This window comes from Salarchaeum japonicum (assembly GCF_049705945.1).
In the GTDB taxonomy this organism is placed as follows: domain Archaea; phylum Halobacteriota; class Halobacteria; order Halobacteriales; family Halobacteriaceae; genus Salarchaeum; species Salarchaeum japonicum_A.
In genome coordinates this window covers 323764-379459 of sequence record NZ_JBNAMV010000004.1, presented here as the reverse complement: position 1 = coordinate 379459, position 55696 = coordinate 323764, and the positions used below count along the sequence as shown (strand labels likewise).

Here is a 55696-nt window from a genome sequence, read left to right as displayed (position 1 = left end):
CGGACTCGGGACCCGACGCCCCTACAGTGACTGCATCAGTAACGAACCACCGCCCTTACTTAAACATCACGAACCGCCGTCATCCGGCGAACGTCACGCTGTCACGTACTTCTCGTTGACTTCCCAGCCGCCGTCGCCGTCCCGAACCATGTACTCGCCGTAGAACGGCACGCGCTCGTCCACCGTCCGCTCGAACACCTCCCGAATCTCGGGCTTCGTCATTTCTCCCATCGACTTCAGGTCGTCGTTGCGGTTCAGACAACCCTTGAGGTAGCCCTCGTGCGTGACGCGCACGCGGTGGCAGTTCGCGCAGAAGTTCGCGTTCCCGACCGGGTCGACGATTTCCACCATTCCGTCGTTCACCCAGTAGCGCTTCCGGTCGTGCATCTCGCGGTGTTCGACCTCGTCCGCCTGGTCTTCGAGCCAGTCGTGGACGCGGTCGATATCCACCGCCCACTCGGGCTTCCCGACGAGTTCCGGCATGAACTCGATGAGCTGGAGCTGGAGTCCGGAGTTCTCCGCGACGTGCTCGACCATCCCCGGGACGTAGCCCGCCGTCTTCTCGAAGACGACCATGTTGAGCTTCACGGGGTCCAGCCCGGCATCGAGCGCGGCGTCGACGCCCTCCAGCACGCGGTCGTACGCGCCGGACTGCGTGACGTGCTTGAACTGCTCTCTGTCGAGTGCGTCCTGACTAACGTTCACGCGTTCCAGTCCGGCGTCCACGAGGTCCTCGGCGCGCCCGGGGAGGAACGTGCCGTTCGTCGTCATCGACACCTCCATCGAGTCCGGGGTTCGCCGAATGATGTCTTCGAGGTCGTCCCGAAGCATCGGCTCGCCGCCCGTGAACTTCACCGAATCGACGTCGTATTCTTCTACTACTTCGAGGAAGCGCACGACGTCGTCCGCGCTCATCTCGTGGTCGCGCGCGTCCATCGGTCCCCGCGTGTCCCCCAGCCCCTCGTTGTGGCAGTAGACGCAGTCGAAGTTGCAGCGGTCCGTCAGGGAAACGCGAACCCCCGTGACCTCCCGCCCGAACGAGTCCTCTCGCATACCTCTATGTGGCGGCCGGACGTGTATAAAATCGTGGGTAGAAGCGCGTTTACGTAACTAGAATCGGTTACACCCGCCGGTACGCAATCCTTATCCACGCCACACCACCTATTCCGCGCCATGACTCCCGAGGACGTACGCGACATCCTCCGCACCGTCGAGGACCCCGACCTCGGCGCCGACATCGTCTCGCTCAACCTCGTCAACGACATCCGCGTCGAGGGCGACACCGCCAGCGTCTCTCTCGCGCTCGGCGCGCCCTACGCCCCCACCGAAACCGCCATCGCGAACCGCGTCCGCGAGGCGCTCCGCGACGAAGCCCTCACTCCCGACATCTCCGCGCACACCGAGACCGACAGCTCCGTCCTCCCCGGCGTCAAGAACGTCATCGCCATCGCCTCCGGGAAAGGCGGCGTCGGCAAGAGCACCGTCTCCGTCAACGTCGCCGCCGGCCTCGCCGACCGCGGCGCCCGTGTCGGCCTGTTCGACGCCGACATCTACGGCCCGAACGTCCCCCGCATGGTCGACGCCGACGACCACCCGAAAGCCACTCAGGACGACACCATCGTCCCTCCCGAGAAGTACGGGATGAAACTCATGAGCATGGCGTTCATGGTCGGCGACGACGACCCCGTCATCTGGCGCGGCCCGATGGTCCACAAGGTCATCACCCAGCTCGTCGAGGACGTCGAATGGGGCAACCTCGACTACCTCGTCGTCGACCTCCCACCGGGCACCGGCGACACCCAACTCACGATGCTTCAAACCGTCCCCCTCACCGGCGCAGTCGTCGTCACCACCCCCCAGAACGTCGCCATCGACGACGCCCGCAAAGGCCTCCGCATGTTCGGCAAACACGACACGCCCGTCCTCGGCATCGCCGAAAACATGAGCACGTTCACGTGCCCCGACTGCGGCAACCAACACGACATCTTCGGCAGCGGCGGCGGTGAAACCTTCGCCGACGAGAACGACCTCCCCTTCCTCGGCTCCCTGCCGCTCGACCCCCGCGTCCGCGAAGGCGGCGACGGCGGCCAACCAATCGTCCTCGACCATGACAGCGAAACCGGTGACGCCTTCCGGGACCTCGCCGGCAACGTCGCCAACATGACCGGCATCCTCAATCGCCGCAGCCTCCAGTAACCACCCATGCCAACCGACGACGAGAAACGCGAGGTTCTTCGAGACGTCGCCGCCGACCTCCGCGACCAGAACGACGAAGGCGAGAAAATAGCCGCCCTTCTCCAGCGAGTCAGCGACCTCTACGACGAAGACGAGGACACCAGCCCACAAGAGATCTACCTCAACATGCGGAACATCCTTCAAGTGAGCGAACAGGGCGGCCTCGACCGCTAACGCCGCCACCACAGCACGCTACCAATCAGCACCAATCCGAGACCGCCTGCCACAATCCACTGCACGCCCGCCGGCACACTCCCGGACTCCGCCCCACTCGAATACGAGTACCCTCCATTTGGACCATCGAGACTGAACGGCTCGTACGTCTCCCGCGCGTACTCCGTCTCCGACGCGGCGGACCCACTGAACTCCACCTGCGCCAACGCGCCCTCCGTCTCGTTCGGCTTCCCCATGAACAACCGGATTTCTCCCCGGACATCAGACCCCACAGGCTCCAACAACTCCAACTTCACCGTCTCCGAAGTCCCCGGCAACGGGTTTGCCATACTGGACGTTGCGGATGTCTCTTGTGTGTGCGCAACGACGTGTGACACATATACATTTTCACTCGGGTTCTTGACAGTCACGTAGACGACTGTAGATTCGTTGCCGCGTGCAGTACCAGTATCGATAGTAATATTCGTTATTTTGGGAGTTGGCACACCGCCTGAGGATAATGTCGAATATTCTCCGCTGAAGTCGAACTGAGCGCTTCCACCGGCTGTTAAGAGGTGTACCGAGTGATTGTTCTGTTCCACATGGATTCCATCGGTTATGTTGTACTCCCGATAGTGAGTTGCTCCTGGCTGGAGTGAAAGTGAGTCACGACTGTACTCCCAGCCATCGACATCGAATGAGTATGTGGTGTTTAGTGTTCTTTCGGTAGGGTTTTCCACAGTCAATTGGAGGATTTTGGTTTTCTCGTCGAACGATACCGTGTACTCGGCGCCCGTGATCGAGTCGAATGTTTCTGTATTGGTCTGTATGGGGACCTGCGGTCCCTGAAACCCCATAGTCAGAATCGTCGCGGCGAGAACTACGAAAATATATTTTTTATTCATATCAATATAGGATTTTGTACTTAGAGTTAGTATTTTACTCTGCTGGTTCGTATCCAGCTACCGTTTTTGTTGTCGTATTTACCACGGTCTCGGGAGTGAACGTGCGAGACTCTTCGTTCACATACGGAATCATGAGTACTTGCCGAACTGTGAGCTTGGTCTTGCTGACTATCGACTCACTGGATGGTTCGTCGACCCACTCGGTCTGCGTACCGGTCTGTTTCCGCATCGTCCATTCGATAATCGGATTCGAGGCGCTGATTCGTCGCGTCGGATCGGTGGCGAACGACGCAGCGTCGAGCACGTTGCTCGTCGTCCCTGCGGTGACCCACTCGTACGTCGCGGCGCTGGTCTGGACTTGGCGAGTCGCCGTGTAGGTCGTCACTCGATCAACGTAGGTGCGTTCGTATCCGTAACGATACTCCGTGCCGTACCGAGCGTTCTGAACTTTCACGCGTGAGGTCTGTCCGGTGAATTCGTGGTCCCAGCTCCGTTTCGATAGGCCCCAGTACGTCTCGGTCTCCGTGGTCCAGTACGTGTACGAGAAGGTGGTCTGATACGGCTCCTGTACGGTCTTCCAGCGCGTCTCCGTGACGGTCGCCCAGTAGCACCCGAAGAAGTCGTTACACCGCCGGACCTGCTCCGTAACCTCGTACGGAACACGCCCTGACCGATATCGAGTCACGGTCTTCGTCCCGGTTCGCTCAACGCGACGATCGTACCGATACTGTCGATACGTCTTGTAATCCGCGTCGTCGATGAGCACCTGACGGGCATCTCCCGTGAACCATCCGTTCCCGGAACGTGAGTCACGCCACTCGTACTCCGTCACCGTTCGCTCCTCGCGAGTCGTCGACGACGAACTTTCCTTCCACCCCTCGTTCACCGAGAGAAACGCCTCAAGATACCCGCGCTGACTGAACGTCTTGTACCGCGTCTCGTACTGCGCAGGCTCGACCAGACGCCGCTCCTCCACAGTGTGCGATGTTCCGACCTGCTTTGACCCCCTGGTGGAGTACCCAGACCCAAGCAGCTCGTTCCTCTTTTGCTCGCTTTGCACTACCTGTGTCGTATACGTGGGATGTTCGACCAAGTACTCCGCGTCAATGACCGTCTCGTTTACGACTTCGGGCTGTCCATGTTCGACTATCGAAATACTCGGCAAGGGCTTCCGTACTACGTTCCAACCCCCACCGTTTTTGTTAAATAATTCTATCCAGAGGGTTTCCCCCTCAAATATTTCAACCGGGACTGAAATCGTGCCGTTAAACTGAACGCCTGTTCCTCTCCGTGGCCCACCGTAGACTAGACCATAGTTCTTCTGCCAAGAGATAACCTTCCCAGTATCCGGAACACGAATTCCTATTTCAAGATTCAGCTCGTACGTGTTCTTCGGTAGCATCGCGGCTATCGAAGAAACTCGGAACCGGACAGACTCGTTCAGGCGATACGGACCACTAGAAACTTCGGTAATCTCCTCAACTTCTGGAACGTATCCATCTAGAAAGTTGTATGTCTGGGTAGACTTCCCCCGGTTACCGTCTCGAACAACTAATGTAGATTGTTTAAGCGCTTCAGCTTTCGCTATTTCTGGCGAAAATTCCTCTACCGACACACTGCCTGTCCACTCGAATTCAAGCGGAGTATCGTCTGGGTCGAATGTTCTGCTAGCGTTGATAACTATTCCTCGCTGGTCAACGTTTCCGTTAACGCCCGCACTGTCGATTGTATACCTGATTACGGGATTACTGGGATACGCTTGGAACGACCGTTCGCTTTGCTCGGGAACAAGTTGCCCATTCCAACTGACGATGTGGGTTACCCGGCCGGTTTTCGGAGTCTCGGCTGCCCAGTAAGTGTGGACAGTGAGAATATCTGTCTGTCGGTTATAGGTTCGGATTTTCTCGTGGATATCTGTTGGTAGCTCTATGACACCTGTGATAGTTGGTTCGCCTATGAGCTTCACGTCGCTGGGTGTTGCGCCGTTGAGTGCGATTCTGGTGATGTGGTGGGCGGTGTAGTTCTCGGGTGGGAGGCGGTGGTCGTAGGCGGTTCTGTTGTGTTCGCGTTCGGTGAATTCGGCGGAGATGATTTCGGGTGGGCGGGGGGCGGAGATTGTTTTGGTTTTGCTGGTGGTTTGGTTTCGGGTGTCGGTGGCGGTGATTGTGATGGTGTGGTTGCCGGGTTTGAGCGTGGGTTGGCGGTAGGTGGTGCGGAGGGTGGTGTGGGTGTGTTTGATGTGGTCGAGGTCGGTGCGGGCGCGGTGGTGGATCTGGGTGCCGTCGATGCTGATGGTGAGGGTGTCGAGGTTGTCGAGTGCGTCGGTGGCGCTCGCGTCGATGGTGATTCCCGGGCCGGTCTGAATGTCATTAATCGTGATTGTGGGCGCGGGGTCGGCGATGACGGTGGTGGTGTTGTCCGGGAAGCGAACGGGTGTGTCGTCGCTGGTGGCAGTGATGTCGTGAATGCCGGGGTGAAGTGTGAGCGTCGCAGTTCGGCCGAGGTGGCGTCGACCGCCGTCGACGTGTATCGCTGTCGTCGCGTCGTCGCTGGCGTCGAGGACGCGATAGGTGCCGCGTAGTGGTTCGGTGCCGGTGAGGACTCGTGGGCCGTCGAGGACCAGGTCCGTGTCGGGTGATTGGTGCGTGGGTGCTGGGGTGGGATTCGTGGACGGGTCCGTGCTTCCGTTCGTCGCGGCGCCGTCGGTGATGACGCTCGTGCGTGTTCGCGCGGTCGCGTGTCGGTCGTCGGTGTCGGTGGCGCGAACGCGGACCGTGTGGTCGCCGGGCTGGTCGAAATAGTGGGTGAGCGTGTCGGTGCGCCGTCTCTCGTCAAGCGTGGTCGTTTGGACGCGGATGCCGTCGACGTACCAGACCAGTGTCGTGAGCGGGGCGATACCGGGCGCGGCAGCGGCGCGGTAGGTCGCGGCGTGGTCGGTTCGTGCGGCGTCCGGGCCGTCGAGCGTGACCGTCGGTGGGTCACCGGGTTCGACGGTGACGTAGAGAGTGTCGGTGGCGCTCGCGCCGTCGTCGTCGGTGACGCGGACGGTGACGGCGTAAGTGCCGGTCGCTCGCGGCGTGAACGAGGTGCGCGGACAGGTCGGGCAGTCTGGCGTGCGCGTCGTGCCGTTCGGGCGGCGTATCGTCCACTCGGTGGCGATGGGCTCGCCGTCGGGGTCGTGGGAGCCGGTGGCGTCGAGGTAGACCGGGGCGCCGCGCGTGGCGGTCTGGTCCAGGCCGGCTTCCGCGAGCGGGCGCTCGTTCCCGTCGGCGGCGACGACCGCCGGAAGAATGGCGATGAGGAGGACGACCACGATATATTTCCGCATTTCTAAACAATTATATTTACGATACTGTATTTGAACGTTCGCGTTCTCTGTCGTCGGACTACTATCACGATACTCCGGCGCTGTCGGCGCGGAGAGCGCTCGCCGCGCAGTTTTTCACGAACTTTCCCTGCCAATGGATAGCAAACGATTTAGTGAGTCGCGCCAAATTTTGCGACAAGGCCCAGACTGCAGGGGGCCAGAGATCTACTATGACTAACGACGAACTCATCTGGCGAATCGCGGGCGGTTCCGGTGACGGAATCGACTCGACGAGCCAGAACTTCGCGAAGGCGCTGATGCGCTCGGGCCTCAACGTCTTCACGCACCGGCACTATCCGTCGCGCATCCGTGGTGGCCACACCTACGTCGAGATTCGCGCGGCGGAAGAGAACGTCCGCTCCCGAGGGGACGGTTACAACTTCCTCCTCTCGCTCGGCGACTCCTTCGCCCGGAACCCGAAGGAGGGCGCGTACTACGGCGAGGAGGAGATCAAGCCCCTCTCCGAGAACCTGGACGAACTCCGCGAGGGCGGCGTTATCGTCTACGACTCCGGTCTCCTCGACACCGACGACATCGAGGACTTCGACAAGCGCGTCGAGGAGAACAACTGGCACGTCTACGATTTGGACCTCCGCGCGCTCGCGAAGGAACACGGCCGCGAGATCATGCGGAACACCGCGGGTGTCGGCGCGACCGCCGCGATTATCGGGTTCGAACTCGACTACATCGAGGAACTGATGGCGGACGCGATGGGCGGTGACATCCTCGACGCGAACATCGAGGTCCTCCGTGACGCCTACGAAACCGTGCAGGAAGAGTACGACGTGGACGCCCACGACGTGTCCGTGCCCCAGGGAGAACACGAGGAAGAGCAGGTGCTCGTCTCCGGAAGCCACGGTATCGCGTACGGCGCCCTCGACGAGGGCTGCCGGTTCATCTCCGGCTATCCGATGACGCCGTGGACGGACGTGTTCACCATCCTCACCCAGCTCATGCCCGACGTGGGCGGTATCAGCGAGCAGGTGGAGGACGAAATCGCGGCGGCGGCGCTCGCCGTGGGCGCGTCGCACGCGGGCGTGAAGGCGATGTCCGGTTCGTCCGGCGGCGGGTTCGCGCTCATGTCCGAGCCGCTCGGATTGGCCGAGATGACGGAGACACCGCTCGTGCTCGTCGAGTCGATGCGCGCCGGCCCCAGCACGGGAATGCCGACGAAGCCCGAGCAGGCCGACCTCGAGCACGTCCTCTACACGAGCCAGGGCGACAGCCACCGCGTGGTGTTCGCGCCCTCCGACCCGATCGAGTGCTACGAGCAGACCCGGAAGGCGTTCCAGGTCGCGTGGGAGTACCAGATTCCGGTGATGGTCATCTACGACCAGAAGCTCTCCGGCGAGTACCGGAACATCCCCGCCTCGTTCTTCGACCAGGACCCGAACCCCAGCCTCGGGTCGACGCTCACCGAGGACGAGATCGCGGAGGCCGCGCACGACGAGTTCGGGAAGTTCGAGCGGTTCCGCCACGACCCCGAGAACGGCGTGAGCCCGCGGTCGGTTCCCGGCCAGAAGGGCGGGCACTTCCTCGCGACGGGGAACGAGCACACGCCCGAGGGCCACATCAGCGAGGACCCCGACAATCGCGTGAACCAGATGAACCGCCGGCTCCGCAAGATGCGGTCGATTCGCGCGGACCTCGACGAAGACGAGCGTCAGGACGTGTACGGCGACGAGTCCGCCGACTTCGGTCTCGTCTCCTGGGGCAGTCAGACCGGGACGGTCGAGGAGGCCGTCGACCGCCTGAACGAGAACGGGTACTCGGTGAAAGCGCTCTCCATCTCGGAGATGGCGCCGTTCCCCGAGCGGAAGGTCCGTGACTTCCTCGACAGCGTCGACGAGGCGCTCGTCGTCGAGATGAGCACGACCGCGCAGTTCCTCGGTCACATCCAGAAGGAAACCGGCGGGTACGGCGAGATGCTCTCCAGTTTCCTCAAGTACAACGGGAACCCGTTCGAACCCGGCGAAATCGTGGAGGCCGCCGAGATCGAGATCGACGACCGGCTCGACGAACCATCCAGTCAGACGCGGCTCGAACCCGCGGCAGGTGACTAACAATGAGTGCATTCAGCGCAATCGGTAACGACCGCGAGGTCGACCAGAACGAATTCACGCCCGGTATCGAACCGCAGCCGACCTGGTGTCCGGGCTGTGGGGACTTCGGCGTCCTCAAAGCCCTGAAGGGTGCGATGGCGGAACTCGGGAAGGACCCCGAGGAAGTCCTGCTCTGCACCGGCATCGGTTGTTCGGGCAAACTGAACAGTTACTTCGACAGCTACGGCTTCCACACGATTCACGGTCGGTCGCTCCCGGTCGCGCGTGCGGCGAAGCTCGCGAACTCCGACCTCGAAGTCGTCGCCGCCGGTGGCGACGGTGACGGGTACGGTATCGGCGGGAACCACTTCATGCACACCGCCCGGGAGAACCACGACATGACCTACATCGTGTTCAACAACGAGGTCTTCGGGCTGACGAAGGGTCAGACGTCCCCGACGTCCCCGCAGGGTCACAAGTCGAAGACCCAGCCCGAGGGGAACGCGAAGGCCCCCATCCGCCCGCTCTCGCTCGGTCTCACGTCGGGCGCGTCCTACGTGGCGCGCACCGCCGCCGTGAACCCGAACCAGGCGAAGGAAATCCTCGTCGAGGCGATGCAGCACGACGGCTTCAGTCACGTCGACTTCCTCACGCAGTGCCCGACGTGGAACAAGGACGCGAAACAGTACGTCCCCTACGTGGACATCCAGGACTCGGACGACTACGACTTCGACGTGTCCGACCGTCGGGAGGCTCAGGAGATGATGCACGAGACCGAGGACGCCCTCTACGAGGGCACCGTGCTCACGGGCCGCTACTACGTGGAGGAGGGCCGTCGGTCCTACCAGCAGGAGAAGCGCCACCGCGGCTCGATGCCGGAGCAGCCGCTCGCGGAGCGGTACTTCGACGACGACGCCGAGTGGGAGCGGTCGTTCGACTACATCGACCGCCACAAGTAGCGTTTACTCCTTCGGAAGATATTTTTTCACGGACGCCAAAGAGATGGGCGTGAGTAGTGAATCGACCGAGGACCGCATCCTGTCGGCGCTCGAAGCGGACGCGCAAGCCTCGTACGCCGATATCGCCGAGGACGCCGGTGTCTCGAAGCCGACAGTCCGGAAGTACATCAACAAACTCGAAGACGAGGGCGTCATCGTCGGGTACTCGGCCGACGTTGACCCGAAGAAGCTCTCGGGACAGAGCATCGCGATGGTCGGTATCGACGTCGCGAGCGAACAGTACGTCGAGGCGACGCGCGCGCTGAAAGAACTGGAGAGCGTGCACGCGCTCTACACGTCGAGTGGCGACCACATGCTGATGGCGGAAGTCCGTGCCGCGGACGGCGACGAACTCGGCGCGGTCATCTCCGAGGAAATTCTGGAGATAGACGGCGTCACCGCCGCCCACCCTTCGTTCCTGCAGGAGCGCCTCAAATAGCGGTCTGCGTCAGGAGTTCGTCGAGGCGGGAGACGGCTTCTTCGAGGTCGCTCGTACTCGTCGCGTAGGACGCCCTGAGCGTGTCGTCCGCGCCGTCGCCGAAGTCGGGGCCGGGCGTCATCGCGACGCCGGCTTCTTCGAGGAACACGTCCGCGACTTCGAACGCGTCACCGGGCAGATGGCTCACGTCCAGTAGGAGGTAGTACGCGCCGCCGGGCGTGTACCCCATCGACAGCCCGAGGTCGTCCGCCGCGTCGACGAGGAAGTCGCGGCGCTCCCGGTAGGTGTCTCGGATGTCGTCGAGCCAGCCGTCGCCCATGCGGAGCGCGGCTTCCGCGCCGTCCTGCACGTGGTTCGGCGCACAGATGACGATGTTCTGCGCGAGCCGATTCAGGGTCTCCACGAGGTCCGGCGGCGCGACCATCCAGCCGAGCCGCCAGCCCGTCATCCCGTAGCGCTTCGACACGCCGTCGAGCACGATGGCGTCCTCGGTGTATTCGAGGACGGAGTGCTCGTCCTCGTCGTAGGTGAGGCCATGATAGACCTCGTCGGAGACGAGGCGCGTGTCGGTTCGGCGCGCGCGCTCCGCGATGGCCTCCAAACTCTCCCCGCTCATCACGGCACCCGTGGGATTGCTCGGGGAGTTCACGAGCGCCGCCGCGGTGTCGCGCGTGATGGCGGACCGGAACGCGTCCACGTCCGGAGCGAACCCCGCGTCGGGGTCGAGCGGGACCGTCGAAATCTGTCCGCCGGCCTGCCGGACGAAGTTCGGGTAGCACGCGTAGTACGGGTCGGTGAGCACGACCTCCTCACCGGGGTCCACGACGGTGAGCATGGAGAGGAGGAGCGCCGGCGACGACCCGGGCGTGACGATGATTCGGTCCGCGGGCACGTCGACGCCGTACCGGCGGTCGTAGTAGTCGCTGATGGCGTCCCGCAGGCTCTGCTTTCCGCGGCTCGACGTGTACTCCGTCGGGCCGTCCCGGAGCGCCGCTGCCGCTGCCTCGATTGCCGCCGCAGGGGGTTCGAAGTCGGGTTCGCCCACTTCCATGTGGACGACACCCTCCATTTCGCTGGCACGTTCGAGGACTGACATCGCTGTGAACGGTGTCGTGCGAGTCGCACGCTCCGAGGGCATACTCTCCCGAAAGTCCCTGTGGTACATAAGCGTGCTTCCTGTCGCTAGCACTTGCCACGGACGCCGGGAGCGTTTAGGCGTCCGCGTCCGCACTCGAGGTATGGCGACATACGAGCGCGAGGTGCACGTCGACGCGCCGCTCGACGACGTCTGGGCGTTTCACTCCCGCGTCGCGGGTCTCGAAGAACTGACGCCTCCGTGGGCCGGCCTCCGAATCGAGTCGGTCGTCGGCCCCGACGGCGCGCCCGACCCCGACGTGCTCTCCGTCGACTCTCGCATCGACATGTCCGTCGGCCCGCCGTTCCTCCCGGGGCCCCGGCAGTCCTGGACGTCCGTCATCACCGAGCGCGAGGAGCGCGACGGGTTCGCGTACTTCGTCGACGAGATGGACGGCGGTCCCTTCGCGTCCTGGCGGCACACCCACCTGTTCTACGCCGAGTCTGAGTCGCGAACGCTCATTCGGGACCGCGTCGCGTACGAACTCCCGTTCGGCGCGCCCGCCGCGCTCGGCCGACCCGGCCTCGACATGATGTTCCGCGCACGGCATCGACGAACCCGCGAGCACTTCTCCGGCCTGTAGGTTTATGCAGCCCGCGACCCGATTTTAATCTATGACTGATGTGATTGTCGTCGGCGGTGGCGCGGCAGGGCTGAGCGCGGGACTGTTCACCGCGAAGAACGACCTCGACACGACGGTGTTCGACACGGACGGGACGTGGCTCCACAAGGCCCACCTGTTCAACTACCTCGGCATCCGCTCTATCGACGGAAGCGTCTTCCACGAGCGCGCACGCAAGCACGCGAGCGACGACCACGGCGCGGAACTCCACGACGACGAGGAGGTCGAGTCCGTCACGAAGAAAGACGACGGCCGCTTCCACGTCGTCACCGGTGAGGACGAGTACGAGTCCGACTACCTCGTGCTCGCCACGGGCGCGAACCGCGACCTCGCGGAGGAACTCGGCGCGGACTTTGAGGACGACGTGGTGGACGTGGGCGTCGACATGGAGACGAGCGTCGAGAACGCGTACGCGACCGGCGCGATGGTGCGCGACCAGGAGTGGCAGGCAGTCATCTCCGCGGGCGACGGCGCGGCCGCCGCGCTCGACATCCTCTCGAAGGAGGAGGGCGAGCACTTCCACGACTTCGACGTGCCCGACGACGTCTAAGACGCACGTTTCAGCGTTCGACCGCTGTCGCTAAACGCAATTCACTTCTTCGGCGCGTCTCGTTATCGGGTAGTGGCGTTCTTCGACAGACTGGCGGCGCGCACGAACCCGCTGGCGGCGCTCGCCGTCGCGGTGGTCGCCGTCTCGACGAGCGCGATTCTCGTGGAGGCGTCGAGCGCGCCGAGCCTCGTGAAAGCGTTCTACCGCGTGCTTTTCACGACCGCGTGCATCCTCCCGTTCGCGCGCGGGAACGGCGACACCGTGCGGTCGCTCGGCCGGCGGGACGCGGTGATTGCGGTCGTCTCCGGGGTGGCGCTCGCGCTGCACTTCGCGGCGTGGTTCGAGAGCCTGAACTGGACGAGTGTCGCCGCGTCCGTCACGCTCGTGCAGACGCAGCCGCTGTTCGTCGCGCTCGGCGCGGCCGTCCTGCTCGGCGAGCGCCTCACCTGCCGGATGCTCGCCGGCATCCTCGTCGCCGTCGCGGGCGCGGCCGTGATGGCGCTCGGCGAACCCGTCCTCGGCGGCGCGAGCGTCCTCGGGGCCTTCCTCGGGTCCGGCGCGCTCTACGGAGATCTGCTCGCCGTCGCGGGCGCGCTCGCGGCGTCCGTCTACGTGCTCGCCGGCCGGTCGCTCCGCCAGCGCATCCCGCTCGTCCCGTACACGCTCGTCGTCTACGCCGTCTGCACGCTCACGCTCCTCGCGTTCGTGCTCGCCGCCGGCCACTCGCTGTTCGCGTATCCGACCGGCGAGTGGGTGCTGTTCGCGGCGATGGCGCTCGGGCCCGGACTGTTCGGGCACACGGTCGTGAACTGGGCGCTCGAACACGTCGAATCGAGCGTCGTCTCCGTCAGCCTCCTCGGCGAACCGGTCGGCAGCACGCTGCTGGCGCTCCTCGTCTTCACCGAAGTCCCGGGCGTCGCCACGCTCGTCGGCGGCGCGGTGGTGCTCGCGGGCATCACCGCGACCGCGCGAGCGCGACAGCGCGACTAGCCCGTTCGCGAGGACTTCTCTCTCGAAACCAACCCAACCAATTACCGAAACTTCCCGAGAACACACGAGAACCTAGTTTCGTACAGTTCAACGTTGCGTGTGTTTACAGCGATAACGGTCTGTCGGTGGTTTAATGGGCGAGCGCGCCGACCATCCGCGTATGGACGTAGACGACATCGAAACGGTCGCAGTCATCGGTTCCGGGAACATGGGCCACGGCATCACGGAAGTCGTGGCGATGGCCGGCTACGAGGTCACGATGCGGGACATCGAGGCCGACATCGTGCAGGACGGCTACGAGTCCATCGAGTGGAGTCTCGACAAGCTCGACGAGAACGACCGCCTCGACGAGTCTCCCGAGACGATTCTCGACCGCATCAGCACCGAGGTCGACCTCGAAACCGCGGTCGCGGGCGCGGACATCGTCATCGAGGCCGTGCCCGAGCAGATGGAACTCAAGAAGGACGTGTTCGGCGACCTCGACGACTACGCCGAGGACGGCGCGATTCTCGCGTCCAACACGTCCAGCCTCTCCATCACCGAAATCGCGTCCGCGACTGACCGCCCCGAGGACGTGGTCGGCATGCACTTCTTTAACCCGCCCGTGAAGATGGACCTCGTCGAGGTCATCTACGGCGCGGAGACCGACGACGACATCGCACAGGCGACCTACGACTTCGTCGAAGACGTCGACAAAACGCCGATTTTCGTGCGGAAGGACGTGAACGGCTTCGTCGTGAACAGCGTTCTCGGGCCGTTCGGCGAGGAGGCCGCGTGGATGGCGTCCGAAGATCTGGCGAGCATCGAGGAGATCGACGCCGCGATGGTCTATCTGCGGGGCTACCCGATGGGGCCGTTCGAACTCGGCGACCTCACCGGCATCGACGTGGGCTACCACGTGCGCAAGGAGGCCGGCAAGGAGATTCCGCCCCTCATGGAATCCAAGGTCGAGGCCGAGGAACTCGGCCGGAAGACCGGCGCGGGCTACTACCGTTACGACGACGGCGAGGGCGTCTCCTACGAGCAGGGCCAGGGCGAGGACGTCGACACGCTCCGCATCGAGGCGCGGATGGTGAACGAGGCGGCGAAGCTCATCGGGAACGACGTGGCGACCCCCGACGCCATCGACACCGGGATGAAACTCGGCGCGGGCTTCCCCGAGGGCATCTGCGTGCGCGGCGACAAACTCGGCCTCGACACCGTGCTCGCGAAGCTCGAAGAGCTCCACGAGGAGTACGGCGCGGACCGCTACGAGCCCGCGGACTACCTCATCGAACTCGTGGAGGACGGGAAGATTGGGAAGGACGCCGGTGAGGGATTCTACGAGTACAACACGGGCAGCGGCCCCGGCGACTACAACACCATCAACTGGGAGCTCACGGACGACGGCCTGCTCGAGGTCGAACTCGACCGCCCCGAGCGGATGAACGCGCTCAGCAACGATCTGATGGACGCCGTCGTCGACCTCCTCGAATCCATCGACACCGACGAGGTTCGCGCGGTGTCCTTCGAGGGCGCAGGCGACCGCGCGTTCAGCGCCGGCGCAGACGTTACCGGATTCGCGGACATCGAGCCCGCGAAGCGCGCGGAACCCACGGAAGTCTTTCAGGTCGTGGACGAGTTCCCGCGGCCGACCATCGCGAAGATCGACGGCTACTGTCTCGGCGGCGGGTTCGAACTCGCGCTCGCCTGCGACCTCCGCGTCGCAACCGAGGACTCGACGTTCGGCTTCCCCGAAATCAACCTCGGTCTGCTCCCGGGCGGCGGCGGCACGCAGCGCGCGCTCCGCATGATCGGCGAGGCGCGCGCGAAGGAACTCGTGTTCCGCGGCGAACACATCTCCGGCGAGCGTGCTGAGAACTGGGGGCTCATCAATCGCGCCGTCCCCGCCGACGAGTACGACGACACGTGCGCGGACTTCCTCGACGACCTCGTCTCCGGGCCGCCGCTCGCGCTCCAGCACGCAAAGCGCGTGATGAACGAGGGAGCGGACGAGGACCTCGACGCCGGTCTCCAGATGGAGAGTCAGGCGTTCGCGCTCCTCCTCACCACGCAGGACGCCCGCGAGGGAACGGCGGCGTTCCAGGAGGACCGCGAACCCGAGTTCACGGGCGAATGAAGACCGCGTCCGGCCTCGGGTTCGAGGAGTTCGTCGGCGACCACGGCTACCTCTCGTGGCTGGGCGTCGAGTTCGACGAGGTCGCGGAGGGTCGCGTCGTCATGCGCGTCCCCTACGACGAGAAACTGATGAACCCCGCGACGGAGGACTCGGGCGGGTCGGTGCACGGCGGTATCGCCGCGACGCTCGTGGACACGGCGAGCGCGTTCGCGCTCCGCACCACCTTCGACGACCCGAGCGACACGTCGCTCAGCACCACCGACCTCGACGTGAAGTACCTCCGGCCCGCCACCAGCGACCTCGTCGCCGAAGCGGAGGTCGTGCGCGCCGGCGGCTCGATGGGCGTCACCGATGTCACGGTCAGAAGCGAGTACGAGGGCGAGATGGTGGACGTGGCGGTCGGCGCGACCTCCTACCGGCTCTTCCGGTAGGGCGTCTGACGGCCGTGTGACGGTGGGTTTTTGCCCGTACTCGCCCTCCGTACACGTGTCTCGTGCGGGCGTCGGCTTCCGATTCGGGGAGTCTCACGCTGCCCGCACGGGACGCGGGACGGGCGTGCTCCATGGGTATGGGGTGAGCGCGCCCGCGACCCGCGACGCGCCAGCCTAGAACTCGTAGTCGTCTTCGTCACCGCCGAGCGACCGCTCGCTCGTCTCCAGCATCTCCTCGCTGAACATCTCCTCTTCCTCGCGATTCGACTCTATCTCGGGCTTGTACACTTGGAGTCCGTGTGCGAGAATTTCCTCTGCGGCTTCCTGCCGGCTCACGAACTCGCCCTCGTCAACGAGCCGATCGAGTTCGACCTCGACGTTGTCCGGAATGTCGACTTCGACGCGTGGCATACACGCGACTTCCACCTCCACCACTAAAGGCGGTGGGGTCGCGCGGTGCCTACTCCTCTCGGGGGAGCGCGTCGAACAGTTCGGGGTTCGTGCCGAAGTGGAGGACGTTCGTCACGACCGAGTTCCGGATGTTCGAGATGACCGCGCCGTGGTCCTTGTAGAAGTTGTGAATCCACTGGGATTCGGCCTGCCGGGACGGGAACATCATCACGGACTTCCACTGGTACTCGCCGTCGGAGAGGAAGTAGAAGAGCGTGTTCTCGTGGTCGCGGATGTACTCCATGGCGTCCCGCCAGCCCTCCGCGAAGTGCTCGGGGTTGAACTTGAACTCCATGAGCGCGAAGATGAAGTACGCCTCGTTCGGGATGATGGCCTCCCGGAACACGCCCGCGTCACGCATCTTCCGAATGGATTCCGAGACCGTGACGTGCGAAACGTCGATGTCGTACTCTTGGTCGAGGATGTCGGTGAGGTCGCGCGAACTCACCTGCGGGTTCTTCGCGAGTTCCTTCAGGATGACTACGTCGCGTTCCTTGAACTCCCAGTCCGGCTCTCGTTCCATGCTCATAGGAACGCGCGCAGTTCCGCCGTATATGCCTTCGGTCTGTCCTCCATCACCCAGTGGTACGCGTCGTCGAGCGTCACGACCTCACCGTCGCCGGAGACGTCGTCGGCGAGCCGTTCGGCGTACGACACCGGTTGGAGAATGTCGTCGCCGCCCCACAGACAGAGCGTGTCCGCGGTGATGTCGGCGTACTCCAGCTCGGTGGTGTGGTTCGTGTTCGTCGCGACCGCACAGCGTGCGAGCGACCGCCGGCCGTCCTCGGTCAGCCACGGCGCTTTCATGCCCTCGATGAACTCGGCGTGCTCGTCCTCGTCGCCGTTGACGCCGCCCGCGAACGCGAAGTCCAGTTTCTCCGTCAGTTCGTCGAACGGCAGGTCCGTCGTTCCTGGAAGGCCGAGGTCGTTGATGAACTCGACCGGCCACGAGTCGTAACACACGCCGTTCGACACGACGAGGTTCGACACCGCGTCGGGATTGTGCGCGGCGTACCGGGTGGCGACGCCGCTGCCGACGTCGTGGCTCACGAGCGAGAACGGCCGAGCCACGTCGAGTTCGTCGACGAGTCCCTCGACGACCTGTTCCTGCGCGCGAATCGAGCGGTCGAAGCCGTCGCGTTTGTCGCTCGACCCGTAGCCCGCGAGGTCGGGGACGATCACTCGATACTCGTCCGTGAACTCGGGCGCGACCTCCCGCCAGAGGAACCCCCAGGTCGGGATGCCGTGCACGAACACCAGCGGCTCGCCGTCCGACGGTCCGTCCTCGTAGTACGCGACCTCGACACCGTGGCCGTCCACGTCGACCGTGACGGTGTCCTGTCGCGCGCGATACTCCTCGTGGTTCATCAGAGTATCTGGTCGGCGATGATGTTCTTCTGGATCTCCGAGGTACCCTCGTAGATCTTCGTGATGCGGGCGTCACGGTAGTAGCGCTCGACGGGGTGGTCGGTGACGAACCCGGCGCCGCCGTGCACCTGAATCGCGTCGTCCGCCACGTCGACCGCGTTCTCGGACGCGGTGAGTTTCGCCATTGACGCGAACCGGGTCGCGAGCTGGTCGTCGCCCTCGTCGACCGCCGCCGCGGCGCGGTAGGTGAGCGAGCGCGCGGCCTCCGTGTTCGCCGCCATCTCGGCGATCATGTGGCTGACGGCCTGGTAGTCCTTGATGAGCTGTCCGCCCTGTTCGCGCTCGTTCGCGTACGACTTCGCCTCGTCGATGGCGGCCTGCGCGACGCCGACGGCCTGGGACGCGACGCTCGTCCGGCCGGACGCGAAGAAGTCCATCAGCTGGTAGAATCCCTTGTTCAGTTCGCCGATGACGTTCTCCTCGGGCACGCGCACGTCGTTCAACTGGACCTCGGCGAGGTCGCTCGCGCGAATCCCGAGCTTGTTGTCGATCTTCGTCGTCTCGAAGCCGTCGGTGTCAGTGGGAACGAGGAACGCCGTAATTCCCTTGCGCTGCGGCTTGACTTCGGTGTCGGTCTTCGTCATCACGACGGCGACGTCCGCGACCGTGCCGTTCGTGATCCACATCTTGTTCCCGTTGATGACGTACTCGTCGCCGTCCTTCTCCGCGACCGTCTCGATGCCGGCGACGTTCGACCCGTGCGCGGGTTCGCTGATGCAGGAACAGCACGCCGATTCGCCGTTCGCGATTTTCGGCAGCCAATCCTCCTTCATCCACTCGTCGCCGTACTTCCGGATCATGTTCGACCCGAACCCGCGAGAGCCGATGGCGCTCCCGATACCGGGGTCGGCTCGCCACAGCTCTTCCGTGACGATGATGCTGGAGAGCGTGTCCATCCCCGCGCCACCGTACTCCACCGGGATGCCGGGCGCGACGAAGTCGAACTCCGCCGCCTTCTCGATGAGGTCGATGGGATACGACTTGTTCTCGTCGTGTTCGCGCGCCACGGGTTCGATTTCGTTCTCACCGAACTCGCGAACGGCCTCCCGAATCGCCCGATGCTCGTCTGAGAGCTGGAAACTCATATCCGATAATTAGACTCTACCGTTTAATAAGTTTGCAAAAAAGCTACCTTCGTTAACCAACCGACCGCTTCGCCGCGGTCGCCCCGAGTCGTTCTCGCAGTTCACGGAGTTCGCCGCTCGGGTGTTCGGGCAACTCGTAGAGTCGACCTACTCCTCGTCCGCGAGTTCGTACTTCTGGACTTTTCCGGTGGTCGTGCGCGGGAGTTCCTGCACGAACTCGACTTCGCGCGGATGTTTGTAGGGAGCGAGGTTGTCGAGGCAGAACTGCTTCAGTTCCTCCTCGGTCACGTCCGCGTCCGGCGTCCGCACGATGAACGCCTTGACGGTTTCACCGCGGCGCTCGTCCGGGATGCCGACGACGGCCGCGTCGGCCACGTCCTCGTGTTCGAAGAGGAGTTCTTCGACTTCGCGCGGATAGACGTTGTAGCCGCCCGTGACGATCATGTGCTTCTTCCGGTCGACCACGTAGAAGAACCCGTCCTCGTCGTGGTAGCCGATGTCGCCGGTGTGGAACCAGCGCTTTCCGTCCGCTTCCGTGAACGCCTCCGCGTTCGCGTCGGGGCGCTCGTAGTATCCCTTCATCACGTTCGGCCCGGAGATGACGAGTTCGCCCGTAATCTCGTGGAGCGCCGCGTTGTCCTCGTCGACGGGGCCTTCCTCGACGGGGTCGACCGTGGCGAAATCGTCGTCGACGATGCGGGCGTCGACGCCGGGGAGGGGTTTGCCGATGCTGCCGGGGCGGCGGTCGTCGGGGTGGTTCGCGTGCGTGACGGGACTCGTCTCCGTGAGCCCGTAGCCCTCGCAGAGCGGCACGTCGTACAGGCTGTCCCAGGTCTCGAGCACTTCCATCGGGAGGCCGCTCCCGCCGGAGTTCGCGAACCGGAGGCTGCCGAAGTCAAATTCGGCCGCGTCGGGCTGATTGATGAGGTCGTTGTACATCGCGGGGACGGCGTGGAGGAGCGTGATGTCCTCGTCCTCGATGAGGTCGACGGCCGTCTCCGCCTCCCACTCGGCCATGGGGTAGTAGGCGCCGCCGTTGAACAGCGTCGCGTTCATCGTCACCGTCATCCCGTAGATGTGGAAGAGCGGGAGGACGCCGAGGTGGCGGTCGTCGGCGCGGATGCCGTCCGGAATCGGAGCGTCGGCGGCGTCCGCGTCCCAGTAGAGGTTCTCGTGCGTCAGCAGCACGCCCTTCGGCGTGCCGGTCGTTCCGGACGTGTACGGCTGGCAAGCCACGTCGTCGTCGTCGCGTTCAACGGGACCGAACGTGTCGTCCGCGAAGAACTCCTCGAACTCGGTCGACGTCTCGGTCTCCGCGCCGACGGTGACGACGAACTCCACGTCCGTGTCCTCGCGCACGTCCTCGACGTACTCGACGAGGCTCGGAAGGGTGACGACGGCGGTCGCGCCGGAGTCGCCGAGGAGGTGTTCGAGTTCCCGGGAGCGGTACTGCGGGTTCATCGGCACGACGATGCCGCCGGCGCGCATGATGCCGTGGAAGGCGGTGACGAACTGCGGGAGGTTCGGGAGGTAGATGGCGACGCGGTCGTCGGGCTGGACGCCTTCCTGTTCGAGGGCGGCGGCGAACTGGCCGGTTCGCTCCCAGAACTCCTCGTAGGTCTGTTCGCGCCCCTCGTAGTGGATGGCGACGTTCTCCGGGTGGTCGTCTACTGCGCTCTGGACGTTCTCGACGAGATTCATGGTCGATGCGACGGCCGTGCCCGCCTTAGGTATTGTGAACGTTGTTCATCGAGCGTGCAGTTTACGTTAGTTTCGTTCACGACGACGCGACATCGAGCGAACAGTTAACACACATCAGTCGAAACGCCGGGTATGGAGAACCCCGGCGACGACCGACAGCAGGCAGTGTATGGACAGGGAATGCTGATGGGCGAAACGCCCGACATCCCGCCGAAATTCGCGGAACTCGAACGCGCGGCGCTCGACGCGATGAGCGACGAGGCGTACGCGTACGTGAAGGGCGGCGCGGGCAGCGAGGACACGGTTTCGGAGAACCGGCGGGCGTTCCGCGACCACCGCATCGTCCCCCGAATGCTCCGCGACGTGTCCGAGCGCGACCTCTCAGTCAACGTGCTCGGGCAGACGCTCCCCGCGCCCGTCGTGCTCGCGCCCATCGGCGTGCAGTCCATCATCCACGAGCGCGGCGAACTCGCCACCGCCGACGCCGCCGCCGACACCGACGTGCCGATGTGCCTCAGCTCCGCGTCCTCCGAGACACTCGAAGACGTCTCCGACGAACTGGGAGGCACCCGGAAGTGGTTCCAGCTCTACTGGTCGAGCGACCGCGACATCGCCGCGAGCTTCGTCGAGCGCGCCGAGGACGCGGGGTACGAGGCGCTCGTGGTGACGCTCGACACGCCGATGATGGGGTGGCGCGAACGCGACGTCTCCCAGGGCTACCTCCCGTTCCTCGACGGTGAGGGCGTCGCGAACTACACGAGCGACCCGGCGTTCCGCGACCTGCTCTCACAGCCGCCCGAGGAGAACATGGACGCCGCGCTCAGCGAGTTCCTCGCCGTCTTCGGGGACGCGACGCTCACCTGGGACGACCTCGACTGGCTCACCGACCAGACCGACCTCCCAATCGTCCTCAAGGGCATCCTCCACCCCGCGGACGCCCGGCGCGCGGTCGAGAAGGGCGCGGAGGGCGTCGTCGTGTCGAACCACGGCGGCCGACAGGTGGACAACGCCATCGCCGCGCTCGACGCCCTCCCCGGCGTCGCTGACGCCGTCGGCGACGACGTCGACGTTCTGTTCGACTCCGGCATCCGCCGGGGCGCGGACGCAATCGTCGCGCTCGCGCTCGGCGCTGACGCGGTCCTGCTCGGACGGCCCTACGCGTACGGGCTCGCCCTCGACGGCGCGGACGGCGTCAGCGAGGTGCTGGAGAACTTCCTCGCCGACCTCGACCTCACGCTCGCGCTCACCGGAAACACCAGTCCCGCCGACCTCGACCGTTCTATCTTCGCGGATTCATAGGTTCGCGGGCGCGAGCGCCTCAACCGTTCGCATCGCGAGGTCCGCGCTCGCGTTCGACGGCGTCACCACCAGCGGTTCGTCCACCACCGGGAGCGCCGCGAGGTCGCGCAGTCGCTCCCGCGCCGCCTCGGGCGTCCCGGCGACGCCGAGCGCGTCCACCATCTCGTCGCTCACCCGGTCACGGGCCGCGCCGCGGTCGCCCTTTCGCCACGTCGCCGCCACGGCTTCAGCCTCTTCGGGGAACGACTGGGCGACCGCGTTCTTGTAGCCGTCCGCGCTCCCGACGTAGTACGCGAGGTGGCCGCGGAGCGCGTCGTACGCCCGTTCTCTGTCTGTACTCGCTGCCGCGGGCACGTACGGCACAACGCCGATGTCGTCGGGGTCGCGGCCCGCCTCCCGCGCCGTCCGCGCGATCAGCTCGAACGCGGGTCCGAGGCGGTCGAACGGAACGTTGTGCGGCAGCCAGCCGTCCGCCACCCGGCCCGTCGCGCGCCGAGTCGCCGGGCCAAGCGCCGCCGCGTACACCGGCACGTCCGCGTCCAGCCCCGGGAAGTCTCGCACCGAGAACATGTCGCCGTCGTACGATACTCTAGTACCCGTTCCGAGGAACCGCCGCGCGAGTTCGACAGTCTCGTGTAGTCGCCGCGGCGGGTTCTCGAACGCCGCCCCGTGTAGGTCCTCGACGGCCTTCTCCGTGCTCGTGCCGATTCCCAGCGTCACCCGGCCGTCCGTGGTCTCGCTGATGCTCGCCGCCGCGCCCGCGAGCGCCGCCGGACTCCGCGAGTACGCGTTCACGATGCTCGTCCCCACGTCGATATCGGTGCGCTCGGCGATGCGCGCGAGCGTGACGAACGCGTCCGTCCCCCAGAGTTCGCCCGTCCACACGCCCCGGTAGCCCAGTTCCTCGGCGCGCTCCGCGAACCCGACCGGGTCGTCGCCCGCGAGTTGGACGCTCGCCCTCACCGAACCGCCTCCTCGATGTCGCTCGCGGGCATCGGCGACGTCCAATCCTCCAACACCCACGACTCCCGGAGGGTGCGGTCGGCGTCCAGAAGGAACGCGCTGCGCTTCGGAACCCGCACGCCCGCCATGTGGTCGCGGCGCGCGAGCACGCCGAACTCCTCCGCGAACCGCCCCTCCACGTCCGCGTAGATGCGGAACGGACTGTCGAGGCTGCGGAGGAAGGCGTTCTGGGCGTTCGGGCCGTCCCGGCCGATGCCGACGACGGGCACGTCGAAGTCGTCCCAGCCGCGGCGGTCGTACTGCCGCCACCAGTTCTCCGCGATGGCGCTGAACGCGAACCCGTAGAACACGAACAGCACGCCGCCCTCGCTCACCTCCTCGATGGACGTCGGCGTGAACACTTCGCCGTCGCAGAGCAAGCCCTCGCAGTTCCGCGGTCGGTCGCCGGGTTCGAGCGTCATTGCCGCTGGTCGTCGATGTCGTGGGGGTTCAGGCCCTCGTCCTCGACCGCGGGCGCGCCGAACGCGAACACGACGCCCGTTTCGTCGCCGACGTTCCGATGACCGTGGCCGACCATCGGCCCCGCCGCCCACCACGTCCCGGGTTCGGCCTCCACGACCTCCGTCTCACCGGACCGCCCGAGTTTGAGGCTGAACGTTCCCTCCGCGACGTAGAACAGTTCCTCCTGCTCGCCGTGGGCGTGATAGCCGATTTCCTCGCCGGGGTCGATGCGCCACACCTTCGCCCGCATCTCCTCCAATCCGAGCGCGTCGTCGATGGGCAGAATCTCGTGGTCGGGCGTCGTGTCGTCGCTCTCGGAGAGGTCGATTCGCTCGACTTGATCCTCGTGAACGTACGCGTACTCCATGCGAAGTGCTACCGCGAAACGCCGGATAAATCTATGGCCGGCCTACGGCCGGTCCTTCGAGAGGACGTTGATGCAGGAGACGCTTCCGGTGGCGTCCCGGCCGATGCCGATGTTGTGCTGGAGGCCGTACTCGGGGTCGTTCCCGACCTGCACCGCGCCCGCCTCGCCGCGGAGTTGCTCGTAGATTTCGTTCACCTGCGCGACGCCGGTCGCGCCGATGGGGTGGCCCTTCGCCAGCAGTCCGCCCGATGGATTCACGGGCTTCTCGCCGTCCAGGTGGGGTTTTCCGGCGTCGACGAACGCGCCGCCCTCGCCCTTCTCGCAGAACCCGAGGTCCTCGTACGTCACGAGTTCGGTGATGGTGAAACAGTCGTGGACCTCGGCCACGTCGATGTCGTCAGCCGTGATGTCGGCCTCGTCGTACGCCTGCTCGGCGGCCTGCCGGGTCGCGGGGAACCCGGCGAGCGACTCGTCCTTTCCGCGCTCGAAGGTGTCGGTCGCGAGGCCGCTACCGGCGACCCAGACCGGGTCGTCCGTGTACTCGTCGACCACGTCCTCGCTCACGATGACGGTCGCGGCGGCACCGTCCGTAACGGGACAGCAGTCGTAGAGATTGAGGGGATAGGTGACCTGTGGGCTGTTCACTACGTCGTCGACGCTGCACGTGAACCGGTAGTGCGCGTGCGGGTACTTCGAGCCGTTCTCGTGGTTCTTCACCGAGACTTCCGCGACCTGTTCGCGCGTCGTGCCGTACTCCTCCATGTGGCGGGTGGCGCGCAGGCCGAAGAACGCGGGCATCGTGACGCCGCGGCCGCGCCACACCTGCTCGAGGGACGCGCCCTCGATGAGGCCGCCCGCGGAGTCCCGCATCTTCTCCGCGCCGAGCACGAGCGCCACGTCAGCCGACCCGGCGCGCACCGCCTCGACCGCCGACCGGAACGCCGTGCTCCCGGTCGCGCACGCGTTCTCGACGCGCGTCACCGGCATCTCGAACAAACCCGTCGGATGGCTGAGCCCCAGTCCGGAGGACGCGTTCTCCGCGATGTCGAGCGTCCCGAACCACGCCGCGTCGATATCTGAACTCTCGATGCCCTTGTCCACGTCGTCAAGCGCGTTCAGGTACGCCTGCTCGGCCATGTCGTCGAACGACTGCTCGAACAGTTCCCCGAAGTCTATCATTCCCGCGCCGACGACCGCCACGTCCCTCATAGGCGGTCACCCCGCGGGCGCTTGAACTTGAAGGAGTGGATCGGGAGTCCGTCGACGTCGAAGACGCGGCGGAAGTCCGCCTCGGCCTCCATCCCGATTTCGATGTGCTCGGGGTCGGTCTCCGTGAACAGGCCGTAGACGCGGGCGGGGTTGCCACCGGAGACCTGCGGGACGTCCATGATGGCGAGCGGGAGCGGCGTCTCGAACTCGTCCGGCAGCCGCTGCTGGACGACGTAGGACTGGACGGTGCCGCGTTCTTCGAGGCGGGTGTCCGTCCACTCACCGACGTTCCCGCAGCGCTTGCAGACCTCGCGGGATTCCGGGAAGCTCACCCAGCCGCAGGCGTCGCACTCGCTGGCAGCGAGGCGTTCGTTCGCGGCGCGGTCGCGGGTGAACGGCGGTTCGTACATCAGGCCACACCCCCGCGGAAGCCGCGGTGTTTGCCGTACGGGACGTACTCCTTGCTCTCGATGTAGTCGTCGGTCGTCATCTCGGGTACTGAGTCGGTCGTGCGGTCGATGCGGAGGGCGTCACAGCCGCCGGGACCGTAGCCCGCGAGGAGGACGCTGTCTCCCGTCTCCGCGGCGTCGAGGCTCGCGGCGAGGTCGAGGAGGACGCCGCCCGCGCCCGCGAACCCGACCGCGTCGAACGTCGAATCGACCTCGCTATCGTGGTCGAGCGCGCCCGCGGCTTTCGCCCCCCAGCGGCCGTCCGGCGCGGGGAACGCCGCGCGGTCGAACTCGCCGTCGAGGTCGCTCGCGGCGCTCGTGACGGCGTCGAGGTAGTGCTCGCGGTTGAACCGCCCGTCGCCCGTCTCGGGCGTCTCACCGGACGGCGTGAACCGCCCGACGAACCCCGTCGTCGCGACCGACGCGTCCGCGAGTTCCGCGACGCCGTCGCCGTCGCCGAGGACGAGCGCGCCCGCGCCGGCCCCAGCGGTGCGCTCGGCGCTCGTCCCCGCGTCCGCAGTGAGCACGTCGCTCGCCACCACGAGCGCGGTATCGGCGCGTCCGGCGTCGATAGCGTCCCGCGCGGCGAGCACGGCGTTCGTCGCCGCCCGCGCGCTCCCCTGGAAGTCGCCGACTCGGACGTCCTCGCTCGCTCCGACCGCGAACGCGACGTGCGGCGCGACGCCGCGCTCGTCGAAGTTATCGCTCGTCGTCGCCGCGTACACCGCGTCCGGCGATTCGACGCCGGCGTGCGCGAGCGCGGTCTTCGCCGCCTGCACGCCCAGCGTCGTCACGGTCTCGTCGTGCGCCGGAACGGCGGTCTCCCCGCCGCCCGCCTGCTCGCCGTACTGTTCCGCGATCGTCGACCGCTCGATTCGGTAGAGCGGCACGTAGGAGCCGTACCCCCGTATCGCAACCATATCTAACGATACCCAGAGATTCGCGCACAATAAATACCGATGTTCAAGAGAAACGGTTTTTCGTTTTCTACTGTACTACTCTCGGGACTGTAGTGGGGGCTACCAGTTGTGGAGCGCGTCGGCGAACACCTCGCGCACGTCTTCCTGGGTGACGGGCCGCGGGTTCGTGCGGAGCAGCCGCTTCTGGGTGTCAACGGTCTGTTTCGCGAGCCAGTCCAGGTCGTCCTCGGTGACGCCCGCGAGTTCGTGGAGGCCGCTCGGCAGGACGCTCAAGTCCTTCTGGAGCTGAATGTACTGCTGCTTGAGCGCGTCCGCGGCCGCCCTGTCGGTCATCCCGCCGGTGTCCACGCCGAACAGTTCCGCCACGTCCGCGAACCGACTGGGGTCGCTCGCGGCGTTGTAGTCGATGGTGCTCGCGGGCGTCAGCACCGCGATGGTCTCGCCGTGGTTCGTGTGATAGCGGTTCCCGACCGGATACGCCATCGCGTGACAGAGCGTCGCGCCCGCGGTGAGCCCCGCGATAGCGCCGAACAGTGCGCCCTGAAGCATGTTCTCCCTGGCTTCGAGGTCGTCGCCGTTGTGGACGGCGCGCCGCACGTTCCCGGACAGGAGGCGAATCGCCTGCTCCGAGAACATCTCCGTGAACGGCGACCGGCCGGCGTAGACGGGCCGGTCGGCGGCGTCCTCCGGACGCAGCAGGGAGTCGTAGTCGTGCGTGGTGTAGCCCTCGATGGCGTGCCCGAGCGCGTCCATCGCCGTCTTCGCGGTCTCCTCCGGCGGGAGCGTCGTCGTGAACGTCGGGTCGAGCACGGCGGCGTCGGCGCGCACGTGGTTGCTCGAAATCCCCTCCTTGATGTTCTTCTCCTCCACGGCGAAGATGGCGACCGGCGATATCTCGGAACCCGTCCCGGCGGTCGTCGGCATCAACACGAGCGGCGGCCCGGACTCGGTGAGGCGTTCGCCCTCGCCGGTGGGTTCCGCGATGTAGTCCACGACCTCGCCGCCGTTCGCGACCACGGCCCGGGTCGCCTTCGCCACGTCCATGCAACTCCCGCCGCCCAGGCCGACGTAGAAGTCGTAGCCGTCCGCGCCCTGTTCGTCGCGGACGAACTCGATGCAGTCGTCCACGTCCGCCACCGCGGGCTCGCGCGGGCAGTCGTCGTACACGTCCACGGCGAACCCGTCGTCTTCGAGGTGGTCGGTCACGCGGCCGGCGTGTCCGAGGTCAGCGAGCGTGCCGTCCGTGACGAGCAGGCCGTGCGCGCCCTCGGGAACGCCGAGGTCGGCGAGCTGGAAGCCGAGTTCGCGCACGCTCCCGCGGCCGAACCGGAGTTCGGGAAGCTGGACGTGCCAGACGCTCTCCGAGACGAGTTCGTGCGGGCTCGCGGACACCGAACGCTCGTAGCTCACCGACGGTCACCTCGCGCGCCGTCGTCGTTCGCTGGTCGCTCCCGCCGCCCGCGTACGGGTCGTGTTCGCATACGACTATCCTGTACGGACGCGAATAAGAAGGCTTGGGGGTTACTCGACCGGACGGAACTTCACGCCGTACCGCGGCACGCCCTCCTGCTCGTAGAGCCGGCGGACGACGGCTTCGACCCGGTCGCCGCGCGAGATATCGTTCGGGTCGCAGTCGCAGAACATCCCGGGGAGCCGCGCGCCCTCCGCGAGTTCGATGATGCCGGTGGCGAACGCGCCCTCCCGGGTCTGATACTCGTCGAACTCGGGCGGCGCGCCGCCGGAGATGACGGTGACGGCCTGCACGGTTCCCGCGCCCTCGGGTTCGACTTCCTCGAAGTCGGCGTCGGCGTTACAGGACGCGCAGACGCCCTCCGCGGGGAAGTTGTGCGCGCCGCACTCCGGGCACTTCCCGAGCACGAGGCGGTAGCGCGAGTCGTTGCTCCGCCACCACGTCGGGAGGCTAACGTACGCGCCCATCAGGCGTCACCTCCGATGTGGCCGCGCTTGCGAGCGTACTGCGGATAGTCGATAGCCACCGTCTCGCGCTCGTCGGGGACGGGAAGCCTGCCGTCGAGGTGGACGGCATCCGCGCCGTTCCCGTACCCGACCGCCGCCACGTCCGTCTCGCCGTCGTCCCACGCGGCGAGCAGCCCGAACAGGGCGCTGGCCGCGCCGGTGTCGCCGAGGTCGTGTGCGCGTTCGTACACGGCTACGTCGCCCTCGACGGCGCGAGCGCCCCGGTAGGGGAGGCCGCCGTCGGGCGCGGTCGGCGCGAGCGCATCCGGCGTCCCGTCGAGACCGGCGACCGCTTCCGCGACGCTGGTGCGGTAGGCGTCGCGCTCGTACTCCGTCGCGCCGTACGTCTCCACGTCCCCGGAGGCCCGCGGCCGATACCGCGTCCCCGGGAACTCCTCCGTGTAGGAGGCCGTGTCCGCGACGCGCACATCGCCCTCGGGGCCGGCGACGAACGCCACCGAACCTGCGCCGGCGGCGTGGTCGACGCCCTCGCCGGGGTCGCCGAACGGACTGTCCGCCGCGACAGCGAGCGCGGGGCCGTCCGCCGCGACGGCGTCCCGGAGCGCCTGTACGCCGCCGCGCGCGCTCTGCGTGTGCGCGACCGCCGCCACGTCTCGGGGAAGCCCGAGAAGTTCCGCGAGCGTCCCCGCCACGTCACCCTCTTCGAGCGGCGGCGTGGTCGTCGCGAACGCCACGAGTTCGAGGTCGTCGCGGTCGTGCGCGCTCTCCCGGATGGCGTCCCGCGCGGCGGCGTGCGCCATCGTCACCGAGTCCTCGTCCGCGGCCGCGACCGCCTTCGTGTCTACGCCGCGCGCGTGAACGGACGCGAGCGCCGCGTCAAGCTCTTCCGCGCTGATGCGCGCTCGGGGCGTGTACACCCCGAGGGAGTCGAGCGCGTTCACGCCCATCCCTCCTCGAAGACGTGCACCGCGACGGCTCCACCGCTCCCGCCGACGTTGTGCGTCAAGCCCCGCGACAGTCCCGAGACCTGGCGGTCGCCCGCCTCGCCGCGGAGTTGCTTGAACACCTCCACGACCTGTCCGCCGCCGGTCGCGCCGATGGGGTGGCCCTTCGACTTCAGGCCGCCGGAGAGGTTCACCGGGCGCTCGCCGTCGGGTTCGGTCGCGCCGGACGCGACGTACGGCCCGGCCTCGCCGCGCTCGCAGAACCCGAGGTCCTCGTACGCGAGGAGTTCCGCGATGCTGAAGCAGTCGTGGACCTCCGCGAACTCCACGTCCTCGGGTCCCACGTCGGCTTCGTCGTACGCCTGCTCGGCGGCGCGCTGGGTCGCCGGGATCTCGGTGAGGCTCGGCCGCTGGAACAAGCCGACGCGGCCGCTGGACTGGCCCGCGCCCGCGATGCGAATCGGCGCGTCGGTGAGTTCCTCGGCGGCGTCCCGCGACGCCACCAATACCGCGCTCGCGCCGTCCGAGGTCGGACAGCAGTCGAACAGATTCAGCGGGTCCGCGACCGCGGGCGCGTTCATCGCGTCCTCCAGATTCGTCTCGAACCCCAGCTGAGCGTGCGGGTTCTTCGCGCCGTTCGCGTGGTTCTTCACCGCGACTCGCGAGAGGTGTTCGCGCGTCGTGCCGTGCTCGGCCATGTGCGCGTCCGCCATCTGTGCGTACACGCCGGAGAACGTCGTGCCGGCCATGCGCTCCCACTCGGTCTCGCCGGAGACGCCGAGCCACTCGCCCGTGCGCTCGCTCGATACGTCGTTCATCACCTCGAACCCGCCCGCGAGCGCCACGTCGGCGACGCCCGCGCGCACGGCGAGCACGGCCTGTCGGAGCGCGACGCCGCTCGCCGCGCACGCGTTCTCGACGCGCGTCGTCGCCGTGCCGTTCAACCCCGCGAACTCCGTGACCGCGGGACCGGGCAGTCCCAACTGGCGGCCGCCGACGCCGAGCGTGCCGACGTACGCCTCGTCCACCGATTCGCGGTCGAACTCCGCGTCGACGGAGTCCACGGCCGTGTCCACGGCCTCCTTGAACAGGGAGCGATACGACTCGCGCGGGAACGACCCGTAATCGGTCTGGCCCGCGCCCACGACGTACACCTCGTTCATACGGTCGCGTTTCCCGGGGCTGATTCAAAACGGTTCCTCATGCGGCCAACCACGCGGGACGACTTATTCTTCGAGGCGGTCCGCTACCGCCGTCATCGCGTCGTCCGCGACAGAAACGCTATCGGTGAGGCTGAGGAAGCCGTGCGCCATCGATGGATAGTGGTGGTGTTCGACCGGTGTGCCCGCGTCGTCGAGCGCGTTCGCGTACGCTACGCCGTCGTCGCGGAGTGGGTCGTGGCCCGCGGTCACTACGGTCGCCTCCGGGAGGTTCGCGTGGTCGCGGGTGCGGAGCACGCTCGCGTACGGGTTCGCGGCGTCCACGGGACTCCGCAGGTACTGCTCCCAGAACCACTCCATGTCCGCGCGGGTGAGCAGCGGGCCGTCCGCGTTCTCGCGGTACGACTCCGTGTCGAACGCGTGGTTCGTGATGGGGTAGAGAAGGGATTGATGACCGATGTCGGGGCCGTCGTGGTCGCGGGCGCGGAGCGCGACCGCCGCGGCGAGGTTTCCGCCCGCGCTCGTCCCCGCGACCGCGAGGTCGCCCGCGCCGCCGAACGTCTCGGCGTGCTGACTCACCCACTCCAGGGCGGCGTACGCGTCGTCCAGTCCCGCGGGGAACGGATGTTCGGGCGCGAGTCGGTAGTCCACGGAGACGACGACGCGGTCGGTGCGCGCGGCGAGCTCCCGACAGAGGTCGCCCGCCGATTCCAGCGTGCCGAGCGTCCAGCCGCCGCCGTGGTAGAAGACGAGCGTGCCGCACGGGTCGTCGGTGTCCCGGTAGATGCGGAGCGGTATCTCGCCGCGCGGCCCCGGAATCGCGAGGTCGCGCACGAATTCGACGGAGAGCGAGGGGCCGCCGAACACGTCGTCCTCCACGCGGCGCGCGGATTCGACGCTCATCGCGTGCCACTCGGGGACGCCCATCGCCTGTATCCCGCGGATTTCGGCCGCGAGTTCGTCGTCCAGCGTCACGGCCGACCCGACGCGGGCCCGCCTAATAGACTCCGGGGACGAGGCGGTACGGAACGCGCTCGCAGTAGTCGTCGTAGCCGTCGAGTTCGCGGCGGAGCGCGCGCTCTTCCACCCGGATGCGGTACGCGTACCCGACGCTCACGCTCGCGGCGACGGCGAGGACGCCCGGCCACGTGCCGAGCGCGAGACCGACGCCGAGGATGGCGAGGAAGCCGCCCGTGTAGGCGGGGTGGCGGACGACGCCGTACGGCCCGCGCGCCACGACGACCTGGTCGTCGGTCACGGTCACCGACCGGTCGAAGGCGTCGCCGAGCGTGCGGATGCTGTGCCAGCGGAGCGCGACGCCCGCGACCGTCGCGAGCACGCCCGTCCAGAACACGGGCACCGCCAGTCCGCCGAACGTCGCCCACGCCGGCGCGCGGAACGCGAGCCAGAACCCGACGAGGAACCCCAGGCCGGTCACGACGGACAGCACGACTCGGGAGTTCGCGTCGAGGTCGAGGCCGTCGTCGCTTCCGCGTGCGTCGTCCACGACCTCGGGGAGACTCCACGCTGTCCAGACCGCGGCGAGCACGTACACGTGCGGCGGCGTCAGGCCGAGGACCGTCACGCGCGGAGCGTCTCCGCCCGCGGTGAAAAAGTCACTCCAAGAGCTGGGGTTTCCCGAACGGCAGTTCGTCGAACAGGACGTAGTGAACCAGGACGGCGACGGCGAACAGGACGGCGAGCACCGACAGCAGGCGTTTCGCGTTCATACCCGAAGTTGTGTCGCGGACGCCATAACCGTTGTCCGACGACCGGAATTCCACATCGCTAAACGTCGCCGGGCGATACCGGCGAGTGATGTCCGATAGAGACCTCGAACGGAATCTGACGTCGATACACAGCATCGCCGTCATCGTCGGCACCATGATCGGCGCCGGAATCTTCGTCGTCACGGGCGAAGCCGCCGCCATCATGGGGCCGGCGGTGCCGCTCGGCTTCCTCGTCGGCGTCCCCGTCGTCCTCGCGACCGCAATCGTCTACTCCGTCTACATGAGCGGCCCGCTCGGCGACCATCCGGGCGGCGCGTACATGCATATCTCGCGCACGTGGAACTCCACGCTCGTCGGATACGTCTTCATCTGGCTGAAGACTGTGGCGTTCATCGGCGCGCAGGCCGTGTTCGCCACCGGGTTCGGGAATGCGATGGGCTACTGGCCCGTCTTCGACTTCCTCGGCGCGACCGAGTGGGCTATCGTCTTCCTCACCGCGTTCTACCTCGTCCACCTCGTCGGCGTGGACGTGTTCGGCCGCACGCAGGCCGCGATGACCGGCCTCCTCGTCGCCATCCTCCTCCTTCTCGGCCTTCCCGGACTGCTCCACGTCGACCCTGGGAACTTCAGCCCGCTCTTCCCCGCGGAGACGTTCGGAAGCGGGTTCATAGCTCCGTTCGTCGCGGGAACGAGCGCCATTTTCTTCTCCTACATCGGCTTCGAGTCGCTCGCGCAGACCGCGGGCGAGACGGAGAACCCCCGAGAAACCCTGCCGAAGGTGTTCACGGGGAGCGTGCTCGGCGTCGGCGCCATCTACCTCCTCGTGAGCGTCGTCGTGCTCGGCGTCCTCCCCTGGAAGCAGGTCGCAGAGTCCAGCACGCCGCTCACGGACGCCGCCGCGACCTACTTCCCGGTCGGCACCGCCGGCATCGTCGCCGTCGGGAGCATCCTCGCGTACGCCACCACCGCGAACTCCGGGTACGTCGCGCCCTCCCGCATCCTCTACAGTCTCGGCCGCGACGGCCTCATCCCGGACGCCCTCACGCACGTTAACGACCGCTTCGGCACGCCGGACGTGGGCCTCACCATCACCTGGGGTATCTCCGTCCTCCTGGTCGCCACGTCCACGTTCAGCTACGCGCTGAACGTCGCGCTCGGCGCGCTCGTCCTCATGTACCTCGCGCACTCCCTCTCCGTCGTCGCGCTCCCCCACGTCAACCCCGGCCTCTACGAGCGCAGCGACCTCCTGCTCTCCCCCGCGACGCTCGCCGCCGTCGGCCTGTTCAGCGCCGCCGCGATGGCCGTGTTCGCGTGGCAGACGCTCTCCTTCGGCTCCATCGGAAACGCGCTCGACCTGCTCGCCGCCGGCCGCGTCGGCGACGCGCTCCTCGCGAACAACGTCCTCCTCCTCGCCGCCTGGCTGCTCGTCGGCCTCCTCATCTACGCCGGCTACCGCGCCCGAACCGACGGCTCGCTCCCGGACCGCCTCCCCCTCGGCTTCCTCGACGAGGAGTGAGGAAGGCATACGGGACGCCGGGTTCTCACGCCCCGTATGGACACGACACGGGAGGCCGCGCGCGAACGCGACGCGGCCGACCCCCTCGCCGAGTACCGCGACCGTTTCGATGTGCCCGACGACTACTACGTCGACGGAAACTCCCTCGGTCCGCTCTCCGACGACGCGGAGGACGCGCTCGCCCGCGTCGTCGAGGAGTGGCGCGACCTCGGCATCCGCGGGTGGACCGACGCGAACCCGCCGTGGTTCCGGTACGGCGAACACCTCGGCGACCGCCTCGCGCCGCTCGTCGGCGCGCGCGACCACGAGGTCGTCGCCGCGAACAGCACCACCGTCAACATCCACACGCTCGTCGGGACGCTCCTCAACGGGCTCGACGACCCGCTCGTGCTCGTGGACGAACTCAACTTCCCCACGGACACGTACGCCGTCCGCGCCCAGTTACGCAACCGCGGATTCGACCCGGACGCCCACACGGTAGTCGTCGAGAGTTCCGACGGCCGCACCATCGACGAAGCCGACGTGGAAGCCGCGCTGACCGACGACGTGGACCTCGTCTTCCTCCCCTCCGTTCTCTACCGGAGCGGCCAACTCCTCGACCTCGAACGCATCACCGAGGCCGCGCACGCCCACGACGCCTACGTCGGATTCGACCTCGCACACTCCGTCGGCGTCGTCCCCCACGACCTCCACGCGCTCGGCGTCGATTTCGCCGTCTGGTGTAGCTACAAGTACCTGAACGCCGGCCCCGGCTCCATCGCCGGGCTCTACGTTCACGAGCGTCACCACGAGCAGACGCCCGCGCTCGCCGGCTGGTGGGGTCACGAGAAGGACACCCAGTTCGAGATGCGGGACACCTACACCCACGCCGAAACCGCGGGCGCGTGGCAAATCGGGACCGTGCCCGTGTTCGCCGCCGCGCCCCTCGACGGCAGTCTCGACGTCGTTCACGACGCCGACATCGACGCCATCCGCGAGAAATCGCTCGCGCTCACCGACTACCTCATCGACCTCGTGGACGACCGACTCGACGACGACTTCTCGATAGGGTCGCCCCGCGACCCCGAGCGCAGAGGCGGGCACGTCGCCATCGAACACCCCGACGCCGCCCGCATCACCGAGGCGATGAAAGACCGAGGAATCGTCGGCGACTTCCGCCCGCCGAACGTCTTCCGCGTCTGCCCGAGCCCGCTCTACACGCGCTTCGAGGACGTGTACGACGTCATCGAGGAACTGCGGGACGTGGCCGAGACAGAGGGCTACCGCGAGTACGCGCTCGACGGCGACGTCACCTAGGGCTAAGTCCCTCCCCCGACGAGGGCGCGTATGGAGTTCGACCTCTCCGGGCAGACGGTAGTCGTCACGGGCGGCACGCGCGGCATCGGGCGCGCCATCGCCGAATCGTTCGCGGACGCGGGCGCCAACGTGGTGCCGACCTCGCGCAGCCACGACGACGTGCAGGACGCCGCCGACGCGATGCGCGACTACGGCGTCGAATCGCTCGCCGTCCCCACCGATGTCACCGACGAAGCCGCCGTCCAGCGACTGTTCTCCGACACCGCAAGCGAGCTCGGAAGCGTGGACGTGGTCGTGAACAACGCCGGCGTCAACCCCGACGGCGCGCTCGGCCCGCCCGAGGACGTCGCGACCGAGGACTTCGACTTCGTGACGGACGTGAACCTCCGCGGCGCGTTCCTCTGCGCGAAACACGCCGCCGAACACCTTCAGGAGGCCGGCGGCTCCCTCGTGAACGTCGCGAGCGTCGGCGGGCTGGTGGGACTGCCGCGCCAGCACCCCTACGTCGGGTCGAAGCACGGCCTCGTCGGGCTAACGAAGTCGATGGCGCTCGACTGGGCGCCCGACGTTCGCGTGAACGCTCTCGCCCCCGGCTACGTCAGCACCGACCTCACGGAGGAACTGGAGGAGAACGAGCGACTCCGGGAGTCCATCGAGCGCCGCACGCCCCTCGACCGGTTCGCGGAACCCGAAGAAATCGGTGGTCCGGCGGTGTTCCTCGCGAGCGACGCCGCCGCCTACGTGACTGGCGAAGTTCTCACCGTCGACGGCGGGTGGACCGCGCGCTGACACCGAGCTGTCCACCGGCGACAGAGGCAAGTGTTGCTTGAGAACGTCAGGCGCGATTGGTTTTCCCGTGATAACCAACACCATACTTATTGTTCATGCGAGTTCTACGTGCTATCGGGTGCGGATTACCAATGGTTAACGACTCCCACGAAGACACGTATCGCGCGACGGACGACCGTCGCTTCGCAGAGTTCGACCGCCGAGACTTCCTGAAGGCCAGCGGGGTCGCGGGAGCCGCGGGACTCACCGGGTTCGCGGGCTGTATGGGCGGCGGCGGTGACGACTCGCTGACGTTCGGCGCCATCCACCTGCTCTCCGGGTTCGCCGCGGTCTACGGAGAATCCGCCCAGCTCGGATACGAGATGGCGCGCGAAGAGATAAACAACAACGGCGGCATCGACGGCAGTGAAATCGGCGAGATAATCTACCGGGACAGCGAGGGCGACGGCCCGACCGGCGTGGAAGCCGCGCGCTCGCTCGTCCAAGAGGAGAACGTCGACGGCCTCCTCGGCCTCGACTCCAGCGGCGTCGCACTCTCCGTCGCGCCCGTCGTTAAACAGCTCCAGACGCCGTTCATGATCACGCACGCCGCGACACCGTTCGTCACCGCACGAGACGGGTCCAACGCGGTCGGGAACGACTACGTGTTCCGCGACGGCGTGAACCTCGCGCAGAACGTCTACGGCTCGGCCGTCACCGCGAGCGAGACCGACGCGACGACGTGGACGACCATCGGCCCGAACTACGCCTTCGGAACCCAGACTTGGGACTACTTCAAGGCGTACACGCAGGGAATGGACCTCGGGTACGAGTACCTCGACGACGCGACCGCGTACCCCGAACTCGGCGCGGGCGACTTCACGCCGTACATCAACAAGGTGTTGAACGCGGACCCGGACGGCGTCATCACGAGCCTCTGGGGCGGCGACCTCATCACGTTCATCAATCAGGCGAAGAACTCGAACTTCTTCGAACGGATCGACAACGTCCTCATGACGGTCGGCGCCGCGACGGACGTCCTCCGCCCCATGGGGAGCAACATGCCGGACGGCCTGCAGGCCGGGACGCGGTACTGGTTCGACGCGCCGGACAGCGAGGCGAACAACACGTTCGTCCAGAACTTCCGCGACCGGAACGACGGCCGCTACCCCTCGTACAACGCGCAGAACGCGTACACCGCCCTCTACCTCTACAAGAACGCCATCGAGGGCGCGGGTGGCACCGACCCGAACGGCATCATCGACCAGTGGGACGGCATGCAGTACGAGGCGCCGGTCGGAGACTTCACCATCAACGGCCAGAGCAACCAGGCCGTGTTGCCGGCCGTCTGGGGGACGACCAGTTACTCGGAGGACCGCGGTATCACGCTTCTCGACCCGGTCGAGCGCATCGACGCGCCCGCGGAAGAGCTGCGGTCGCTCCTCGAAGGAACCGACCTGCCTGCTGGTGTCTAATCCAGCATGGCACTACCGATTCAAGAAGTACTCACGGGACTGAGCCTGGGGAGTCGCTACTTCCTCGTCGCTATCGGACTCAGTCTCATCTTCGGCGTGCTCGGCGTGTTGAACTTCGCGCACGGCGCGCTCTACATGATCGGCGCGTACGTCTCGCTGACGGTCGCGCAGAACGTCACCGGGAGTTTCTGGGTGGGATTGGTCGCCGCGGGGCTCGCGGTCGGATTGCTCGGCGCCATAATCGAGATGGGGCTGATTCGGCGCGTGTACGACCGCGACGAACTCGACCAGCTCATCCTCACGTTCGCGTTGGTGCTCGTCATCACCGACCTCACGCGGACCGTCTGGGGGTCGGGGAACCAGACGATGGCGACGCCCGAACTGCTCGCGTCGAACGTCCACTTCCTCGGCACCAGCTACCCCGCGTACCGGCTGTTCGTCATCGTCGTCGGGTTCGCCGCGATGGGCGTGTTCTGGTACGCCATCCAGCGAACCTACCTCGGACGGCTGGTGCGCGCCACGTCCAGCGACCGCGACATGGCCGCGCTGCTCGGCGTGAACGTCCCGCGGCTCTACACGGGCGTGTTCTTCGTCGGGAGTTTCCTCGCCGGTATCGGGGGCGCGCTCGCCGCGCCGATGCAGGCGTTCACGCCCGCGCTCGGCGACCAGGTCATCATCAACGCGTTCGTCATCGTCGTCATCGGCGGCCTCGGGTCGTTCACGGGGGCGTTCGTCGGCGCGATGTTCATCGGACTCCTGCAGAGCTTCGGCGTCCTCATCGCGACGGGCGTCGGCCAACTCCTCCCGTTCCTCGCAATGATTCTCGTACTCGTCTTCAGACCGGAAGGACTGTTCGGGGGTGAAGGACAGTGAGCGACGAGACGATTCTCGGCCTGCCGGCACGCCCCACGGCGCTCGCCGCGCTCGCCGTGCTCGTCGTCGCGCCGTTCGTCCTCCCCACGTTCCAGACGTACGTCCTCTCGGAGGTGCTCGTGCTCGCGCTGTTCGCGACCGGGTTCAACCTCCTCTACGGCTACACGGGACTGCTGTCGTTCGGGCACGCGATGTTCTTCGGAGGCGCCGGGTACGCGCTCGGTATCTTCCTCCGTGACGTCGCGCCCTCCCTCCCCTTCGGCGGCGCGACGCCGCTCGTCGCGTTCGCCATCGCGGCCGTCCTCGGCGTCCTCGTCGCGACGGCAATCGCGATTCCGGTCGGCTACCTGAGCGTTCGACTGGAGGAGATCTACTTCGCGATGCTGACGCTGTCGTTCAGCATGGCGCTGTACACGCTCGTGAACCAGAACTACTTCGGCGTCACCAACGGCAGCGACGGCATCCTCGTCCTGCTCCAGACGTCGAACCTGTTCGGGTTCCAACTCTCGCTCTACGACCGGGTGACGTACTACTTCGTCATCCTGCTCGTGGTCGCGCCCGCGATGTACATCCTGTGGCGGGTGTCGAACTCGCCCTTTGGCCTCGTGTCGGAGGCCATCCGGGAGAACTCGGAGCGGGCGTCCGGCCTCGGCATCGACGTGCGCCGCCACCAGTGGGGAGCGTTCGTGCTCTCCGCGGTGTTCACGGGTATCGCGGGCGTGCTCGTCGCGCCCCTGCACAGTTCGCTCTCACCGGGCGCGAGCCTCCACTGGACCATCAGCGCCGAACCCGTCATCATGACCGTGTTCGGCGGCCCGTACTCGTTCATCGGGCCGACCGTCGGTGCGCTCTTCTACCGGTACATCCGGTGGGGTATCACGCAGTTCCCGCTGCTGGAAGCGCACTGGCAGCTCGTGTTCGGAACGCTCATCCTCGTCATCGTCGTGTTCGCGCCGCGCGGCGTCTCCGGCCTCCTCAAGTGGGCCGTGGACCGCGTTCGCGGGAACGGAGGTGAGTCGGCGTGACGACCGTGCTCAAAACGGAGGACTTGCGCCGTGAGTTCGGCGCGCTCTGCGCGGTCGACGACGTGAGCGTCGAAATCGACTCGGAGGAAGTCACGTCCATCATCGGGCCGAACGGCGCGGGGAAGACGACGTTCTACAACCTCCTCTCCGGCCGCCTCGACCCGACTGCGGGCGAAGTGTTCCTGCGCGGCCGGAGCGGCGAACTGGAGAACGTCACCGGACTTCCGCCGCACGACATCGCACAGCGCGGCCTCTCCCGCGCGTACCAGATAAACAATAACTTCGAGGGGCTGTCCGTGCTGGACAACGTCCGCGTCGCGCGCGTCAGCACGACCGACCGCTCGAAGGAACTGCTCTCGCGCTACCACACCGACGACGAACTCAGGGAGGCCGCCGAGGACGTGCTCGACCTCACCGGCCTCCGGGACGTCGCCGAGACGGAGGCGGCGAACCTCAGTCACGGCGACAAGCGGAAGGTCGAAATCGCGCTCTCGCTCGCGACCGACCCCGCCGTCGTCCTCCTCGACGAACCGACCGCGGGCATGAACCCCTCGGAGTCCGAGGAGATGGTCGAACTCATCAAGGAACTCGACGAGACGACGGACACGACGTTCGTTCTCACCGAACACGACATCGACATGGTTCTCGAAATCAGCGACCGCATCCTCGTCCTGCACCGGGGCGAACTCATCGCGAACGGCACGCCGGACGAAGTGATGGCGAACGAGGACGTGACCACGGCCTACCTGGGTGAGCGCCAATGAGTGAGGGCGACCGCGTGCTCACCGTCGACGGCGTACACGCCTACTACGGGAACAGTCACATCCTCCACGGTGTCGACCTCGACCTCGACGAGGGCGAAGTCGTCACGCTCCTCGGCCGGAACGGCGCGGGGAAGACGACGACGATGCGGAGCATCGTCGGTGTCGTCCCGCCCCGCGAGGGAACCGTGACGTACCGCGGCCAGCAGATAAGCGGGATGGACGTCGACGACATCTCCGACCTCGGCATCAAACTCGTGCCGGAGGACCGCCGCGTCTTCCCGACGCTCACCGTCCAGGAGAACCTCTCGCTCGCGAAGCGCCTCGCGCCCGACAGCGACCGAACCATCGAGGAGATGTACGACATCTTCCCGATTCTCGCGGACCTGAAGTCGAGCAACGGCCAGAACCTTAGCGGCGGCGAGCAACAGATGCTGTCCGTCGCTCGCGCGCTCGTCCAAGACCCCGACGTACTCCTCTTGGACGAACCGACCGAGGGGCTCGCGCCCGTCATCGTCGACGACCTGCGCGAAGTCCTCAACGACGTCGTCGAGCAGAACGTCACCGTGCTCCTGACGGAACAGAACGTCCAGTTCGCGTTCGACCTCGCGGAACGCGGCTACATCATCGACAAGGGCGAAATCGTCTTCGACGGCGAAATCGAGGAGATAGAGGAACGCGAGGACCTCCTCGAAGACTACCTCTCCGTCTCCAGTGGTGAACTCGAATAGATGAGCACGGACCTCACGCTCCGCCCGTTCTTCTGGCGGGCGACACGGCTCTTCCCCGAGAAACGCATCGTCTCCCGGACGCACGACGGCCGGTTCGAGTACACGTACGGCGAGTTCGGCGACCGCGTTCGCCGGCTCGCGGGCGCGCTCACCGAACTCGGCGTCGAGCAGGGCGACCGCGTCGGCACGCTCGGCTGGAATCACTACCGGCACTTCGAGGCGTACTACGCCGCGCCCCTGCTGGGCGCGCAACTCCACACGGTGAACCTCCTGCTGCACGACGACCACCTTGAACACATCGTCACCGACGCCGCTGACGACGTGTTGCTCGTCGACCCGGACGCGCTGGAGGCGGTCGAACGCCTCCACGACTCCTTCGAGTCGGTGCGCCACGTCGTCGTGATGGCGGACGAGGTTCCCGAGACGGAGTTGGAGAACGTCCACGCCTACGAGGATCTCGTCGCCAGCGCGGACCCCGTGGAGTCGTGGCCGGACGTGTCGGAGGACCAGCCGGCGGGCATGTGTTACACGTCGGGGACGACGGGCAAGCCGAAAGGCGTCGAGTACACGCAGAAGATGATCTACTCGCACGCGATGATGACGATGACGCCCGCCGCGCTCGACATCGCTGAGGAGGACGTGGTGATGCCGGTCGTGCCGATGTTCCACGTGAACTCCTGGGAGTTCCCGTACGCGGTCACGATGGCGGGCGCGCGCCAGGTGTATCCCGGGCCGTCGCCCGACCCCGCGGACCTCGTCGAACTCATCGAGGAGGAAGGCGTCACGCTCACTGCGGGCGTCCCCACCGTGTGGATTAACGTCCTCGACTACCTCGACGACCACGACGCCGACCTCTCCAGCCTGGAGCGCATCGTCGTCGGCGGGAGCGCCGCGCCGAAGGGCGTGATGGAGCGCTACGAGGAGGAGTACGACGTGGCCATCGAGCACGCGTGGGGGATGACGGAGACGATGAGCATCGGCTCCGTCAGCCGCCCGAAGTCGAACATGGACGTCTCGCAGAGCGAGGAGTACGACCTCCGCGCCAGCCAAGGACTGCTCTCGCCCGGCCTCGAGATGCGGGTCGTGAACGACGACGGCGAGGAAGTCCCCTGGGACGGCCAGACGCCGGGCGAACTGCTCGTGCGCGGCCCCACCGTCGTCGACGAGTACTACAACCGCCCCGAGGCGAACGAAGAAGACTTCCAAGATGGATGGTTGAAGACGGGTGACATCGTGGTCGTCGACGGGGACGGCTACCTCGAAATCGTCGACCGCTCGAAGGACGTCATCAAGTCCGGCGGCGAGTGGATTTCGAGCATCGAACTGGAGAACCAGCTGATGGCGCACGAGGACGTGGTGGAGGCCGCGGTCATCAGCGTCCCCCACGACACCTGGCAGGAACGCCCGCTCGCGTGCGTCGTCCGCCGCGACGGCAGCACCATCGACGTCGAGGGGCTGCGCGCGTTCCTCGAGGACGAGTTCCCGTCGTGGTGGCTGCCCGACAACGTGGTGTTCGTCGACGAGGTACCGAAAACCGCGACTGGAAAGTTCGACAAGAAAGTCCTGCGCGAGCGCTTCGACGACCCCGACCTCCCGCACACGCCCGGCGAGGATTAGGGGTCGAGCGCCGCCACGTCTGTTTCTGACGCGTCGACGAGTCCGCCGTGATAGCAGAGCACGCGGTCGTACGCGTACTCCGCGAGGTGGCTCACCGACTCGTACGCGCGCTCGAGGTCGGGCGTCACGCGCTCGTTCGGGCCCTCGATACCGTTCTCGCCGCCGATGAGCGCGTCGCCCGCGAGCAGCAGGTCCGCGTCGGGGACGTGAAGCGAGAGGTGGCCGGGCGTGTGTCCGGGCGTCTCCACGACTTCGACCGGTCCGGCGCGCGTGTCGAACCGCACTCCTTCGACGAGCTCGACCGCTACGTCCACTGGTGGATAGCGCTCGCCGCCGCCCTTGATGGGTTCGTCGCGGCCGTCGATTGCGGGCACGTCGCCGCCGCCCGCCATCGTCACCGCGTCCGTCTCGGCGAGGAGGTCGGCGGCCGCGCCGACGTGGTCGCCGTCTTGGTGCGTGAACACGACGATAGAGACGTCGGCGAGGTCGTGGCCGATGGCGGCGAGTGCGTCCCGTACGTCGTCGGCCTGGTTCGGAAGGCCGGTGTCTACGAGAACGACGCCATGGTCGGTTTCGATGGCGGCCGCGTGGAACACGCGCGTGCCGTCGTCGGTCTCCAGCGGAAGTTCGAGGTCGTACACGCCCGTCGCGAGTTCCGTAACCATACCCGTGCTGTCGCGCGCCCGTGGGGTAAAACCACTCGCCGCCGCGGCCAGTACCGGAACACGAACGCCGATACGGATGGCCGCCCAACGTCGCGTGTGAGTCTCAGGATTCGACGCTACGAGCCCGATGACCGCGAGGCCGCGGACGCCGTCATCGAGGCGGCGCTCCGGCACGCGAACGCCTACTTCGAGGACGCGCCCGCGCTCGTGGACGGCGACCGTCTCGCCGAGTACGTCGAGGAAGGCGGCGAGTTCCTCGTCGGACTGCTGGACGGTGAACTGGTGGCGACAGCCGCGTTCCGCCCGCCGAAGGGCGTCGCCGCCGACCTCGCCACCGTAGACGACGACACCGCGGAGGTGAAGCGGATGCACGTCCATCCCGACCACCACCGCCAGGGGTTCGGGCAGGCGATGTACGACGAACTCGAAGCCCGCGCGAGCGACGCCGGCTACGACCGTCTCATCCTCTCCACGAGCGCCCGCCAGGAGCCCGCACACGCCTTCTATCGACAGAACGGCTACGAACAGACAGGCCAGACGACCGTCGACATCGACGACGCGACTCTCGGCATCCTCGTCTTCCGGAAGAACCTCGCTCGCGGCCGCTAGTCGGAGTAACCCTAATGTGGGTTACACCGCATATATCCGCCCATGGAGGACGGCCCCCACGAGGACGACGCCATTCCCATGCCGGAGCAGATTCCCGGCGAACTGCTGGAGTACCTGCACGAGTCGATCGGCGCGAACTTCCGTGGCGTCGCCTACTACGACCGGGCCACGGTCTCCACACAGCTGCCATCGGACGGAAGCGGGTCGTTCGACGAGGAAACGCTCGAAGAGATCGCCGACGACCTCCGCCTCATGGACGTCGGACGCACCGCACAGGAGTCGCTCTACAGCCTCGGGTCGCTCTACTGCACCATCCGCGCGTTCGACGACGCGCTCCTCCTCCACTTCATTCAGGGCGACGACCGCGGGACGCTCGTCTCCCTCGAACCCACGACCGCGCCCGGACTAACCGACTTCATCTACGACATCCTCCACATCCTCCACGAGTACTCCGACCAGGAGATATCGCGCGCCCCGGACTGGCAGGCCGAGTGACGCCCGCCACGCCCGCCACGCCCGCGCTCCCTCTTCCGCCGATCCGCCGGGCGTCCGCGAAGCCTACGCGTCCTCCTCGAAATCGAGCGCGGCGGAGTTGATGCAGTATCGTTTCCCGGTCGGGTCCGGTCCATCCTCGAACACGTGGCCGAGGTGGCCGCCGCACTCCGCGCACCGCACCTCGATGCGGCGCATGCCCATGCTGTCGTCGTCCCGGAACTCCACGTTCCCCTCGATGGCATCGTAGAAACTCGGCCACCCCGAGGACTCGTCGTCGAACTTCGTGTCCGACTCGAACAGCGTCGTTCCGCAGGCCGCGCAGGCGTACGTGCCGTCGTCGTCCTTCCCGATGAATTCGCCCGTGAACTTCCGCTCCGTCCCCGATTCCCGAAGGATGCGGTACTCCTCGTCCGTGAGTTCCGCGCGCCACTCCGCGTCGGATTTCTCGACCATACCCTGTGTAGGTCGCCGAGGGTAAGGAGCGTTGCGTCCGAACCCGGGAGGTTTTGACCGCGGTCCGTGATTCTCTGGGTATGCCCGATCTCGTCTGCGACGCCTGCGGCGCAACGTACGCCGACGGCGACCGCCAGCACTGCGACTGCGGGGAGACGCTTTGGTACGAACTCTCGACCGACTTCGCGTGGCCCACAGAGTCAGAACGTCTCTGGGCGTACAGCGACCTCCTGCCGGCGAGCGACCCGGTAGGAATCGAGCGCGCGGCCGGCGGGACGCCGCTCGTGCGCGCGCCCCGCCTCGACGACTACGCCGGCTGTCGGGTTCGCGTGAAGGACGAGTCCGCGAACCCCACCGGGTCGTTCAAGGACCGCGGCACCGCCGTCGCGACCGCCGCCCTCCGCGCGCGCGGCGAGACCGAAATCGGCACCGTCAGTCACGGGAACATGGCGATGAGCACCGCCGCGCACGCCGCGAGCGCGGGCATGGACGCCGTCGTGCTCGTCCCCGACGACATCCCCGAGGACCGACTCGGCCACATCGCGCGCTACGACCCCGAACTGTACGCCGTCGCCGGCGACTACGGCCGGCTCTACGAGGAGTCGTTCGCGCTCGGGCCGACGTTCGTCAACTCCGACTCGCCGCTCCGCGTCGCCGGCCAGAAAACCACCGTCGTCGAACTCCTCCACCAGTTCGCCGGCACGCCCGACGCCGTCGTCGTCCCCGTCTCCTCCGGCGGACACGCGAGCGGCACGTGGAAGGCCGTCCGCGAACTCCGCGCCGCCGGCGCTATCGAGGCCGTTCCCGAACTCCACTTCGTGCAGGCCGCCGCCTGCGACCCCATCGCGCGCGCCTACCGGAACGGCGACGACACCGTCTCACCCATCGCGGACGGCGGCGACGACACCGTCGCGTACTCCATCGCGAACGCGAACCCGCCGAGCGGCGACCGAGTCCTCCGCGCCACCCGCGACACCGGCGGGAGCGTGCTCTCCGTCGCGGACGACGCCATCCTCGCCGCCCAGCGCGCGCTCGCGACACGTGCGGGACTCGCCGTCGAGGCCGCGTCCGCCACGTCGCTCGCCGCCGCCCGCGAACTCACCGAAACGGGACGCCTCGAGGAATCCGACGACGTGGCCGTGGTCGCGACCGGCACGGGATTCCGCGAACGCCCGCCGACCCCCGACTCCGTTCGGCGCGTCACCCAAGACGAATTGCGCGAACGCCTCTAATCCCGGAACGCGAGCGCTTCCGCGTCGGCCTCCCGAACGCGCACGCCCTTCTCCGAGAGATGGCGGGTGCGCCGGCGCGCGTGGTCCTCTTCCTCCGTTCCGCGCGTCGCGAGCACGTAGACGAGCGCGCGCCCCGCGGGCCGCATCGTCCGCCCGGCGCGTTGTGCGCCCTGCCGCCGACTCCCGCCGAGGCCGGACGCGACGATGGCGAGCTCCGCATCCGGGAGGTCGATGCCCTCGTCGCCGACCCGTGAGACGATGAGCGCGTCTCGCTCCCCGCTCCGGAACTGCGCGAACAACCGTTCTCGACGGGGGTGCGGCGTCTCGCCGCTCACGAACGGAATGTTCAGGGCGTCTGCGAGCCGGTCGCCCTGATCGAGGTAGTCCGCGAAAATCAGGGTCTTCGCCGTCGGATGCGCCGCCTGAAGGTGTCTGATTTCCTCGACTTTCGCGGGGTTCGCGGCCGCGCGCTTCCGGCGCTCGTGGCCGTCCGCGGACGCCCACTCGTACCGGTCGTCCTCCGACAGCCACGGCACGTATCGGATTTCGACCTCGGGTTCCTGCACGAATCCCGCGTCGAACAGCGCGTCCCAGTCCGTGCCGATGGGCGGTCCGATGAGCGTGTAGATGTCCGTCTCGCGGTCGTCCTCCCGAATCGGCGTCGCGCTCAAGCCGAGGCGGTGCTTGCTCTGGAGGTTCGCCGCGCGCCGGAACACCGGACTCGGGATGTGGTGGGCTTCGTCGAGGAGGATGAGTCCCCATTCGCGGGAGTCGAACAACCGTCGGTGGCGGTCCATGCCCGCGGTCTGGTAGGTCGCGATTGTCACGGAGCGCAGTTCCTTCCGGCCGCCGTGGTACTCCCCGACCTGCTCGTCGGTGAGGGTCGTGTGTTCGAGCAGGTTCTCCCGCCACTGGGACGCCAACTCGCGGGAGGGCACGAGAATCAGGGTTTCGCCGCCAACGGACTCCATCACACCCATCCCGGCGACCGTCTTCCCGCTCCCCGGCGGCCCGACGAGGACGCCCGACCCCTGGCGCTCGAAGCGCGCGACCCAGTCCGCCTGATAGTCCCGGAGTTCGAGTAAGAGTTCGATGTCGAGCGGTTCGCCGCCGTCGAGGTCGCGTTCGTCCCGAACGGGATACCCGGCCTCGTAGAGGATGCGCTTCACCTCGGACACCGACTCCGCGTTCACCCAAGACGTGTCGTCGCTGATGGGCGCGCGCAACTGCGAGTCGTCCAGTTTCTGGCGGGCGACGTTCCCCATCACGTCGTCGGACGCCGCCTCCAAGACAGTGTAGCCCTCCTCGTGGGTGCGGAGCGTGAACTGGTGGGCGCGACGCCACTGGCCCTCCACGAACTCCTCGATGGGCCGCGACCGCCGATTCGTCACCTCCCGGACCGCCGCGAGAATCTCTTCCAGGGAGTCGTAGGGCGAACTCCACACGTCCTCCTTGCGGACTCTGTACCGGTACGCGCCGTCCCGCGTCGTGTCCGCGAGGTGCGCGAACTGACTGAGTCGGGCGCGCGTGAACTGCCGCGGCTGGTCCACCACGATTTCGCGCTGCTCGGGGAACACCACCACGCGCTCTGTCTCCGCGGTCGCCGCGTAGTCCGACGGATAGTAGACGACCGGGTCGGCCGACACGTCCCGGCGCTCCACGCCGTCCCCGACGAGGCCGTCGAGGTCGTCGCTCGCGTCGGCCTGTGGCTCCCCGCGATGAGTCGCCACGTCCGTCGCGGTGACGACGGGACTCCCGACGGATTCGAGCGCGTCGTAGAACGCGGACAGCGAGAACTCCTCTGACACTACACGGCCTTGGGACGCGACGGAGAAGAAGGAAGCGGATTAGCCGCCGAGGTAGGCGTCCCGGATGTAGTCGTCACCGCGGAGGTCGTCGGGCGTGCCGTCCTTCTCGATACGGCCGTTCTCCAGGAGGTAGATGTGGTCCGCGTGGTTCATCGCGAACGTCACGTTCTGCTCGCACAGCAGAACGGTGACGCCGTCCTCCCGGATCTCCTCGATGGCGTCCGAGATGTCCTCCAAGATGACGGGCGCGAGGCCGAGCGTCGGTTCGTCCAGGATGAGTAACTCGGGGTCGCCCATCAGCGCGCGGCCGATGGCGAGCATCTGTTGCTCGCCACCGCTCATCGTGCGCGCGTTCTGGTCCTTGCGCTCTTCGAGCGTCGGGAACACGTCGTAGACGTACTCCAATCGGTCGGCTTCGCCGTCGCCGTGGCGGTACGCGCCGAGTTCGAGGTTGTCCTCGACGCTCATGTACCCGAAGAGGTCGCGGTCTTCCGTGCAGTGGATGAGACCGTTCGCGACGAGGTCGCTCGCGTCCACGGACGACACCTCGGTGCCGTCGTACGTGACGCTCCCGCCGTACGGCCGGAAGCCCGTCACGGTGTTCGCGAGCGTCGACTTCCCGGCGCCGTTCGGACCGATGACGCTCACGATACTTCCTTCCTCGACGCCGAGGCTGACGCCGCGGAGCGCCGACACCTCTCCGTACGACACGGAGACGTCGTCGATGTTCAGAATCATATCTCGTCGCCTCCCAGGTAGGCTTCTTGCACTGTCTCGTCGTTCCGGATCTCCTCGGGCGTGCCCTCCGCGATTTTCGCGCCGAACTGGATGACGATGGCGCGGTCGATGAGCGAAAGCAGGCCGCGCATGTTGTGGTCGACGACGACCAGCGTGATGCCCTCGTCGCGGAGGTCCGTGAGGAGGTCGCTCAGTTCCGCGACCTCGCCGCTCGACAGGCCCGCGAAGGGCTCGTCGACCAGCAGGAGGTCGGGGTCGGTCGCGAGCGCCCGTCCGAGTTCGAGGCGGAGCAGGCCCGCGTGCGGGAGTTCGTCCGGCGTCTGATGGATGCGGTCGCCGAGGCCGACGCGCTCGCAGAGTTCGCGTGCGCGGTCGGTCGTCTTCCCGCGCAGGCCGGACAGCGAGAACAGGCGGTCCGGCGCGAGCGCGAGCTCGACGTTCCGGAGGACGCTCCGGTCGTCCAGCGGCCTGAACGACTGGAACGTACGCGCCATCCCGCGTTTCACCATCTCGTAGGCGGGTTCGCCGGTCACGTCCTCGCCGTGGTAGTGGACGGTTCCGCTCGTCGGTTCGTACGCGCCGGTGACGCAGTTGAACGTCGTGGACTTCCCGGCGCCGTTCGGCCCGATGAACCCGAGGATTTCGCCCTCCTCCACGACGAAGGAGAGGTCGTCGACGGCGGTGAGACCGCCGAACTCCTTCCGGAGGTTGTTCAGGACGAGCAGGCCGTCGTCGGGCGCGTACTCAGTCATCCCGACCACCCCGGAAGAACTCGCGGAACTTCTCTAGCGTCTGTTCGACTGGCGTTCGGCCGCCGTCCGCGGCCGCGCCGTCGGATCCGACGAGTTTGCGGCCCGCGACGATACCCCAGCGGAGCACGCCGCCCGGGAGCGCGAACAGGATGATCAGCGTCCCGACCGCGAAGATGACGAGGTCGAGGTCGCCGACGCTCACGCCGAGTCCCGGCACGACGAAGTCGACGTTGCTGAGCTGGCTGCGGAAGATGCTGAGGAACATCCCGCCGAGCGCCGCGCCGACGATGGTCCCCATCCCGCCGAGCACGGCGGCGATGATGACTTCGATGCTCACCGTCTGCGCGAGCAACTGACTCGGCGTCGGACTCGCCATCGGCGTGTGCACGAACACCGCGCCCGCGAGTCCGCCGACGCTCGCCGACAGCACGAACGCGAACGTCTTGAACTTCGCCGGGTTCAGCCCGGACGCCGCGACGGCGTCCTCGTCCTCCCGAATCGCCGTGAGGACGGACCCGGCGTCGGACCGAGTCACTGCGAGCAACACGGCGAGTATCAGGACGAACAGCGCGAACGCGACGTAGAAGAACACGTACGTCTCCTGTGCGAACCCGCTGGTCGCGACGAGCGGGTCGGGGTTCGGGATGCCGAGTTCGCCGCCGAAGATGTCGCTGCGCCAGATGAACACCTGGAGCAGGATGAGCGGTGCGACGAGCGTCACGAGCGACAGGTATGGGCCTTCGAGGCGGAGCGCGGGGACGCCGATGAGGAGGCCGGCGACCGCCGCGAGCACCGTTCCGAGCACGACCGCGGCGAGCGGCGGGACGCCCCACCCGAGGTTCAACAGCGCGCTCCCGTAGCCGCCGATGGCGAAGAAGAGCGCGTGCCCGAAGCTTATCTGGCCCGTGTAGCCGGACACCGAGTCCCAGCTCATCGCGAACATCCCGATGAACAGCGCTATCGTGATGGTGCGGATGTGCAGGAGGCCCTGGTCGCCCGCGTACAGGAACCCCATCCAGAACGGCGTGAACGCCAGGAGGACGAGCGCAATCAGGCCGAGTTGTTGGCGGAGCGGGAGCGACAGCGGATTCAGCTTCGAAGTGAGTGTGTCCGACATCGTCACTCGGTGAATTCACGGCCGAACAGGCCTTCGGGTTTCGCGAGCAGTATCAAGACCAGTACCACGAGCGACGCGAGACCGCTGAGCGAGGAGTCCACGTACGACATCGTGAACGTCTCCAGGAATCCGATGATGTACGCGCCGATGACGCTCCCGCGGATGGAGCCGATGCCGCCGAGCACGACGATGCTGAACGACAGCACGAGCGGCGAGCGGCCCATGCTCCAGGACGCGGTCTGAATCGACCCGAGGAAGAGCCCGGCGAGCCCGGCGAACGCGCCCGCGAGCACCCACGTGTAGAGGTACATGCGGTCGCTTTCGATGCCGACGAGGGACGCGCCCTTCGTCGACATGCTCGTCGCGAGGATGGCCTTCCCCGTCTTCGTGTAGTTGATGGCGAAGAAGAGGAGGCCGATGATGACCCAGGACAGGCCGAACACGAGGAGGTTGTTCGCCTGAATGCCGCCCGCGATGGCGACCTGTCCCGTCCAGAGCGAGGAGATGACGGCGGGCTGCGTGCCGAACGCCGTCTTGATGATTTCCTCGATGGCGATAGCGGTGACGAGCGTGAGTATCATCACCGTTATCGGGTCGTCCTCGACGCGTCGAATCACCCCCCGGTAGAGCGCCGCACTGAACAGTGCGGGGACGAGGAGCGCGGCGAGCGCGCCGATCCAGATGCTGTACCCGAACACTTCCGAAACGTAGTACGCGCTGAACGCGCCGATGGTGACGGTCGCGCCGTGCGCGAGGTTGAGGACGCCGCCCACCCCGAAGATGAGGGTGAACCCGATTGCGACGAGCGCGTACAGCGCGCTCATCATCACGGCGTTCGCGACGACGTCGGTCAGTGGCAGCGCCATCTTACACCCAGGGCGGACTGTCGTACGACCCGGACGCGAGGCTGTCCGGGTAGATGGCCGTCTGACTGCCGCCGTCGCCGTTCTCGTTCGGCTTCCACTGGAGCCAGAGCGGGCGGACGCCGTTCTCACCGCTCTCGTCGTACACGATGTCGTGCGGGTACTCCTCGTCCTTCCCGTAGTACCGGAGGGTACCGGCGGTGCCGGTGAAGCTCGAACTCTCGAGTTCGCCGACCACATCGTCGGGGTTCCGGGAGTCCGCGCTCTCGGCGGCGGCCGCGTACTGCATCACGGCGTCGTACGCGATGTAGCCCGTGTAGACGGGATACTTCCCGACCTTCCCCTTGTAGGCTTCCGCGTACGGAACCGTCTTCTCCGTGATTTCGGACTGCGGCGTCGCCGTGTTCTGGGTGACGCCGAACGCGCACGCGCCGTTGACGAGCCCCCAGTAGGAGGGAAGCTGCATCGGGACGTGAATGCCGCCGAACGCGAACGGCCGCTGCTGTTTCGCGTACTGGACGATGGCGGTGCTGCCGGAGTGCGCCATCGCGACGAACGCGGCGTCCGCGCCCGACGCTTCGACCTGGTCGTAGATGGTGGAGAAGTCGCTGGTCTCGCCCGCGTAGCGCTTCATGCCGGCGACTTCGACGCCAGCGTCCGCGAGCTGGTTTCGGAGGACTTCGTCCACGGGTTCGGTCCACGTGTAGTCCTCGGTGAGGACGTAGACGGAGTCCCAGCCCATGTCGGAGAAGTTCGCTTCCGCGAAGTCCACCATGTTCGCGCCGAGGAAGTGCGCGTTCACGGGGCCGGTGCGGAACCAGTACTTGTACTTCTCGTAGTCGTCTTTCAGCATCGTGGACGCCTCGGGCGTCGCCGCGCCAGCGGTCATGTGTACTTTCTGCTGGCTCGCGATGCTGTCCATGAGGTTGAGGAGGACCTCGCTCGTGAACACGCCGGTCGTGAAGTCGACGTTCTCACTGACGGTGAGTTCCTCGTACTTCGTCTTCCCGCGCTGCGGTTGTTCGTTCGTCGTCTTCACGGACACCTCGACATCGTTTCCGAGGACGCCGCCGTTCGCGTTGAGTTCCTCGGCAGCGAGCTCCGCGGAGCGCGCGATGGAGTTCCCGATGGGGTTCTCCGTGCCCGTGTGCGAGGTCAGGACGCCGACCTTGAACGCACCGCTCGGCGCGTCGCCGCTGCTGCTGCCCCCGAGACAGCCGGCGGACGCCGCGAGACCGACTGCGCCCGTTCCCTTGAGGAACGTCCGTCGGTCCGCGTTCGCCCTCACACTGCTAACGATGTTTCGTTCCCCCTCGGCTTCGTTACCAGAACAACGCCCATCGTCGTTCTGACTACCTTCGTTAACCATTGGTACGGTATGGTCTTACAGGACCCGATACATAAGTGTGGGTGGTGGTATCACAGGAAAGACCGTGCAATACCTGCTTCGACTGTGTAGGGACGCGCGAAATCGACGCTGGAGAGTTTATTACAAGCGATAATCTATGGTTAGATAAGAAATATTTACACAAAAATCGGTGATATCAATAGTTGCAATGTCAGAAAGAAACTACGGCTCGCTCGCATCCTTCCTCACCGACAACCCCCGCATGATCGGCGTCCTGTTCACGATGACGCTCCTGCTCGCCCAGACGGGCGCTGTCTCGGCCGGCAACGTCGCCATCAACGGCCCCTAATCCAACCGCGAGAAATCGAACGTATCCGCCCAGTGTAACGACTCTTCGAACCGAATCGGCGTCTGTTGCTCCACGAACTCCACGAATTTCGCCACACTCACCGTGTAGTCAAGTCCTCCCGCGACGGGTGCGAGGTAGTACATTGACTCCCCCCGAATCGTCGGCGCCATCATCGTCCCGAGGTCGAACGCTCTCGTGAGAAACGACCAGTACGTGATGTCCACCGCGTCCTCCCGCACGTCCGTAATTTCGACGAGCTCCGGGAGGTTCGACTCGGGCTGTACGATGCCGAGGCCGCCGTCGCCGACGATGACGTACTGGCCGCCCGCGTAACTCTCGTTGCGCGCGGTTTCGAGCGCGACGTTCAACGGATACCCGACGTTCAGCAGGCGCGCGAGCGTCCGCCCCATCGTCACCGCCGCGTTGTTCAGCACGTCGCTCAGCGTCACGATACCGCCGATAGCGCCGGCTTCGACGAGTTTCGCGCCGACCCGATACGACGAGCACGCGTTCAGGAAAAAGGCGTCCACGCCCGTCGTCTCGATGCTGTCGAGGTCGAGTTTACCGTCCGCGCACTCGATACCCGCGTCGTCGATATGGCCGATGTAGTGCAGGAACTCCGTCTCGGCCGCCAGCACCTCACGGAGTTCCGCGCGAGTGAGGTTCTCGTACTGTCGCACGTCGAAGGGAAGTTCGTCCCGCGACCCGTACACCGTGTCCGTCATCTCCCGCTCCTCCATCATGTCCGGTTCGTTGCAGACGACGGTGATCTTGATGTCGCCGGACGCGAGCGGACGGTCCACTCGGTTCTCGTACGCCTCAACCATCGCCTTGCTCGCGCCGATGGGCGTCCCCGCACCCGCCCACGTCTGCTCCAGTGAGTCCGCCGCGGCGGGGCGAACGTACCGGCCGCCCGTCTGCGCGCCCGCCGACGCGCGGTAGAACTCGCCGGCGGTTTCGGCTTGCTCGGTCGTGCGCGCCACGCCCTCGTCCGTCGGCGTCCGTACGACAGCGAGTTCGTCCACCAGGTAGGGGAGGAGTTCCAGGTACTCCCTGGTCGGCGTCACGTCCGCCGTGAGCTTCCACGTCGGACAGTACGGCTCCACGGCCGCGAACGGAACCGAGAGGTAGCTCTTGAGTCGGTCCGTCGGCGACGCTTCACGCGCCTCCGCGAACGAGATATCGAGCGCCGACTCCAGTTCCGCCCGCTCGAACAACGGCACCTCGTAGTAGCCCTCGGTGCGCGCGACGCAGTCGAGCACGAACACGTGTTTCAGCGTGCGCGCGACCGTCTCCTCGTACCCGCCCGCGCGGTCAAGCGAGTACGTGAACCCGTCCATCGTCCGGAGCTCGGGTTCCTCGCCCGGAACCAACCGCGCGCCGAGATAGTACGCGAGCGACACCGCCGGGTAGATGTACTCGAACCGGGGCGGCACTGCCAGCCGAACGTCCGTCTCGGGCGCTTCCAGCCCCGACGGAATCACGAGGTCGTCGCCGCGCTCCAGACGGGGCGGATGGCCGCGTAATGTTGGGTACGACCGCGTCGGCTCCTGCGTCTTCAACGCGTGCCCGAACGCGTTCACGGCCTCCATCACGTCCCGCGGATGGTCGGTCGTCGTTATCGTGCCGGCGGGCGAGTCGTGGAACGACCGCGCGCCCACGTCCACTCGCGTCTCGCCGGCGAGGTCGATGACGGTGCTGTCCGCGTCCGACCGAACCGTCACCGGCCCCGACGCGCGGACGTAGAGTTTTATCGGCGCGGCGACGTCGAACAGGTACTCGCTCGCCGGCAATTCCTCGAACGCGAAGTGCTCGGTCTGCGTGACGTGCGTCCCGTCCGGGGTCCGCACGTGAATCGCGAAGACATCCGGAAACGTGACCGTATCAGTTCGAAACGAAACCGCCGCGTCGAGCGGGACCGGGAACCGCTCCGTGATACGTTCTCGACGCACGTTCTCGGTCGCCGTCTCCACGCGAACCCGCGTGCGCTCGATCGGGTCGACCACCGCCAGTCCGCCCTTCGGCGGCGTGTCGATGCGCGCACCGACATCCCCCGCTGCGTCGAACACATCGCCGGCTCGCTCCTCCATACGAATCGCCTTACGCGGCGAACCACTCAAAAGGGTGTTGTCGTCTCAGCCGTCGAGCGACACCCACTCGGACATCACGTCCTCGTCCCGGAGACTCCACCGCTGTTCCACGCCGTCGGTCACACGGAGTTCGACGACCGCGTCGAACAGGGGTTCGAGGAGGCGGACGTGGCGGTCGTCGCGGGGCTTCGGGAGGTGGAAGTGCGCCATTCCGCGCTCGCGACGCACGCGCTCCGAGAGCAAGTCAGCGGTGCGGAACGCCGGGAACTCGCCCGCGGTATCGAGGAGGGTCTGGAGGGTGTCGACGCCGAGTCGGAGTTCGCCCGGCGCGAACTCGTCGCCGAGCGCGTCGATCTGGTCGATGACTGTGCGGCCGAGCGCGTTCGCATCGCCGGCAGAGGCGTGCGCGCGCGGCGTGACGCTGGGTGTGACGTTCGCCGACGCGACCGCGCTGCGGGCGTTCGTGCCGTGCGTGATGACGGTGTCGCTGTCGCCGCAGCGCGTCTCTCCGAGGCGGCCGGGGAGCGTGGCGCCGGCGCTGCCGCCGACCACGAGGACGCGTTGTCTGGGGGCGTGCTCGCCGTCGCCGAGCATCCGTCGGGACGCGCGAGCGTACGCTTCACCGGGAACGTCCCCGACGACGAGGAGGGAACTCCCCTCGTCCTTCAGGCGTTCGAGGACGCCCTCGAATTCCTCGTCCGTTCGCCCCGCGTCATACATCGGATAAGCTGTCACAGTGACAGGAAATAAACGTTTGGTTCGCTAGTCGTCGTGAACGAGTACGTCGACAACGGTCGGGCCGGATTCGGCGAGCGCGGCGTCGAGTGCAGCGTCGAGGTCGTCCTCGGGGTCGACGCGAACGCCGGTCGCGCCGTGGCTCTCCGCGTTCTTCGGGATGTCCACGGGCGGGTCGAAGTCCATCCCGACGTACTCGTAGTCGTCCTCGCCGAACAGCCCCTGCATGTTGTCCTTGAGGATGCGATAG

At 66.6% G+C, this 55696-nt stretch carries 56 protein-coding genes (1 of these 56 cut by a window edge); 24 read left to right on the top strand and 32 right to left on the bottom strand.

Going from position 1 to position 55696, the window contains the following annotated elements:
- Nucleotides 1–93 precede the first annotated feature (93 nt).
- Nucleotides 94–1053, bottom strand: a complete 960-nt coding sequence (gene moaA, locus ACOZ4O_RS03595; RefSeq protein ID WP_424523949.1) for a GTP 3',8-cyclase MoaA — start codon at nt 1051–1053, stop codon at nt 94–96.
- A gap of 120 nt (nt 1054–1173) precedes the next feature.
- Here moaA and ACOZ4O_RS03590 point away from each other — a divergent pair, with 120 nt between their 5' ends.
- Both ACOZ4O_RS03590 and ACOZ4O_RS03585 read left to right on the top strand, forming a co-directional pair.
- Nucleotides 1174–2196 (top strand): Mrp/NBP35 family ATP-binding protein, encoded by a 1023-nt coding sequence (locus ACOZ4O_RS03590; protein ID WP_424523948.1) that lies wholly within the window; start codon nt 1174–1176, stop codon nt 2194–2196.
- A 6-nt stretch (nt 2197–2202) separates the two neighbouring features.
- Entirely contained in the window at nt 2203–2409 is a 207-nt protein-coding gene (locus tag ACOZ4O_RS03585) for a hypothetical protein (protein WP_424523947.1), read from the top strand.
- Here the strand turns inward: ACOZ4O_RS03585 and ACOZ4O_RS03580 are convergent.
- Entirely contained in the window at nt 2406–3293 is an 888-nt protein-coding gene (locus tag ACOZ4O_RS03580; RefSeq protein ID WP_424523946.1) for a hypothetical protein, read from the bottom strand. The two genes, ACOZ4O_RS03585 and ACOZ4O_RS03580, sit on opposite strands and share 4 nt — an antisense overlap.
- 34 nt (nt 3294–3327) lie before the next feature.
- Nucleotides 3328–6606, bottom strand: a complete 3279-nt coding sequence (locus ACOZ4O_RS03575) for a PKD domain-containing protein (protein WP_424523945.1) — start codon at nt 6604–6606, stop codon at nt 3328–3330.
- 224 nt (nt 6607–6830) lie between these two features.
- On the opposite strand from ACOZ4O_RS03575, the gene ACOZ4O_RS03570 reads away from it, so the two are divergent.
- Genes ACOZ4O_RS03570 through lrpA1 form a run of 3 tightly spaced genes read left to right on the top strand, consistent with a single transcriptional unit; the run spans nt 6831 to nt 10139 of the window.
- On the top strand, nt 6831–8723 hold the full coding sequence (locus tag ACOZ4O_RS03570) for a 2-oxoacid:acceptor oxidoreductase subunit alpha (protein WP_424523944.1): 1893 nt from the start codon (nt 6831–6833) through the stop codon (nt 8721–8723).
- A gap of 2 nt (nt 8724–8725) precedes the next feature.
- Nucleotides 8726–9661 carry a thiamine pyrophosphate-dependent enzyme gene (locus ACOZ4O_RS03565; protein WP_424523943.1) on the top strand — a complete coding sequence of 312 codons (936 nt, stop codon included), beginning with the start codon at nt 8726–8728 and terminating at the stop codon, nt 9659–9661.
- Nucleotides 9662–9710: 49 nt separating this feature from the next.
- Complete coding sequence (lrpA1, locus tag ACOZ4O_RS03560; protein ID WP_424523942.1) at nt 9711–10139, top strand: HTH-type transcriptional regulator LrpA1; 429 nt, start codon at nt 9711–9713, stop codon at nt 10137–10139.
- On the opposite strand, the gene ACOZ4O_RS03555 is transcribed toward lrpA1, so the two are convergent.
- On the bottom strand, nt 10132–11277 hold the full coding sequence (locus tag ACOZ4O_RS03555; protein ID WP_424523941.1) for a pyridoxal phosphate-dependent aminotransferase: 1146 nt from the start codon (nt 11275–11277) through the stop codon (nt 10132–10134). The two genes, lrpA1 and ACOZ4O_RS03555, sit on opposite strands and share 8 nt — an antisense overlap.
- Before the next feature lie 100 nt (nt 11278–11377).
- Here ACOZ4O_RS03555 and ACOZ4O_RS03550 point away from each other — a divergent pair, with 100 nt between their 5' ends.
- The 5 genes from ACOZ4O_RS03550 (at nt 11378) to ACOZ4O_RS03530 (ending at nt 15986) form a co-directional block, all read left to right on the top strand.
- The gene (locus tag ACOZ4O_RS03550) at nt 11378–11857 is read left to right on the top strand and encodes an SRPBCC family protein (RefSeq protein WP_424523940.1); all 480 of its coding nucleotides are present in this window, start codon (nt 11378–11380) and stop codon (nt 11855–11857) included.
- Between the two features lie 31 nt (nt 11858–11888).
- A complete protein-coding gene (locus ACOZ4O_RS03545; protein WP_424523939.1) occupies nt 11889–12446 on the top strand; it encodes an NAD(P)/FAD-dependent oxidoreductase in 558 nt (185 codons plus the stop codon).
- Nucleotides 12447–12518: 72 nt separating this feature from the next.
- Nucleotides 12519–13436, top strand: coding sequence for a DMT family transporter (locus ACOZ4O_RS03540; protein ID WP_424523938.1), 918 nt, complete (start codon nt 12519–12521; stop codon nt 13434–13436).
- 160 nt (nt 13437–13596) lie between these two features.
- Nucleotides 13597–15555: a 3-hydroxyacyl-CoA dehydrogenase/enoyl-CoA hydratase family protein gene (locus ACOZ4O_RS03535; RefSeq protein ID WP_424523937.1), complete on the top strand. Its 1959-nt coding sequence runs from the start codon at nt 13597–13599 to the stop codon at nt 15553–15555.
- On the top strand, nt 15552–15986 hold the full coding sequence (locus ACOZ4O_RS03530; RefSeq protein WP_424523936.1) for a PaaI family thioesterase: 435 nt from the start codon (nt 15552–15554) through the stop codon (nt 15984–15986). Before ACOZ4O_RS03535 ends, ACOZ4O_RS03530 begins: the two co-directional genes overlap by 4 nt.
- Nucleotides 15987–16160: 174 nt before the next feature.
- Here the strand turns inward: ACOZ4O_RS03530 and ACOZ4O_RS03525 are convergent, their stop codons facing one another.
- From ACOZ4O_RS03525 to ACOZ4O_RS03505, 5 genes are all read right to left on the bottom strand, one after another.
- The gene (locus ACOZ4O_RS03525; RefSeq protein WP_424523935.1) at nt 16161–16397 is read right to left on the bottom strand and encodes a DUF7120 family protein; all 237 of its coding nucleotides are present in this window, start codon (nt 16395–16397) and stop codon (nt 16161–16163) included.
- Nucleotides 16398–16446: 49 nt separating this feature from the next.
- Nucleotides 16447–16959, bottom strand: coding sequence for a winged helix-turn-helix domain-containing protein (locus ACOZ4O_RS03520; RefSeq protein ID WP_424526144.1), 513 nt, complete (start codon nt 16957–16959; stop codon nt 16447–16449).
- A gap of 2 nt (nt 16960–16961) precedes the next feature.
- Nucleotides 16962–17807 (bottom strand): alpha/beta fold hydrolase, encoded by an 846-nt coding sequence (locus ACOZ4O_RS03515; RefSeq protein ID WP_424526142.1) that lies wholly within the window; start codon nt 17805–17807, stop codon nt 16962–16964.
- Nucleotides 17804–18949: an acyl-CoA dehydrogenase family protein gene (locus ACOZ4O_RS03510; RefSeq protein WP_424523934.1), complete on the bottom strand. Its 1146-nt coding sequence runs from the start codon at nt 18947–18949 to the stop codon at nt 17804–17806. Before ACOZ4O_RS03510 ends, ACOZ4O_RS03515 begins: the two co-directional genes overlap by 4 nt.
- 147 nt (nt 18950–19096) lie before the next feature.
- Nucleotides 19097–20650 (bottom strand): long-chain-fatty-acid--CoA ligase, encoded by a 1554-nt coding sequence (locus ACOZ4O_RS03505; protein WP_424523933.1) that lies wholly within the window; start codon nt 20648–20650, stop codon nt 19097–19099.
- Between the two features lie 132 nt (nt 20651–20782).
- Between ACOZ4O_RS03505 and ACOZ4O_RS03500 the strand changes: the two genes are divergently transcribed.
- Nucleotides 20783–21949 (top strand): alpha-hydroxy-acid oxidizing protein, encoded by a 1167-nt coding sequence (locus tag ACOZ4O_RS03500; protein ID WP_424523932.1) that lies wholly within the window; start codon nt 20783–20785, stop codon nt 21947–21949.
- Here ACOZ4O_RS03500 and ACOZ4O_RS03495 read toward each other — a convergent pair.
- From ACOZ4O_RS03495 to ACOZ4O_RS03440, 12 genes are all read right to left on the bottom strand, one after another.
- Nucleotides 21944–22912 carry an LLM class flavin-dependent oxidoreductase gene (locus tag ACOZ4O_RS03495; RefSeq protein ID WP_424523931.1) on the bottom strand — a complete coding sequence of 323 codons (969 nt, stop codon included), beginning with the start codon at nt 22910–22912 and terminating at the stop codon, nt 21944–21946. The genes ACOZ4O_RS03500 and ACOZ4O_RS03495 overlap by 6 nt on opposite strands.
- Nucleotides 22909–23373, bottom strand: coding sequence for a redoxin domain-containing protein (locus ACOZ4O_RS03490; protein ID WP_424523930.1), 465 nt, complete (start codon nt 23371–23373; stop codon nt 22909–22911). Before ACOZ4O_RS03490 ends, ACOZ4O_RS03495 begins: the two co-directional genes overlap by 4 nt.
- Nucleotides 23370–23780, bottom strand: a complete 411-nt coding sequence (locus ACOZ4O_RS03485) for a cupin domain-containing protein (RefSeq protein WP_424523929.1) — start codon at nt 23778–23780, stop codon at nt 23370–23372. Before ACOZ4O_RS03485 ends, ACOZ4O_RS03490 begins: the two co-directional genes overlap by 4 nt.
- Before the next feature lie 42 nt (nt 23781–23822).
- A complete protein-coding gene (locus ACOZ4O_RS03480) occupies nt 23823–24989 on the bottom strand; it encodes a thiolase C-terminal domain-containing protein (protein ID WP_424523928.1) in 1167 nt (388 codons plus the stop codon).
- Nucleotides 24986–25399 carry a Zn-ribbon domain-containing OB-fold protein gene (locus ACOZ4O_RS03475; RefSeq protein ID WP_424523927.1) on the bottom strand — a complete coding sequence of 138 codons (414 nt, stop codon included), beginning with the start codon at nt 25397–25399 and terminating at the stop codon, nt 24986–24988. The genes ACOZ4O_RS03480 and ACOZ4O_RS03475 overlap by 4 nt, the downstream gene beginning before the upstream one ends.
- The gene (locus ACOZ4O_RS03470) at nt 25399–26358 is read right to left on the bottom strand and encodes a hypothetical protein (RefSeq protein ID WP_424523926.1); all 960 of its coding nucleotides are present in this window, start codon (nt 26356–26358) and stop codon (nt 25399–25401) included. The genes ACOZ4O_RS03475 and ACOZ4O_RS03470 overlap by 1 nt, the downstream gene beginning before the upstream one ends.
- A 99-nt stretch (nt 26359–26457) precedes the next feature.
- Entirely contained in the window at nt 26458–27768 is a 1311-nt protein-coding gene (locus ACOZ4O_RS03465) for a hydroxyacid-oxoacid transhydrogenase (RefSeq protein ID WP_424523925.1), read from the bottom strand.
- Between the two features lie 111 nt (nt 27769–27879).
- The gene (locus ACOZ4O_RS03460; RefSeq protein ID WP_424523924.1) at nt 27880–28296 is read right to left on the bottom strand and encodes a Zn-ribbon domain-containing OB-fold protein; all 417 of its coding nucleotides are present in this window, start codon (nt 28294–28296) and stop codon (nt 27880–27882) included.
- Nucleotides 28296–29237 carry a hypothetical protein gene (locus tag ACOZ4O_RS03455; protein WP_424523923.1) on the bottom strand — a complete coding sequence of 314 codons (942 nt, stop codon included), beginning with the start codon at nt 29235–29237 and terminating at the stop codon, nt 28296–28298. The genes ACOZ4O_RS03460 and ACOZ4O_RS03455 overlap by 1 nt, the downstream gene beginning before the upstream one ends.
- Complete coding sequence (locus ACOZ4O_RS03450) at nt 29234–30403, bottom strand: thiolase domain-containing protein (protein ID WP_424523922.1); 1170 nt, start codon at nt 30401–30403, stop codon at nt 29234–29236. The genes ACOZ4O_RS03455 and ACOZ4O_RS03450 overlap by 4 nt, the downstream gene beginning before the upstream one ends.
- Nucleotides 30404–30466: 63 nt before the next feature.
- A complete protein-coding gene (locus ACOZ4O_RS03445) occupies nt 30467–31327 on the bottom strand; it encodes an alpha/beta hydrolase (RefSeq protein WP_424526140.1) in 861 nt (286 codons plus the stop codon).
- A 70-nt stretch (nt 31328–31397) separates the two neighbouring features.
- Nucleotides 31398–31985, bottom strand: coding sequence for a methyltransferase family protein (locus ACOZ4O_RS03440; RefSeq protein WP_424523921.1), 588 nt, complete (start codon nt 31983–31985; stop codon nt 31398–31400).
- Between the two features lie 233 nt (nt 31986–32218).
- Here ACOZ4O_RS03440 and ACOZ4O_RS03435 point away from each other — a divergent pair, with 233 nt between their 5' ends.
- The 9 genes from ACOZ4O_RS03435 (at nt 32219) to ACOZ4O_RS03395 (ending at nt 42192) form a co-directional block, all read left to right on the top strand.
- On the top strand, nt 32219–33646 hold the full coding sequence (locus ACOZ4O_RS03435) for an APC family permease (RefSeq protein WP_424523920.1): 1428 nt from the start codon (nt 32219–32221) through the stop codon (nt 33644–33646).
- Between the two features lie 36 nt (nt 33647–33682).
- Nucleotides 33683–34942 carry a kynureninase gene (kynU, locus tag ACOZ4O_RS03430; RefSeq protein WP_424523919.1) on the top strand — a complete coding sequence of 420 codons (1260 nt, stop codon included), beginning with the start codon at nt 33683–33685 and terminating at the stop codon, nt 34940–34942.
- A gap of 30 nt (nt 34943–34972) precedes the next feature.
- Entirely contained in the window at nt 34973–35731 is a 759-nt protein-coding gene (locus ACOZ4O_RS03425; protein WP_424523918.1) for an SDR family NAD(P)-dependent oxidoreductase, read from the top strand.
- Between the two features lie 131 nt (nt 35732–35862).
- Nucleotides 35863–37185, top strand: a complete 1323-nt coding sequence (locus ACOZ4O_RS03420) for an ABC transporter substrate-binding protein (RefSeq protein ID WP_424523917.1) — start codon at nt 35863–35865, stop codon at nt 37183–37185.
- A gap of 6 nt (nt 37186–37191) precedes the next feature.
- Complete coding sequence (locus tag ACOZ4O_RS03415) at nt 37192–38058, top strand: branched-chain amino acid ABC transporter permease (protein ID WP_424523916.1); 867 nt, start codon at nt 37192–37194, stop codon at nt 38056–38058.
- Complete coding sequence (locus ACOZ4O_RS03410; RefSeq protein WP_424523915.1) at nt 38055–39083, top strand: branched-chain amino acid ABC transporter permease; 1029 nt, start codon at nt 38055–38057, stop codon at nt 39081–39083. The genes ACOZ4O_RS03415 and ACOZ4O_RS03410 overlap by 4 nt, the downstream gene beginning before the upstream one ends.
- Nucleotides 39080–39847 (top strand): ABC transporter ATP-binding protein, encoded by a 768-nt coding sequence (locus ACOZ4O_RS03405; RefSeq protein WP_424523914.1) that lies wholly within the window; start codon nt 39080–39082, stop codon nt 39845–39847. The genes ACOZ4O_RS03410 and ACOZ4O_RS03405 overlap by 4 nt, the downstream gene beginning before the upstream one ends.
- Nucleotides 39844–40575, top strand: a complete 732-nt coding sequence (locus ACOZ4O_RS03400) for an ABC transporter ATP-binding protein (RefSeq protein WP_424523913.1) — start codon at nt 39844–39846, stop codon at nt 40573–40575. The genes ACOZ4O_RS03405 and ACOZ4O_RS03400 overlap by 4 nt, the downstream gene beginning before the upstream one ends.
- Nucleotides 40576–42192: a long-chain fatty acid--CoA ligase gene (locus tag ACOZ4O_RS03395; protein WP_424523912.1), complete on the top strand. Its 1617-nt coding sequence runs from the start codon at nt 40576–40578 to the stop codon at nt 42190–42192.
- Here ACOZ4O_RS03395 and ACOZ4O_RS03390 read toward each other — a convergent pair.
- A complete protein-coding gene (locus ACOZ4O_RS03390) occupies nt 42189–42857 on the bottom strand; it encodes an MBL fold metallo-hydrolase (RefSeq protein ID WP_424523911.1) in 669 nt (222 codons plus the stop codon). The two genes, ACOZ4O_RS03395 and ACOZ4O_RS03390, sit on opposite strands and share 4 nt — an antisense overlap.
- Nucleotides 42858–42953: 96 nt before the next feature.
- Between ACOZ4O_RS03390 and ACOZ4O_RS03385 the strand changes: the two genes are divergently transcribed.
- Nucleotides 42954–43466 carry a GNAT family N-acetyltransferase gene (locus tag ACOZ4O_RS03385; protein ID WP_424523910.1) on the top strand — a complete coding sequence of 171 codons (513 nt, stop codon included), beginning with the start codon at nt 42954–42956 and terminating at the stop codon, nt 43464–43466.
- Nucleotides 43467–43508: 42 nt separating this feature from the next.
- The gene (locus ACOZ4O_RS03380; protein ID WP_424523909.1) at nt 43509–43961 is read left to right on the top strand and encodes a hypothetical protein; all 453 of its coding nucleotides are present in this window, start codon (nt 43509–43511) and stop codon (nt 43959–43961) included.
- A 63-nt stretch (nt 43962–44024) separates the two neighbouring features.
- Here the strand turns inward: ACOZ4O_RS03380 and msrB are convergent, their stop codons facing one another.
- Nucleotides 44025–44414, bottom strand: a complete 390-nt coding sequence (gene msrB / locus ACOZ4O_RS03375) for a peptide-methionine (R)-S-oxide reductase MsrB (RefSeq protein WP_424523908.1) — start codon at nt 44412–44414, stop codon at nt 44025–44027.
- Between the two features lie 80 nt (nt 44415–44494).
- Here msrB and ACOZ4O_RS03370 point away from each other — a divergent pair, with 80 nt between their 5' ends.
- A complete protein-coding gene (locus ACOZ4O_RS03370; protein WP_424523907.1) occupies nt 44495–45646 on the top strand; it encodes a threonine synthase in 1152 nt (383 codons plus the stop codon).
- Here the strand turns inward: ACOZ4O_RS03370 and ACOZ4O_RS03365 are convergent.
- From ACOZ4O_RS03365 to ACOZ4O_RS03340, 6 genes are read right to left on the bottom strand one after another with little or no spacing between them, the layout of a single operon-like run.
- On the bottom strand, nt 45643–47454 hold the full coding sequence (locus tag ACOZ4O_RS03365; protein WP_424523906.1) for a DEAD/DEAH box helicase: 1812 nt from the start codon (nt 47452–47454) through the stop codon (nt 45643–45645). The two genes, ACOZ4O_RS03370 and ACOZ4O_RS03365, sit on opposite strands and share 4 nt — an antisense overlap.
- A 39-nt stretch (nt 47455–47493) precedes the next feature.
- Entirely contained in the window at nt 47494–48192 is a 699-nt protein-coding gene (locus ACOZ4O_RS03360) for an ABC transporter ATP-binding protein (RefSeq protein WP_424523905.1), read from the bottom strand.
- On the bottom strand, nt 48189–48944 hold the full coding sequence (locus ACOZ4O_RS03355) for an ABC transporter ATP-binding protein (protein ID WP_424523904.1): 756 nt from the start codon (nt 48942–48944) through the stop codon (nt 48189–48191). The genes ACOZ4O_RS03360 and ACOZ4O_RS03355 overlap by 4 nt, the downstream gene beginning before the upstream one ends.
- Nucleotides 48937–50061 (bottom strand): branched-chain amino acid ABC transporter permease, encoded by a 1125-nt coding sequence (locus ACOZ4O_RS03350; RefSeq protein ID WP_424523903.1) that lies wholly within the window; start codon nt 50059–50061, stop codon nt 48937–48939. The genes ACOZ4O_RS03355 and ACOZ4O_RS03350 overlap by 8 nt, the downstream gene beginning before the upstream one ends.
- 2 nt (nt 50062–50063) lie before the next feature.
- Nucleotides 50064–50927 carry a branched-chain amino acid ABC transporter permease gene (locus ACOZ4O_RS03345; protein WP_424523902.1) on the bottom strand — a complete coding sequence of 288 codons (864 nt, stop codon included), beginning with the start codon at nt 50925–50927 and terminating at the stop codon, nt 50064–50066.
- A 1-nt stretch (nt 50928) separates the two neighbouring features.
- Nucleotides 50929–52212 carry an ABC transporter substrate-binding protein gene (locus ACOZ4O_RS03340; protein ID WP_424523901.1) on the bottom strand — a complete coding sequence of 428 codons (1284 nt, stop codon included), beginning with the start codon at nt 52210–52212 and terminating at the stop codon, nt 50929–50931.
- A gap of 268 nt (nt 52213–52480) precedes the next feature.
- Between ACOZ4O_RS03340 and ACOZ4O_RS03335 the strand changes: the two genes are divergently transcribed.
- Nucleotides 52481–52621: a DUF7503 family protein gene (locus tag ACOZ4O_RS03335; protein ID WP_424523900.1), complete on the top strand. Its 141-nt coding sequence runs from the start codon at nt 52481–52483 to the stop codon at nt 52619–52621.
- Here ACOZ4O_RS03335 and ACOZ4O_RS03330 read toward each other — a convergent pair.
- The 3 genes in view from ACOZ4O_RS03330 to ACOZ4O_RS03320 are tightly spaced (at most 45 nt apart) and all read right to left on the bottom strand, a layout consistent with a single transcriptional unit that may run on beyond the window.
- Nucleotides 52618–54711 carry a hypothetical protein gene (locus ACOZ4O_RS03330; protein WP_424523899.1) on the bottom strand — a complete coding sequence of 698 codons (2094 nt, stop codon included), beginning with the start codon at nt 54709–54711 and terminating at the stop codon, nt 52618–52620. The genes ACOZ4O_RS03335 and ACOZ4O_RS03330 overlap by 4 nt on opposite strands.
- 45 nt (nt 54712–54756) lie before the next feature.
- Nucleotides 54757–55431 carry a DUF7504 family protein gene (locus ACOZ4O_RS03325; protein ID WP_424523898.1) on the bottom strand — a complete coding sequence of 225 codons (675 nt, stop codon included), beginning with the start codon at nt 55429–55431 and terminating at the stop codon, nt 54757–54759.
- 42 nt (nt 55432–55473) lie between these two features.
- Nucleotides 55474–55696, bottom strand: the final stretch of a protein-coding gene (locus ACOZ4O_RS03320; protein WP_424523897.1) for a thiamine pyrophosphate-binding protein. It continues 1448 nt past the right edge of the window; the window shows 223 of its 1671 coding nt (coding positions 1449–1671); the start codon falls outside the window, past its right edge — the gene reads right to left on this strand; the stop codon is at nt 55474–55476.

Excerpts from the sequence above, each read along its gene's own strand:
- moaA (WP_424523949.1), bottom strand. The coding sequence starts at position 1,053 with ATGCGAGAGGACTCGTTCGGGCGGGAGGTCACGGGGGTTCGCGTTTCC.
- ACOZ4O_RS03590 (WP_424523948.1), top strand. The coding sequence starts at position 1,174 with ATGACTCCCGAGGACGTACGCGACATCCTCCGCACCGTCGAGGACCCC.
- ACOZ4O_RS03585 (WP_424523947.1), top strand. The coding sequence starts at position 2,203 with ATGCCAACCGACGACGAGAAACGCGAGGTTCTTCGAGACGTCGCCGCC.
- ACOZ4O_RS03580 (WP_424523946.1), bottom strand. The coding sequence starts at position 3,293 with ATGAATAAAAAATATATTTTCGTAGTTCTCGCCGCGACGATTCTGACT.
- ACOZ4O_RS03570 (WP_424523944.1), top strand. The coding sequence starts at position 6,831 with ATGACTAACGACGAACTCATCTGGCGAATCGCGGGCGGTTCCGGTGAC.
- ACOZ4O_RS03565 (WP_424523943.1), top strand. The coding sequence starts at position 8,726 with ATGAGTGCATTCAGCGCAATCGGTAACGACCGCGAGGTCGACCAGAAC.
- ACOZ4O_RS03555 (WP_424523941.1), bottom strand. The coding sequence starts at position 11,277 with ATGCCCTCGGAGCGTGCGACTCGCACGACACCGTTCACAGCGATGTCA.
- ACOZ4O_RS03550 (WP_424523940.1), top strand. The coding sequence starts at position 11,378 with ATGGCGACATACGAGCGCGAGGTGCACGTCGACGCGCCGCTCGACGAC.
- ACOZ4O_RS03545 (WP_424523939.1), top strand. The coding sequence starts at position 11,889 with ATGACTGATGTGATTGTCGTCGGCGGTGGCGCGGCAGGGCTGAGCGCG.
- ACOZ4O_RS03535 (WP_424523937.1), top strand. The coding sequence starts at position 13,597 with ATGGACGTAGACGACATCGAAACGGTCGCAGTCATCGGTTCCGGGAAC.
- ACOZ4O_RS03530 (WP_424523936.1), top strand. The coding sequence starts at position 15,552 with ATGAAGACCGCGTCCGGCCTCGGGTTCGAGGAGTTCGTCGGCGACCAC.
- ACOZ4O_RS03525 (WP_424523935.1), bottom strand. The coding sequence starts at position 16,397 with ATGCCACGCGTCGAAGTCGACATTCCGGACAACGTCGAGGTCGAACTC.
- ACOZ4O_RS03520 (WP_424526144.1), bottom strand. The coding sequence starts at position 16,959 with ATGGAACGAGAGCCGGACTGGGAGTTCAAGGAACGCGACGTAGTCATC.
- ACOZ4O_RS03510 (WP_424523934.1), bottom strand. The coding sequence starts at position 18,949 with ATGAGTTTCCAGCTCTCAGACGAGCATCGGGCGATTCGGGAGGCCGTT.
- ACOZ4O_RS03505 (WP_424523933.1), bottom strand. The coding sequence starts at position 20,650 with ATGAATCTCGTCGAGAACGTCCAGAGCGCAGTAGACGACCACCCGGAG.
- ACOZ4O_RS03500 (WP_424523932.1), top strand. The coding sequence starts at position 20,783 with ATGGAGAACCCCGGCGACGACCGACAGCAGGCAGTGTATGGACAGGGA.
- ACOZ4O_RS03490 (WP_424523930.1), bottom strand. The coding sequence starts at position 23,373 with ATGACGCTCGAACCCGGCGACCGACCGCGGAACTGCGAGGGCTTGCTC.
- ACOZ4O_RS03485 (WP_424523929.1), bottom strand. The coding sequence starts at position 23,780 with ATGGAGTACGCGTACGTTCACGAGGATCAAGTCGAGCGAATCGACCTC.
- ACOZ4O_RS03480 (WP_424523928.1), bottom strand. The coding sequence starts at position 24,989 with ATGAGGGACGTGGCGGTCGTCGGCGCGGGAATGATAGACTTCGGGGAA.
- ACOZ4O_RS03475 (WP_424523927.1), bottom strand. The coding sequence starts at position 25,399 with ATGTACGAACCGCCGTTCACCCGCGACCGCGCCGCGAACGAACGCCTC.
- ACOZ4O_RS03470 (WP_424523926.1), bottom strand. The coding sequence starts at position 26,358 with ATGGTTGCGATACGGGGGTACGGCTCCTACGTGCCGCTCTACCGAATC.
- ACOZ4O_RS03460 (WP_424523924.1), bottom strand. The coding sequence starts at position 28,296 with ATGGGCGCGTACGTTAGCCTCCCGACGTGGTGGCGGAGCAACGACTCG.
- ACOZ4O_RS03450 (WP_424523922.1), bottom strand. The coding sequence starts at position 30,403 with ATGAACGAGGTGTACGTCGTGGGCGCGGGCCAGACCGATTACGGGTCG.
- ACOZ4O_RS03445 (WP_424526140.1), bottom strand. The coding sequence starts at position 31,327 with ATGGGCGTCCCCGAGTGGCACGCGATGAGCGTCGAATCCGCGCGCCGC.
- ACOZ4O_RS03435 (WP_424523920.1), top strand. The coding sequence starts at position 32,219 with ATGTCCGATAGAGACCTCGAACGGAATCTGACGTCGATACACAGCATC.
- kynU (WP_424523919.1), top strand. The coding sequence starts at position 33,683 with ATGGACACGACACGGGAGGCCGCGCGCGAACGCGACGCGGCCGACCCC.
- ACOZ4O_RS03425 (WP_424523918.1), top strand. The coding sequence starts at position 34,973 with ATGGAGTTCGACCTCTCCGGGCAGACGGTAGTCGTCACGGGCGGCACG.
- ACOZ4O_RS03420 (WP_424523917.1), top strand. The coding sequence starts at position 35,863 with ATGGTTAACGACTCCCACGAAGACACGTATCGCGCGACGGACGACCGT.
- ACOZ4O_RS03415 (WP_424523916.1), top strand. The coding sequence starts at position 37,192 with ATGGCACTACCGATTCAAGAAGTACTCACGGGACTGAGCCTGGGGAGT.
- ACOZ4O_RS03400 (WP_424523913.1), top strand. The coding sequence starts at position 39,844 with ATGAGTGAGGGCGACCGCGTGCTCACCGTCGACGGCGTACACGCCTAC.
- ACOZ4O_RS03395 (WP_424523912.1), top strand. The coding sequence starts at position 40,576 with ATGAGCACGGACCTCACGCTCCGCCCGTTCTTCTGGCGGGCGACACGG.
- ACOZ4O_RS03390 (WP_424523911.1), bottom strand. The coding sequence starts at position 42,857 with ATGGTTACGGAACTCGCGACGGGCGTGTACGACCTCGAACTTCCGCTG.
- ACOZ4O_RS03380 (WP_424523909.1), top strand. The coding sequence starts at position 43,509 with ATGGAGGACGGCCCCCACGAGGACGACGCCATTCCCATGCCGGAGCAG.
- msrB (WP_424523908.1), bottom strand. The coding sequence starts at position 44,414 with ATGGTCGAGAAATCCGACGCGGAGTGGCGCGCGGAACTCACGGACGAG.
- ACOZ4O_RS03370 (WP_424523907.1), top strand. The coding sequence starts at position 44,495 with ATGCCCGATCTCGTCTGCGACGCCTGCGGCGCAACGTACGCCGACGGC.
- ACOZ4O_RS03360 (WP_424523905.1), bottom strand. The coding sequence starts at position 48,192 with ATGATTCTGAACATCGACGACGTCTCCGTGTCGTACGGAGAGGTGTCG.
- ACOZ4O_RS03355 (WP_424523904.1), bottom strand. The coding sequence starts at position 48,944 with ATGACTGAGTACGCGCCCGACGACGGCCTGCTCGTCCTGAACAACCTC.
- ACOZ4O_RS03350 (WP_424523903.1), bottom strand. The coding sequence starts at position 50,061 with ATGTCGGACACACTCACTTCGAAGCTGAATCCGCTGTCGCTCCCGCTC.
- ACOZ4O_RS03345 (WP_424523902.1), bottom strand. The coding sequence starts at position 50,927 with ATGGCGCTGCCACTGACCGACGTCGTCGCGAACGCCGTGATGATGAGC.
- ACOZ4O_RS03335 (WP_424523900.1), top strand. The coding sequence starts at position 52,481 with ATGTCAGAAAGAAACTACGGCTCGCTCGCATCCTTCCTCACCGACAAC.
- ACOZ4O_RS03330 (WP_424523899.1), bottom strand. The coding sequence starts at position 54,711 with ATGGAGGAGCGAGCCGGCGATGTGTTCGACGCAGCGGGGGATGTCGGT.
- ACOZ4O_RS03325 (WP_424523898.1), bottom strand. The coding sequence starts at position 55,431 with ATGTATGACGCGGGGCGAACGGACGAGGAATTCGAGGGCGTCCTCGAA.